This window comes from Dietzia sp. Alg238-R159 (genome assembly GCF_900537145.1).
GTDB lineage: Bacteria > Actinomycetota > Actinomycetes > Mycobacteriales > Mycobacteriaceae > Dietzia > Dietzia kunjamensis.
Map to the genome: position 1 here is coordinate 108,819 of NZ_UNRI01000003.1, position 55,310 is coordinate 164,128.

The following is a 55,310-nucleotide window of genomic DNA, read 5'->3' on the forward strand; positions in this document are numbered from 1 at the left end:
GAGATGCCGGTATTCCCGCTCGACCTGGGCGACATCTCCACCCCGCGCGAGGAGGTGGTCGAGGTGCGCGACGTGCTCGACCCGGCCGGGGTCGCCGCCCTGGATGAGGCGGCCGCCGCCGGCGGAGTACGCATGATCTCGCTGGCGATCGCCGAGATGACGGCCGTACTCCACCGCCGCGCCGGGGTGGGCCTGCGCGCGGTCCTGCCTGTGCACTCCCGCCACGATGTGCGCTCCGCCCGCTGGAACGACTCGGTGGGGTGGTTCATCACCAACTCCGTGATCGAGTGCGACGACCCCGACCCGGCCGCGTGCGCGGTGGCCGTGCGCGAGGCCGTCGACCTCGGTTCGCACGCACTGGGGCCGATACTCGCCCCGTACGGCGGGATGCCGCACACCCCGGGGATGTTCGCGATCTCGTGGCTCGACCACCGCCGCCTGCCGGTTGACGTGGACCTGAGCCTCAGCCCGCAGCACGTGTCGGCCGCGATCCGGACCGACGGGGTGATGGTGTGGTTCGTGGTCAGCGGTTCGGGGCTGCACGTGCGCTGCCGCTATCCGGGCACCGAAGCCGCCCGCGGGTCGGTGGGGGGTTGGCTCGACGAGCTGTGCGCCGGGCTGGTCCGCCGCGCCACCCCGGCCGCCGGTCGCACCGGGCCGGGCGGGCAGGACGAGGCCGCTCGCGTGCAGGTCAGTGGGGCGGCGCGCCGGACTCCGGTCCCAGGTCGGCCTGCAGCCACCCCACGTCGAGCCACCGCCCGTGCTTGAACCCGATCCGTTCCAGCCGGCCCGCCTCGCGGAACCCCATGGCCAGGTGTAGAGCCACACTCGGCTCGTTGGGAAGGGTCACGATCGCCAGCAGTCGGCGGAACCCGGCCGCCTCGAGCCGGGCGAACAGCTCCCGGTACAGCGACCGCCCCAACCCGAGGCCGTGCGCGCCCGGATCGACGTAGACGCTCACCTCGCAGGACCAGCGGTACGCCGCGCGGTCCTTGACCGGCCCGGCGTAGGCGTACCCGACGATCCGGCCGTCGAGCTCGGCCACCAGCCAGTCGTACCCCGCCAGTGCCCGGTCGATCCGCGCCGCGAACTCGTCGACCGGCGGCACCTCGGTCTCGAACGTCGCCGTGGTCTCGCGGACGTACGGCGCGTACACGTCCAGACAACCGGCGGCGTCGGCCACGGTGGCGCGGCGGATCGCCCTCACACCTCCGGCCCTCCCGGGTTGCACCCCTCGGCCAGCATGCGCTCGGGCGAGACCACCGGCCGCCACGGCTCGAGATTCCAGGTGGGCTTGTCCGGCTCGAGCAGTCGCGCCCAGGTCCAGTGGCAGTCGAACTGCTCCCACATCCCCGGGCTGTCGGCCTCGGGGACGAGCCGGACGACCTCCCGCCAGGCCGTTCGCGAATCGTCGTCCCCCCACGCCTGGCGGCCGGCGGTGGACGGGGCGACCTCGAGCGTCACCCCGTAGTCGGAGTCGCCCCAGGTCGCGGCCTCGATGAACGGCGGGACGGGCGAGGGCGAGCCCCACTCCGAGGGGACGGGACTGTCGGTGGCGGGGGACGACGACCGCGCCGGGGGCGGGGACTCCCGCGGCGCGGCCGTCGGCACCCGCGCCGCGGAGGTGGACACGGACGTCGTCGTCCCCGCGTCCCCGGGCGCGGGCTCCCGCGGGTCCGACGAGCACCCACCCAGCGCGATGGCCGCCAACAGCACGGCGCCGAGTGCGGCGGCAGTGGATCCGGTGGGCGGGCGGTGGGACATCGCTCGCAGTCTGCCACGGGCAAAGGGTTGCGTCCGAGCACGTGTGCAGAGGATCCTGTCTGCGGAAGGGAACCCGGCGCAGGCGGAGAGCCCGCACGCCACCCCTCCCACAGAAGGAGCGTGACCGATGCCCCCGTTCGACCTCTCCCAGCTGCAGGCCATGTGGGACGGGATCTTCCCCGCGATCTTCGGGCCCCTCGCTGCCTTCGTCGACACGATCGGCGCGTCCGTCCAAGGGCCCTGACGCGTCTCAGCCCACCGCGAGGATCTTGTGTAGCGTCCGGAGGTTCCTGCTCGTCAGGTGACGGTCATGCGCTCGGTTGCCGGAGGCCTTGCCGGCGGCCGAGTTCAGCGTCGCCCCCTTGGGAACCCGCCAGTACACGCACCCTGATCCCGCTGTCACGACCTCGGTGCCGCCGGGCTCGATCGCCGCGCCCATCGCCTCGGCGACCGCCCGGGTGACCGCCGGGTCATCGGAGAACACGACGTAGTCGTGGTGCTCGTCGAGCGACTCGAACGGGTACGCCGCCACCGCCTCCTCGACCGCATCGCGGGTGAGGACCTGCACCACCGCGTCGTAGCCGAACCTGTCGGCGTAGGCGGCTTCGAGCACCGCCCGGAGTTCGTCCTCGGTGCGTGGGTCGGTGAGCACGACGTTCCCGGTGGCGAGGACGGTTCTCACCTCCGTGCAGCCCGACTCCTCGGTGCAGGCCCGCAGGTCCGCCATCGCGATCCTGGCCGACCTGCCCACGTTGATCCCCCGCAGCAACGCGACCTTGCGGTCTGCGCTCGACCCGCCGGGACCGGCTGCGGCGATCATGGACCGATCCTCGCACCACGGGCGGGCCGCGAGGGTAACTTTGGCGACCATGGCAGTGTCAGTGCAGTCAGTGACCACGATCGAGGCCGGCATCCCGGAGATCATGGAGGTCCTCGCCGACGTCGAATCCCTCGTCGACTGGTCGGAGGCCCACCGCGAGGTCGAGATCCGCGAGGCCGACGACGAGGGGTGGCCGATCGTGGTGTGGGAGAAGATCGCGCAGTACGGCGTGACCGACCAGATGGTCGTGCGGTATGAGTGGTACGACGGCGAGGTGAGCTGGTCGCTCGTCGAGAGCAGCACCCAGAATGTGCAGAACGCGCGTTATGTGCTGACGGACAAGGGCGACGGCACCACCGAGGTGGTCTTCGACCTCGAGGTGGACCTCAAGATCAAATTTCCCGGAGTGATGCTCAAGAAGGCCCAGAAGCACATCGCGGATGTGGCCACCTCCGGCCTCCGCAAGGAGGTCCTGCGGCGCTACGGCTAACCCAGCAGATCGAGCGCGGCCCGCACCCCGGCCGCCGGCAACTGCCCCGGCGCCGAGGCCTCGCCCACGGTGGCGAAGGTGGCCGCCGATCCGAACGTGCCGCCGCCGATCCGCGTCACCGCCCCCAGCGCGCCCATCGACATGGTGATCAGCGGGATACCGGCGACGCGGTGGCGACTCTCGGTGGCGGCGATCAGCGTCACCACGTCGCCCGCCGAGCGGGGCATGACGGCGATCTTGGCCACGTCCGCCCCGGCGGCCTCCATGGCCTCCAGTCGAGCGACGATCTCCGCGGCCGGCGGCGTCGCATCGAAGTCGTGGTTCGACGCCACCACCGAGGTGCCGTGCGCGTGGGCCGCCTCGATCGCCCGTGCCGCCCGCGGGTGCCTGTACTCGACGTCCACCGCCGCCACCAGGCCGGTCGCCGCGAGAGAAGCCACCAGCGCGACGTAGGCGTCGTCGGCGATCCCGGCACTACCGCCCTCGGCCGTGGTGCGGAACGTGGCCAGGATCGGGGTGTCCGGAAGCAGCCCGGCCAGGGCCTCGAGCGCCGCCACCGCCGGGCCGGGATCGGTCGACGTCCCGGCCTCGGCGGCGGCCGCCCCGGACCGGGCGGGGGCGGGCTCGTAGAGGTCGACCCGCCACTCGACGAGATCGACCACGGGATCGTCGGCCAACGCCGCGGCCTGCTGCTCCAGTTGCGTGAGGTCGCCGGCGGTGATCGGGACGATGATCGACGGCGAACGCGCATCCAGGTGCAGCTGGTGACGGGGCATGGTTAGACCCTACGACGACCCCCGCCGGGCCCGGACCGTCAGCTACACCCCTCGCAGGGGCACGGCCGGCGGGCCGGGATCAACTCCAGCGCGGCCAGGCCCCCGGTTCCGGAGGTGCGGTAGTACCTGCCCGCCCAGCGCAGGGTGCGGGACGGCCGGCGTACGGGGACCAGTTCCCAGGTCGGGCCGCCGGAGCCCTCGCACAGCAGGTGCCCGGCATCGAAGACCTGGCCGGCCAGGACGGTCTCGCCCCACCGGCCCAGCAGATCGGCGGTCTCCCGCGCCGGCAGGCCCCGCACGAGCAACTCGGGGTGCCCCAGATCCGTCAGTCCGATGGTGTAGCCGAACCTGTCGTCCGGAGGAAGTGGTGTGGCGGCGCAGTCGCCGCAGTTGCAGCCCTCGCCGACGTGGACGACGTGCATCCCGGAGCGCTCGACGTTAGCGGCGACCCGCAGCATGTCGCGGTCGATGGTGGGGGCGTAGGCGGAGCCGGTACGGGGCGGGATGGCGGTGTGGGACATGGGATCTCCTCTGTGCGGGTGTATCGGGCCCGGTGCCCGGCGTCGAACAGGTGCTCGATGCGATGCTGACGGTAGATCCCACCTACGACACGGACCGTGGAGTTGACGTCCTGTACCCGGACGGGACGGGTGCACACTGGGGGCGGACACGCGGGGGACGCGTGGTCGGACTCGACCGGAAGGGGCGCCTGTGAGGGTCGCGTTGGCACTGGGCTCGGGCGGGGCGCGTGGATACACGCACATCGGCGTGATCCGTGAGCTGCAGGCACGTGGACACGAGGTGGTCGGTGTCTCCGGGGCGTCGATGGGTGCCGTCGTGGGTGCCCTCTACGCGGCCGGCAAGCTCGACGACTTCGAGAAGTGGGTGCGGGGCCTGACCCAGCCCGCCGTCCTGCGGCTCCTCGACGTCTCCTTCGCGGGCGGCGGCGCCATCCGGGCGAACAGGATCATGGCGGTGATCGGGGCGATGTTGGACGACGTCCGCATCGAGGATCTCGAGATCCCGTTCACCGCCGTCGCCACCGATCTGCGGGCCCGCCGGGAGGTCTGGTTCACCCGCGGCCCCGCGGACGTGGCGGTGCGGGCGTCGTTCGCCATCCCCAGCGTCATCACCCCGGCGTTGGTCGGAGGGCGGTTGATCGTCGACGGTGGCGTGACCAACCCCGTCCCGCTGGAACCGTTGGCGCCCGTGAACAGCGACCTGCTGCTCGCGGTCTCGCTGACGGGCCGCCGGTCCGGGATCCGAGGGTCGACGTTCCAGGAGAGTTCGGACCCGGACGAGGTGTCCCCCGAGGCCGAGCCGAAGATCTCCCGGAGGGGTGCCGCGGGCGGGGCGAGGCCGGCGGGCACGCTGACAGGCCGGATCCGGACCGCCGCAGCGGACGTCCGCGACGGCGACCTGGTGCGCCTGATCGCCGCGCGATTCGGCCAGGATCCGGCTGTCCCGGAGGACGAGGACTCATCGGACGCCGGCGGTGACGTGGCCGACGACGCGGTCGACGGCGTCTACGACGGGACGGCCGGGAACCGGGTGCCCGGTCAGCCGTCTGACGTGGTGGAAGAGGTGGTCGACGAGGGCGAGCAGGAGGTCGCCGCCGATGCCGAGGAATCCCTTCCCGGGTCCCTACGGATCTTCGACGTGGTCACCCACACCATCGAGGCGATGGAGAGCATCGTGACGGCTTACCGCATGGCCGGCAACCGCCCCGATGTGCTGGTGGAGGTCCCCTCGGACGCGTGTTCGACGTTCGACTTCCACCGGGCGGACGAGCTGATCGCGCTGGGCCGCCGCCTCACCGCCGAGGCGCTCGACCGCGCCGGGATCTGACGGGGTCGGTCCTAGGCGCCTTCGCTGTTTTCGCTTCCGCTGTTTTCGCCACCGCCGTTCTCGCCACCGCCGTTCTCGCCTCCGTCGCCGACGAGCGGCAGGTGCTGCGAGCAGTACGCCTTGACCGCGGCCGTCACCACTGCCGGTGCCTCGATCACGGGAGCATCGGGATGGGCGTCGTTGTACATCTGGAGCACGTCGATGTAGCCGGTGCCCTCGTCGAACGACGCGCAGGCGTCACGGCCGCGGGTGATGTAGTCCTGCTCGTCCGGCGTGTCCACGCCGACGCGTTGGATGTCGTTCAGGAACTCCTCGTCCGGGTTCGGGCTCTCGCCCCCACCTTCCTCGGAGCCTTCGGGCTGCGGGCCGTTGCCGGTCGTGGCGCCGCCCTCGCCGCCGTCGTTCATCGCGTCACCCACCGCCGACGTGGCCTCGGCGGCGACGGAGCCCACCGCGCTGGTGGCCTCACCGACGGCCTGCTCGGCCTCGCCCTCCTCGCCGCAGGCCCCCAGGGCCAGTGCCAACGCGGCGAGGCCGGACACGGCGGCGAGAGTGCGGGAACGGGTCCGTGCGGACCGGGGTGTGACGGTCACGGTGGGTCCTCCTCGTCAAGTCGGTTGTGCGATACCGGCCCACGGGGCCGGTGCTGTGGCGAGGGTAATTCACGTGTGCGGCCCGGTCGGGTCCGATTGCCCGAATGTCTGTGAGTGGTGTCACAATCGAGACGTGAACGAGACGGGGTACTCCGAGTCGCTGGGCCGCGCGCTGGGGGCTTTGGCGGACCCGTTGCACGAGCCGGTGCTGCTGGCATTTCCGGTGTTCATCGCCTTCGTCGCCATCGAGTGGATCTCGGCGCGGGTGCTCGAGGCCCGGGAGCCGGGCGGCTACCAGCCGCGGGACGCCGTCACCTCGCTCCTCATGGGAGCGAGCTCGCAGGCGTTCTGGCTGGTCGGGAAGCTGATCGGCCTGGTGATCTACGCGGCGGTGTGGGTCTACCTCGCGCCGTGGCATCTGCCGTCGGATGCCTGGTACACGTGGGTCCTCGCGATCGTCGGCACCGATTTCCTCTACTACTGGTACCACCGCGGCGCGCACCGGATCCGGCTCGTCTGGGCCACCCACCAGGCCCACCATTCGAGCGAGTACTACAACTTCGCGACCGCCCTGCGCCAGAAGTGGAACAACTCCGGCGAGATCGTCGCCTGGCTGCCTCTACCGCTGTTGGGGGTGCCGCCGTGGATGGTCTTCACCGGGTTCTCGATCTCGCTCGTCTACCAGTTCTTCGTGCACACCGAGCGCATCGGTCGGCTGCCCGGACCGGTCGAGTTCGTGTTCAACACCCCCTCTCACCACCGCGTGCACCACGGCAGCGACGCCGAATACCTGGACCGCAACTACGGCGGGATCCTCATCATCTGGGACCGCCTGTTCGGCACCTTCCGCCCCGAGACCCACCGGCCCACCTACGGGCTCACGACGCCGGTGACCTCGCACAACCCGTTCTGGCTCCAGACGCACGAGTACGTCGCCATCTGGCGGGACCTCCGCGGTGCCGCGAGCTGGGGCGAGCGGCTCGGCTACGCGTTCGGCCCACCGGGGTGGAGGCCCGCCCCGGTGCCGGCACCCATCCCCCGATCATGCGCCGGGGTCCCCGAGCCGCACTAGGGTGGGGCGCATGGGAACTGCCACCAGCCTCGCCGACCCACTCGTCGTGGGTACCGCCCGACATGACGAAGGCGTGCGGCGACTGGTCGAGAGCTTCCGGGCCGTGCCCGCAGGTGAACCGGTTCGGCTGGCCAAGCGGACGTCCAACCTGTTCCGGCCGCGCGCCTCGTCGTCGTCGCCCGGTCTCGACACCTCCGGTCTCACGCGCGTCATCTCCGTCGACCCCGGGGCGCGCACCGCCGACGTCCAGGGCATGTGCACCTACGAGGACCTGGTCGACGCGACGCTGCCGCACGGGCTGATGCCGTACGTGGTGCCGCAGCTCAAGACCATCACCCTCGGTGGCGCGGTCACCGGGCTGGGCATCGAGTCCTCCTCGTTCCGCCTGGGCCTACCGCACGAGTCCGTGCTCGAGATGGACGTGCTCACCGGTACCGGCGAGATCGTCACCGCCCGCCCCGACGGCACCGAGCGCGAACGCGCGCTCTTCCGTGGCTTCCCCAACTCCTACGGCTCGCTCGGGTACGCGGTGCGTCTGCGGATCGCGCTCGAACCGGTGAGGCGCTTCGTGGAACTGCGACACGTACGGTTTGACTCCCTCACCGCGCTCGAGTCGACGCTGGCCCGGATCAGCGAGGACGAGCGATACGACGACGAGGAGGTCGACTTCCTCGACGGGGTCGTGTTCTCGGCCGACGAATCCTACCTGTGCCTGGGTCGGCGGACCGACGAGCCGGGGCCCGTCTCGGACTACACCGGGGTGTCCGACAAGCAGGCGATCTTCTACCGCTCGATCCAACACGGCGGTCCCGCCGGCTCGGTGGAGCGCGACCGCCTGACCATCCGCGACTACCTCTGGCGTTGGGACACGGACTGGTTCTGGTGCTCCCGGGCGTTCGGTGTGCAGAATCCGCGCATCCGCAGGTTGTGGCCGCAACAGCTGCTGAGGAGCTCGGCGTACTGGAAGATCATCGGGTTGGACCACAAGTACGACCTGGGCAACAGGATCGGCGCGCTCAAGGGCGAGGGCCCGCGCGAGCGGGTGGTGCAGGACGTGGAGGTCACCATCGACCACACCGCCGACTTCCTCGGGTGGTTCCTGCGCGAGGTGCCCATCGAGCCGCTGTGGATCTGCCCGCTGCGCCTGCGCGAGTCCAGCCCCTCGCCCGGCGTGGGCGGCGGCCCCGGCTCCGACCGGCCCTGGCCGCTGTACCCGCTGGCCCCGGACACGACCTACGTCAACATCGGCTTCTGGTCGTCCGCGCCGATCGGACCCGGCATGGCCGAGGGGGCGTGGAACCGGCGCATCGAGGAGGAGGTCTCCAGGCTCGGCGGTCACAAGTCGCTGTACTCGGAGGTCTTCTACTCCCGCGAGGAGTTCGCCGAGCTCTACGGCGGTGACCACGCTGGCAGGCTCAAGACGGAATTCGATCCCGAGGGCAGGTTCGCGACCCTCTACGACAAGGCGGTGGGTGCACGGTGACCACGACGAGTGCGGGGACCGCTGGTGCCCCGGGGAAGATGACGATCGGCGAGATCATCGGCGCCTTCGCCGCCGGTGAACCGCCCCTGCGGATCGAGGCCTACGACGGGTCCTCGATCGGACCGGAGAACAGTGACCTGGTGCTGCGGCTGAAGAGCGAGAAGGCGCTGCAGTACTTCGTCACCGCCCCCGGTGACCTCGGGCTCGCGCGGGCCTACCTCATGGGTGAACTCGAGATGGACGGTGTCCACCCCGGGGCGCCCCACGACGTGTTCGGGGCGCTCGAGGTCTTCCGCAAACACATGACCCGCACCCCCGATGCCCGGACCCTCGCCCGGATCGCCCGGGCGGTGGGCACGGAGAACATCAGATTCCTCCCCACGCCGCCCATGGAGGTCAAGCCCGCGTGGAAGCGGGTGGTGTCGGGGATGCGCCGACACTCCAAGGAGCGGGACTCCGAGGTCGTCAGCTACCACTACGACGTGTCGAACCGCTTCTACGAGTGGATCCTCGGGGAATCCATGACGTACACGTGCGCCTGCTACACCGCCCCCGACACCTCCCTCGAGGAGGCGCAGGAGAACAAGTACCGGCTGGTGTTCGACAAGCTGGGTCTCCAGGCCGGCGACCGGCTGCTCGACGTGGGGTGCGGTTGGGGCGGCATGGTCCGCTACGCCGCCGCGCGGGGCGTGCGGGTGATCGGCGTGACCCTGTCCAAGGAGCAGGCCGAGTGGGGACAGGCCGCGATCGCGCGCGACGGACTGGGTGACCTCGCGGAGGTCCGGTTGCAGGACTACCGGGACGTACCCGAACGCGACTTCGACGCCGTCAGCTCGATCGGCATCACCGAGCACATCGGCCGCAAGAACTACCACGACTACTTCACCCGGCTGCACAATTATCTGCGGCCCGGCGGGCGCCTGCTCAATCACTGCATCACCCGGCCGGACAACTCGCGCATGGTCAAGGCGGGGCAGTTCATCGACCGGTACATCTTCCCCGACGGTGAGCTCGCCGGCGCGGGGACCGTGCACCTGGAGGCCGAGAACGCGGGCTTCGAGGTGGTGCACGAGGAGAACCTGCGCCAGCACTACGCGTTCACCCTGCGGGACTGGTGCGCCAACCTGGTCGAGCACTGGGACGACGCCGTGGAGGAGGTCGGCGAGCCCATGGCCAAACTGTGGGGCCTCTACATGGGCGCGTGCCAGTACGGGTTCGAACACAACAAGATCCAGCTGCACCAGATCCTCGCGGTCCGGCTGGGCGACACCATGACCTGGGATGTGCCGCTGCGGCCGTGGTGGCAGGCCTGACGAAGGCCTTCGAGGGGCAGGCCGCCCGCGCGGGCATCGCCTGCGCAGCCGGACCGCCGGGTCAGTCGATATCGAGGGCCAGGAGGACCTGACCGGTCGGCGCCGGCGATCCACCCGCGGGCTCCTCGGTGATGCCGATCTGCTCGGAGTTCCGGATGCCGTCGATCTGCGCCGAGGGCGACGGTCCGACCTGGCCGGACTCCATGGTCCCCGCCGAGATGGGTTCATGGTCACCCATCAACCACAGCTGGTAGGCGCGGCCGGTGGCCGGCTCGGGGAGGTCGGTCATCGAGATGACCGCCATGTCCGCCGTCTTGGACGCCAGGACGGTGGCGGTACCGGTCGCGCCGACCTGGCCGCGGACCACCGCGAGGTCCTCCGCCGCCAGCAGCGAGGTGACCTTGCCGGGCATCGACGGCGGGGCCGCGACGGGCACCGAGCTGTCGCCCCCTGCGCCGTCGGTGATGCGACCGATGGTCACGCCACCGGCGACCAGCACCACGGCGGCCGCCGCGGCGGCGAGGAACGACAGCGGACCGGGCCGCCGGCGCTCGCGCTCCCGGCTCAGGTCGACCACGTCGGTGCCTCCGCCGGGCTGATCCCGGTCGGTGTCCCCGGCGTCGGCCGGCCGGGCCGGCCCGCGGGGGGTACCGGCAGCGGCCAATTCCAGGACGCGGTCCCGCAACTGCGGCGGGGGCGCGGTGTCGAGCCCGGCGTCGGCGACCATGCCGGCGACGACCTCACGCGTCGAGGCGATGTGCGCCAGCATGGACGACTTCTCCTCGGCCGATGCGCTGACCAGCGCCATCTCGACGGCTTCGGCCTCGTCATCGTCCAGGGCGTCCAGGGCGTAGAGGTCGAGGTCCTCGGGACGGACGCTGCCCAGGTGCGACGGATGATCGTGGTGCCGAATGCTCATGACAGCTCACCTCCCAGGCAGTTCTTCAGGCGACGGAGACCGTCGCGGATTCTCGATTTGATCGTGGGTAGCGCGGTGCCGAGACGGTCGGCGACCTCGCGGTACGTCTGGCCGGAGAAGTAGGCCATCTCGATGGACTCGCGCTGGTTGTCCGTGAGGGTCCCCAGGCATCTGCGGACCTCCGCGGCGTCCTCGTCACGGGAGAGCTGTTCGGTGACCTGCTCCGCGATGTCGCCGGACCGGGTGAAGTCCGCCGCCGCGTCCATCTCGTCGCGCCGCGCGGCGGACGTCTCCGAACGAACCCGGTCCACCGCCCGACGGTGCGTGATGGTCAGCACCCAGGACTGCACCGATCCCAGACTCGGCCGGTAGTCGGCAGCCTGCTTCCAGACCTGGAGGAAGACCTCCTGCACGGTCTCCTCGGCGTACCCCGGGTCCCGCAGGACCCTCAGGGCCAGGCCGTAGACGCGCGGGGACATGAGGTCGTAGAAGCGACCGAAGGCCTGGAGGTCACCGGAGGAGGCGAGCTCGAGCAGGCGCCCCGGGTCGGTCAGTGGCGGGGCGACTGGCTCGGACACGGTCACCAGTCTAGGGCCAATCCGGTCCGGGTCGCGGGGCGGCCGTGTTCCCGGTGCGGGGATCTCTACGAGGGTCATGCCGTCGCCACCCGGAACGTCCGGTTGTGCCAGCCCGTGGCGCCGCTCGGGACGGGCTCCCGCCGCTCCTCGGGCTGTACCCGACCGGTCCCGTCCGTCGCGCGGACGTGCAGGGTGTGCAGACCGGGCTCGGCGTCCCAGGTCCACGACCACATCCGCCAGGTGTCGACCGAGTACTCCTCGGACAGTTGCGCCTCGCGCCACGGGCCGTCGTCCACCCGGACCTCGACCCGCTCGATACCGCGACGCTGGGCCCAGGCGGTGCCCGCCACCACGACCGGTCCGGGCGGCAACTCGGCGAGCGGCGCGGGCCGGTCGATGCGGCTGGCCGTCCGGATCGGACCCCGCTCCGCCCACCCGCGATCCGTCCAGTACGCACTGGCCCGGTCGAAGCGGGTGACCTCCCAGTCCACGACCCACTTGGTCGCCGAGACGTACCCGTAGAGCCCCGGCACCACCTGGCGGACCGGGTACCCGTGCTCGAACGGCAGCGGTTCGCCGTTCATCCCCACGGCCAGCAGGGCGTCGCGCCCGTCGGTCAGGGCCTCGAGTGGGGTACCGGCCGTCCAGCCGTCGACCGACGTCGACAGCAGCATGTCGGCGTCCGGCAGGGGCCCGGCCTCGGCGAGCAGGTCAGCGATGGAGAAGCCGGTCCAGCTCGCGGTGCCGACCAGGTCGCCACCGACCTCGTTGGACACGCAGGTCATGGTGACGATGCGCTCGCGGGTCTCCCTGTCGATCAGCGACTGCCAGTCGAGCTCGATCTCGCGCTCCACCATCCCGTGGATGCGCAGTCGCCAGTCGGCGGCCCTCAGCGAAGGGACCCGCAGAGCGGTGTCGATGCGATAGAACTCGTCGTTGTCGGTGAGGAACGGGGTCACGCCGGGCGCATCCGGGACCACACCTGTCGGCACGGCAGGCGCCGCGTTCCGCGCGAGGACCCGGGGCAACCGCAACCCGGTGCGTTCGGCCACCGCCTCGGCGGCACGGCGGGTCAGTGCCATTCCCGTGGCACCGGCCGCGGCGATGACGGCCGCGGCCGACCCGGCCAGGACCAGGAAGCGTCGACGGTCGGGATCCCGCCGCGTCGCGGTCTCCGCCGCGGCGGCGCCGGGCGAGGAGGGACTTTCCGCGGTGCGGGCGGAGGCTGCCCCCTCCGGGCCTCCGGCGGCTGCGGCGACGGGGAAGGCGGGGAACAGGGCGCCGATCATCGCCCGCAGGGCCACGATCGAGACGATCGCACCGAGCACCGTCGGCAGTGCCCACAGCGGCCCCGCTGTCGGCCGGGTCACCGCCGCTGCGGTGCCGATGAGACCGAAAAGGGCGAGCACGATCGTGCCGGCGGGGCGCCCCCGGCGCTCGATGAGGCCCACCACCACGCCCGTCACGACGAGGATGACCGCCAGCCCGGCCATCAGTGCAGGCTTGTCGGCGGTACCGAGTGCGTCGATCGTCACCTCGCGCACCGCGGAGGGGGCCCGGTCGACCACCGAGTCGGCGACGGCGAGGAACGGCGACGACCCGGGGGCCACGACTCCGGCGACGGCATGACCCACCGCGACGGCGAGACCGGTGGCGAGGAGGCCCGCGCCGGCTCTGGCCGCGACGAGGGATCGGGTCTGTGGAGTGTTCACGTCCTTGATTCGGAGCCGGAGCCCGGTCGGACGGCCCGGTCGGCCTGCCCGGCGGGCCTGCACGGCCGGGCGCACCCCCGGCGACCCCCGGGAGTCAGCGCGGCCTCACCCCGCGCGGTGCCCGGCGTCACCGGGACACCTCCCCGACGCCCCGCGATCGGCATCCGCTCCCGCGCATGGCGCATTGCTCGCGCGGATGGACGCGCCGGCGACCGCCGCCCCCGGGGAGGGCGTCTGGCCTGCGCATCTGTTCACGCGAGACGCCATCGTGACGGGCGGCGGCAGGTGGCTGCGGCTGGCGGCCCGAGAAAAACTTTCGGCCCGGACCCATCCGGATCACGGGGGGCGGCGAAGCACTGGTGACCCACCGCACAGAGCCCCACACCACAGGGGCTCCACCGAAAGGACAGCACAATGGGCATCACGATCTCCCGCCGAGTCGCCTCGATCGCCGCAGCCGCCGCGGTCTCCGGACTCGTCCTCGCCGGCTGCTCGACCGACGACGGAGGCGACACCGAGACCACCGCCGAGGGCACCGCCAGCTCCATGATGAGCACCACCGCCTCCTCCGAGACCTCGTCCATGGAGGCCGAGCCGGCCGGCATGCTCGTCGGCCCCGGGTGCGCGGATTACGCCGAGGCCAACCCGGAGGGCCCGGGCTCGGTCGACGGCATGGCGATGGAGCCGGTCGCCACGGCCGCCTCCAACAACCCGCTGCTGACGACCCTCACCGCCGCCCTGTCCGGCGGCGTCAACCCGGACGTCAACCTCGTCGACACCCTCAACAACGGCGAGTACACCGTCTTCGCCCCCGTCGATGACGCGTTCGCGCAGATCGATGACGCGACGATGGAGGCGCTCCAGACCGACGCCGACCTGCTCACCGGCATCCTGACCTACCACGTCGTGGAGGGCCAGATCACGCCCGACGAGATCTCCGGGATGCAGACCACTCTCAACGGCGCTGACGTCGATGTGACCGGTTCCGGCGACGAGCTCATGGTCAACGGTGCCAACGTGGTCTGCGGTGGCGTCGAGACCGCCAACGCCACCGTCTACCTCATCGACCAGGTCCTCATCCCCGAGGAGTGATCTGACCGATCGCCGCGGACGGGTGCCCTGAACTCCCGCCCATCCGGTGAGGTCGACCAGACGAGACGAGGCCCGGGCCGACGCGAGAGCGCCGGCCCGGGCTTCGTCGTGCGTCGCCGCCGAGCGGTCGGCCGAACCGGGCGCGGTCCGGCCACCAGGAGCGGGCCAGAACCAGAGGTCAGAACCAGTCGTCGCGCATGTCCAGCGTCGTGCGGTCGCCCGCGGCGAGCAGGTCGAACTTGGCGTCGACGATCGGGAGCTCGCGGCGCAGGAAGTACTCCGCGGCCCTGAGCTTGCCCGCGGCGAAGGCGTCGTCCTCGTCGTCGGTGCGCGCGCCCAGTGCCATCACCTGTTCGACCCAGATCCAGGCGATCACCACATGCCCGGCGGCCTCGAGGTACTCGGTGGCGTCGGCCAGGAAGGCCTCCGGATCCGTGGCCCCCACCTCCGCCAGCGCGGTGGTGACCTCGATGAGGCGGGTGACGCGCGGGCGCAGCAGCGCGGCCATCTCGGCCGCGGACCCGCCCGCCTCGGCAGCCCGGTCACACGCCTGGGTGATCCGCCCGGTCAGCGCGGCCAACCCGGCCCCGCCACCGGCCATCACCTTGCGTCCCAGCAGGTCCTGGCCCTGGATGCCGTGCGTGCCCTCGTGGATCGGGTTGAGACGGTTGTCGCGGTAGTGCTGCTCCACGTCGTAGTCGATGGTGTAGCCGGCCCCGCCCAGCACCTGCACCGCGAGCTCGTTGGCCTTGAGACACCACTGCGAGGGCCACGATTTGGCGATCGGGGTGAGGACGTCGAGCAGCATCTTCGCCGCCGCCGACTCCTCCGGGGATCCGGTCTTCTCGTCGTCGACCAGTCGCGCGCAGTACAGCCCCAGGGCGAGGGCGCCCTCCACGTACGATTTCTGGGCCAGCAGCATGCGGCGCACGTCCGCGTGGCCGGTGAGCATGACCTGCGGCGATGACGGGTCCGCCCCGACCTGCCGGCCCTGGGGACGGTTCCGGGCGTAGTCCAGCGACTTGAGGTACCCGGTGTAGCCGATGGCGGTCGCGCCGAGGCCCACGCCGAGCCGGGCCTCGTTCATCATGGTGAACATCTTCTTGAGGCCGGTGTTCTCCTCTCCGACGAGGTACCCGACCGCGCCCGCCTCACCGCCGGGGGTGTGCATGCCCTGGCCGAGCGTGGGCATGGTGTTGACCGTGCCGCGGAAGCCCATCTTGTGGTTGAGGCCGGTGATGACGATGTCGTTGCGCTCGCCGATCGTGCCGTCGTCGGCGACCAGGAACTTCGGCACGACGAACAGGCTGATGCCGCGGGTGCCCGCCGGCGACCCGGGAACCTTCGCCAGCACCAGGTGCACGATGTTCTCGGCCATCTGGTGCTCGCCGCCGGAGATCCACATCTTCTGCCCGAACAGCCGGTACGTGCCGTCGGGCTGCGGCTCGGCCCGGGTGGTGATGTCGGCGAGGTTCGACCCGGCCTGCGGCTCGGACAGGCACATCGTCCCCGTGAAGCGGCCCTCGATCATCGGCTTGACGTACCGCTCGATCTGCTCGTCGGAGCCGTGCTCGATGAGCAGGTTGGCGTTGCCGGTCGTGAGCAGCGGGTAGGCCGCGGTGGAGATGTTCGCGGCGTAGAACCAGGCCATGCACGCCAGGTAGGCGGTGTAGGGCAGCTGCATCCCGCCGACCCGCTCGTCCATCGCCGCACCCACGAGGTCGGCCTCGGCGAACTTCGCCAGCGCCTCGCCGATCTCGGGGATGAGCTCCACGTCCTCGCCGACCAACCGGGGCTCGGTGAGGTCGGCCTTGCGGAAGTGGGGTGCGAAGTACTTCTCGGCGAGTTCGACCGACAGGTCCACCACGGAGTCGATCGTCACGCGCGAATGCTCCGCGTACCGCTCCCGTTCGCACAGTTCGGCGACGCGGAGCCAGTCGTGGAGGAGGAAATCGAGGTCGGCGCGGGAGAGCAGGTGCGAGGGGGTCATGCCCCGCAGGGTACTAGCGGGCGGTACCAGCGGGGGCCGCCCCCGGTGCTCACGCGCCCGTTCCGCCGGCCTCGGCGCCTGCCCCGTCCGTGGCGCCCGCCCCGCCCGTGGCCCGTGTCGCCGCCGCGAACTTCTGGCCCATGCCGAGCATGGTCCTGGCGTACGCGGCGGGCAGGAACCGCTTGGCGCGGTAGGACTTGCGGGCGTCGGGGTCGGGGAGGATGAGGAACTGCTTGGCGTCCAGGCCCGTCATCACCTCCGCGGCGATCTCGTCGGCGCCCCGCTCGGAGCGGTCGATGAGCTTGCTCGCGAACCCGCTGGCGGCGGGGTCGGAGGCGTTGAGGCTCGAGGCGAGGTTGGTGCGGAAGAAGGACGGGCACAGCACCGACACGTCCACGCCGAACGGCTCGAGTTCCCACCGCAGGCTCTCGGAGATCGCCACGACCGCCGCCTTGACCGCCGTGTAGGAGGACATGGTGGGTGGGTGGACGAGTCCGGCGAGCGAGGCGGTGTTGACGAGGTGACCGCTGCCCTGTGCCTTGAGCATCGGGACGAAGGTGCGGCATCCGCGCGCCACGCCGAGCAGGTTGATGTCGACGATCTGCCGCCAGTCGTCCTCGGTGAGCATCTCGATGCGGCCGCCCTGGGCGATGCCGGCGTTGTTGACGAGCACGTCCAGTCCGCCCCAGATCTTCTCGACCTCGACGCGTGCGGCCTGCCACTCGTCCTCCGAGCGCACGTCGAGCCGGAGGTAGTGGGCGTCGGCGGGCACGGAGTCGGGGCGGTCGCCGGTGGGGGCGAGGTCGGCGACGATCACCCGGTCGCCGCGCTCGAGGAACGCCGTCGCCAGGGCCAGACCGAGGCCGGACGCACCGCCGGTCACCAGGACGCGGCGGTGGGTGTCCGCGGGGGAGGGGGACGACGACGAGAACGGCAGCCGGTCCAGGCCGGGCAGCGGCAGATTCTGCAGGGACAGATCGGGCAGGGACAATTCAGGGAGCGAGACCTTGGGCAGGCGCATGTGCCGAAACTACCGAGCGGCCAGCGGTGCCGGTTGTCCGACACCCCCGAGGAAGTCGGCGGCCATCTCCACCGCCGGGCCGGACGAGTCGGCGCCCTCGATGAGGACCGCGACCGCGATGTCCCCGGTGAAGCCCACGAACCAGCCGTGCGACGGCCCGCTGCCCACCTCGGCGGTGCCGGTCTTGCCGCCCAGTCCGGGCACGGACCTCGCGGCCGTCGCGGTGCCCGACTGCACGGTCTGCACCATGTAGCGGCGCAGGGTGTCGACCACGGCCGGGTCGAGCGGCTCCGGGGAGTCGTCGGCGACCGCGGGCATCCCGTCGATGAGCTGCGGCAGGATCATCCGGCCACCGTTCGCGAGCGACGCCGTCATCACCGCCATGCCGAACGGGCTGGCCAGCACCTCGCCCTGCCCGATCGCCGCCTCGACCCGGCCCGGGCCCCGCTCGGTGACGGGCACCTCCCCCGTGTAGGTGTTCAGCCCCGGGGTGAAGAACCCGACGCCGAGGCCCAGTGACGCGGCGGTGTCCTTCATCGCCGTGGGTTGCAGCCGGTCGCTGATCACGGCCTGAGTGGTGTTGCACGACCGGGCGAACGCCGTCTCCAGGGGGACGGGGCCCAGCTCGAAGTCGTCGTCGTTGGGGATCGTCCGGCCCGAGACGGTGACCGACGCCGGGCACGGCACGATCTCGTCCGGGCCCACGACGCCGGCGGAGAGCGCGGCGGCGGTGGTGACCACCTTGAACGTCGACCCCGGCGGGAAGCGGCCCTGCAGCGAGACGGGCCCCTGCCGGTCGGCGGCGGCGTTCTGGGCCACCGCCAGCACCCCACCCGTGGAGGGTTGGATGGCGACGATCGACGCGGCCAACCCGCTGGCGTCCACGGCCCGCTGGGCCTCGCGCTGCATCGAGATCTGGACCATCGAGACGAGGTCGTCGACCTCCCCGGCCGGGGCGCCCCCGATCTCGATCGGTTCGGCCCCGGGGTTGACGATCTGCGCCGACCAGCCGGCCTCGGACTGCAGCGCCTCCGTCCAGGCGTTCGGCAGGCCGTCGAGGGCAGGGGAGTCCAGGTCGCGGTCGGTGCGGATGAGCTGGCCCTGCTCCGGCAGGCTCACGCCCGGCACCGCGGCGAGCTGATCGCGGATCGGGTCGATGTCCGCGGGGCGCAGTGCCACGACCTGGTACGGCTGGTCGCCGGCCTCGGCCATGCCGTCGCGGATCGTCTGCCCGGTGATCGTCGGTGCGGCCCCGCTGACCAGCGATGCGACCGCGTCCGCGGAGCCGGCGGCGTCGGGTGCCAGCGTCACCGCCGTGACGGGGGTCCACTGCATGAGCGGCTCGCCGGTCCGGTCCAGGATGTCGGTGTCCCAGTCGAGTTCCTCGGCGAACGTCAGCCGACCCCCCTGTGCCAGCCGGGTGTCCAGCACCGTCGGCGCCCACTGCACCTTCCACTCGTCGCCCACCTCGGTCGTCCGCACCTCGCCGCGGGTGGTCACGCTGCGCGTCCCGGCGCCGGCAGCCTCGTCCCCGCCGGCCGGGCCGGAGCCCGCCTCGTCGTCGTCACGAGAACCGTCGGCGCCGCCCTCGTTCTCGCCGCCCTCATCGTCGGCGCCCGCGGCGCCCATGTCCCACGTGATCTCCACCGTCACCGGGTCGCGGTCGGGGCGCCCGTCGTCGCCGGTGGTGGTCGCGGAGATCGCGGGCAACCCCATCCCCTCGACGCTCGCGATGATGGTCTCCTCCGCGGCGGCCGGGTCGGTGGTCAGCGCGGCCGCGCCCGTCACGTCGCCCCGATTGAGGGCGGCCAGGAACTGGTCCACCTCGTCGGCGCCCGTGTCGCCGGTCAGCGCGGCGCACCCCGACCCCACGAGCACGACGGCGAGGGCCGCCGCCACGAGGCCTCCGGCGCGACGATCCGGGCGCCGGGTCGCGCCGGGATCGCGGTGGGGCCGCAGCGGGCGGCGACTCGGCTGAGAGGCGGGCGTGGGCATCATCTCTCCACGAAACCAGATCCCGGGCCCGGGCGCACCGGGAGCGCGGACCGTAGGCTCGGGCCCGTGAACCCCGACCGTCCCGACCCCGCCCCGGCACCCGTCGACCGCACCGGCGCCTCCCCGGTCACCACCGGTCTCGCGCGCGTGCTCGACGACCTCGTCCGCATCCCCGGCACCCGCTATCGCGTCGGTCTGGATCCGGTGATCGGGCTGGTCCCGGTGGTCGGCGACGCGGTCGGCACCGTGTTCGCGGCCGCCGTGTTCGCCGAGGCGGTGCGCAACCGGGTGCCCGTGCGGATCCTGTTCCGGATGGGCTGGAACTACCTGGTGGACGCCGTGCTCGGGCTGATCCCGTTCGTCGGTGACGTCGCCGATGCCGCCCACAAGGCCACGTCCAAGAACCTGCGGCTGGTCGACCGCACCATCGCCGACGGCAGACGCGTCGACACCGACGCGCGCGGCTACCTGCTGAGGGCGATCGGCGCGGTCGGGCTCATGCTGCTGGTCCTGCTGGGGATAGCCGGGCTGGCGCTGTTCGGCGTGGTCTGGCTCATCAGCCGGATCTGACCCGCGCCGGTCCACCTGCGCCGAGCTACCCCCCGCCTATCTACCCCGAGGTGACGGGCAGGAGGCGACGGACCACGTCGTCGAGGGTGAGGACGCCGCGGACCTCGGAGACGTGGGTGCCCGGGTGCCCGCCGGATTGTTCGACGACGACGAGGTGCGCCCGTGCGTCGCGCATCCGGCGGAACGCCTCGGCGACGGTCAGGTCGTGCTCGAGGGACAGGCTCGACCGCATGAGTTCGCGGGCGGTGGCCGGCCCCTCGACGTCGATGGCGTCCCGCGCGTGCACCACGCCGACGGCGGTGTCGTCCTCGAGGACCAGTAGCCGCAGGTGGCCGGTGCGGCGGGCGGTGTCGCGAATCTCGCCCGGGGTGGCGTCCGCGCCGACGGAGGACATCTCCTCCGGCGAGGCGGGCGTGTCGACCCCGCGCTCCCCGAGCAGGTCGCCCACGGTGAGCTCCTGCAGCTCGAGGGCGCTGAGCAGCTGGCGCTGATGGGTGTCGTCCAGGGTCCCCGCCTCACCGGAGTGCCGCACGAGCTCGCGCAGTGAATCGGCGTCCTGACCGGCGGACACCTCGTCCCTCGACTCGACACCCAGCCGGTGCAGGATGTTGTTCGCCATGGCGTTGAGGGCGACCAGGAGCGGACGGGTGAGCCAGAGGAACGCCCGCATCGGAATAGCCAGCAGGGTGGCCGAGTACTCGGGATGCGTGATCGACCACGACTTGGGGGCCATCTCGCCCACCACGAGGTGCAGGAACGTCACGATGATCAGCGCGAGGATGAACGCGATGACGTCGGCGGTCCACAACGGCAGGCCCCAGCCGGAGAAGACCGGGGTGAGCCAGTGGTGCACGGCGGGCTTGGTGATCGACCCCAGCGCCAGCGCGCACAGCGTGATCCCCAGCTGCGCACCCGCCAGCAGGAGGGTGAGTTCGGAGGCGTTGCGCAGGGCCGCACGGGCGGCCCTGCTGGTGGCGGCGGCGTCCTCGAGGCGGTGGCGCCGCGCGGAGATGAGGGAGAACTCGACGGCCACGAAGAACGCGGACGCCGCGATGAGCAGGACGGTCGCGGCCAGGACCACCCAGGGATTGCTCATGAGTCCGGACTGGGCCTCGGCGGCCATGAGGGTCGTGGTGGGGGTCATCGTGTGGCCTCCTCGACCACGATATGCAGCTCGGCGGGGACGCGACGCTCGAGACGACGGACCTCGGCCCGCAGGACGCGATCGGCGGAGACCTCCTCGAGGATGTCGGTGTCGGGCAGCGGGATGTCCACCCGGTCGCCGACGTCCGGCAGGTCACCGATCGTCTCGACGACGAGGCCGCCCAGCGTCTCGGCGTCGACCTCGGGCAGGGTGATGTCGAGCAGGCGCTCGACCTCGTCCAGGTGGGTGTCGCCCCCCAGGACCCAGCCCAACCCCTCACTGACCGGGGCGTCCCCGGCGGCCTGCGGGTCGTGCTCGTCGGCGATCTCCCCGACGATCTCCTCCGCCATGTCCTCCATCGTCACGACTCCGGCGAACCCGCCGTACTCGTCGACGACCACGGCCATCTCGGCCTTCTGTTCGCTCAGGCGCGCCGCCACCTCGGGCAACGGCAGGGAGGTGGGCACGACGATCGGGGCCCGCATGACCTCCGACACCAGGGTCAGGGAGGTGTCCCGCTCGTCGTCGCAGATCACCAGCAGGTCGTGCAGGTCGACGATGCCGATGACGTCGTCGGAGTCCTCACCGACCACGGGGTAGCGGGTGTGGCCGGTGGCCATCTTCGACAGCACGTCCGGGACCGCGTCCTCCCCGCGGACCACGTCGGTACGGGAGCGCGGGATCATCGCGTGCTCCGCCGGCTGTCCGGGGAAGTCGAGCATCCGGTCCAACAGGCGGCTGAGCTCGGGGGAGAGTTCGCCGGTCTCGCTGGACTCGTGGACGATGTGCTCGAGGTCGCGGGCGGTGGCGGAGTGCTCCTTGTCGTGCACCGGCTCGATGCCGACGGCCTTGAGCAGGGCCTCGGACGCCTTGTCGAACAGCCCGATGAGCCAGCCGAACAGCGCCAGGTAGATGGTGGTCGACCGCGCCAACCAGCGGGCGACGGGTTCGGGTTTGGCGATCGCCAGGTTCTTGGGCACGAGCTCGCCGAAGAGCATCTGCACGACGGTCGAGAACAGCAGGGCCAGGACCGTGCCCACACCGACGCCGATGGCCTGTGGAACGGAGGCCAGGCCGAGTAGTTCGCCCAGTGCCCGCCCGATGAGTGGCTCGGCCACGTAGCCGACGACGAGGGTCGTGACGGTGATGCCCAGCTGCGCACCCGACAGCATGAACGAGGTCCGCCTGGTGACCCCGAGTACGCGGTCGGCGACGGGGTCGCCCTTTTCGGCGGCAGCCCCCATCCGCGAGCGATCAACGGCCATGAAGGCGAATTCCTGCGCCACGAAGTAGCCCGTGAGCGCGGTGATGGCCAGGACGACGACGACGCCGACCAGGAGTGAGAGCGCGATGCTCATCCGGTGTCCCCCCTTCGGTGAAGGGGGCTGATAGATCGGGCCGGGGTGTCGGCTCGGCTCACTGGAGGTGCTCCTGCGCTTCTCGATTGCGCCCGGGGCAGATCGCCCGGGCTGATCGGTCCGATTCTCCCGTCTGGGGCACCGATTGTCGACTCCCACCCCTACGGGGCAGCTCGCGCGGCACCGGTTTTGTCCGGCTCGGGGAGCAGGAGTATCACTGACGTACATGACAACTCGGAATGCCGAGGTGGCTCTCGCCGATTCGGACCGCAGGTTCTTCGGCCACCCACTCGGATTGGCGAACCTGTCGGGGATCGAACTGTGGGAGCGGTTCAGTTTCTACGGCATGCAGGGTCTGCTGGCGTACTACATCTACTACGCGGTCGGCGACGGCGGACTCGGCTACTCCCAGGAGATCGCCGCCTCGATCGTCGGCGCGTACGGCGGTCTGGTGTACGCCTCCGCGATCCTGGGCGGCTGGGTCTCGGACCGCCTCCTCGGCGCCGAGAGGACGCTGTTCGGCGCGGCCGTGATGATCATGCTCGGCCACCTGTCCCTGGCGCTCGTACCCGGGGCGATCGGCCTGGGCATCGGCCTCGTGCTGGTCGGTGTCGGTGCGGGAACCCTCAAGGCCACCACCTCCACGGTGGTCGGCGACATGTACCGCCGGACCGACGACCGGCGGGACGCCGCGTTCTCGATCTACTACATGGCGGTCAACATCGGCGGTCTGACGGGCCCGCTGCTCACCGGGGTGCTGTGGGACAACTACGGCTTCCACTGGGGCTTCGGGGCGGCGGCCGCGGGTATGGCAATCGGGCTCATCCAGTACGTCGCGATGCGCGGCGCCACCCTCAAGGGCGTCGGCGCTGTCGTCCCCGACCCGCTCCCGCGGCCACAGCGCGTCCGCTACCTGGGGATCGGCGCGGTCGTGGCGGTGCTCGTCGTCGCAGCCATCGCCACCGGCCTCGTGCCGCTGGAGTCACTGGCGGACATCGTCACCGCGATCGCCGTGGTCGGCGCGATCGCGCTGTTCGCCCTCCTCATCACCAGTGCCAAGACGGAGCCGGTCGAGCGCAGCCGGGTGGTCTCGTTCATCCCGATGTTCGTAGCCTCGGTGGCGTTCTGGGCCCTGTTCCAGCAGCAGTTCACGGTGATCGCGATCTATTCCGACCAGCGACTGGACCGCAACCTGGGCGGCTGGGAGATGCCGGCGAGCTGGGTGCAGTCCATCAACCCGCTGTTCATCATCATCTTCGCCGCCGTGTTCGCGACGCTCTGGGTCAAGCTCGGGAACCGTCAGCCCTCGAGCCCGATGAAGTTCGCCCTCGCGAACCTCATCATGGGTATCGCCTACCTGGTGTTCCTGTTCTTCGTGGGCAGTGTGGCGACGCCGCTGCTGGGCATCGTCGGGATCCTGTTCCTGTTCACGATGGCCGAGCTGCTGCTCTCACCGGTCGGGCAGTCCCTGTCCACCAAGCTCGCCCCGGAGGCGTTCAAGACGCAGATGGTCGCGCTGTTCTTCCTCAGCGTCTCGATCGGCAGCGCGTTGTCCGGCGTGCTCGCGGGGTACTACGACCCGACGGACGCCGGCGCCGAGCGCAACTACTTCCTCGTGCTGGGCGTCGCCTCGATCGTCCTGGCCGGGATCATGGCCGCGTTGTCGCCGTGGATCAGGAAGAACATGATGGGCGTGCGCTGACCTCGCACCCAGGCACCACGAGACAAGAAGATCCGCTATCCGGATTCCGGATCGGCTACTCCATTCGGGGGCGCAGATCAGGAATCCGGATAGCGAATTTCGTAGGTCGCGTGGGCTACGTGGGCCGTGTGCGGGGACGTGGGGGGACGTCAGTCGGCGGAGCCGGACTGCCAGACCTCCCACGGCACCGACCAGTCACCGTTCTGCCAGACCCCGAGTTCGGGTCCGCCCGTGCCTTTGACCTCCACGACATCGCCCGTCACCGCCTGGTCGAAGTACCACTTCGCGTCGGTGGGCGACAGGTTGAGGCAGCCGTGCGAGGTGTTGGTGTTCCCCTGTGCCCACATCGACGACTCGAGCGCGTGGAGGTAGATCCCGTCGTTGGTGAGGCGCACACCGTGGTCGACGGTCACCTTGTACCCGGCGGACAACGGCAGGCCGTAGGTCGAGGAGTCCATCACCACGGAACTGGCCTTGTCGAGCACCGTGTAGTTGCCCGGCTGGGTCCAGAAGTGCATCGTCACGTCGCCGTAGGTGGCCCATCCGCCCTTGCCCATGGAGGTCGGCATGACCCTCACGGGTTTCTGGTCGTGGTAGACGGTGACGGTCTTGGTCGCGTCGTCGGCGATCGCCACGCGACGCTCGCCGATGGTGAAGTCGGCTTCCGCGCTCGCCCCGCCCCACTGCCCGCCGCCGAGGCTGCGTCCCTCGACGTCCAGCGCGACCTGCACGCGCGTGCCGGGCTCGTAATAGTCGCGGGGCCGCCAGTGCGCGGTCGAGTCGTTGAGCCAGAACCAGTTGCCCTCGACCTCGGGGGTCGTCGTGACCGTCATGTGCTTCTCGGCCTCGTCGCGATCGGCGATCGGCTGGTCGAACCTGGCCGCGACGATGATCCCGACGCCGTACTCACGGTCGGACTCGAGGGCGGCCCCGCCCGTGGTGACGAGGCTGGGCGTGACGACGGCCAGCGGATCGGCCATGGTGAACGTGCGGGTGTCGCTCCTCCTCCCGCCGGCCGCGCCCTCGTACGTGATCTCGAGGGTGTAGGTGCGCCCGTAACCGAGGGTGACGGCCGGCTGCCACTGCGCACCGTCGCGTGAGAGTTCCCCCTCGATCTCCTTGCCGGCATCGTTGGTGAGCACGGCGTCCGTGATGGTCCCGTTCTCCACCGTGGCCCGGACGCCGTCCACCACGGCGACCTCCGTGGCGCCGTCGGCCGGCATCACCTCCAGCGTCGCCGGGGCGGGCGCCTCGGAGGTCGGAGTCGTGGGCGTCGTCTCCCCGGCGGAACCGACGGGCATCGGGATCGTGCACCCGGCGGTGACCAGGAGCAGGGCGAGGAGAGCGGCGAGCAGGCCGAGGGGACCCGGCACCGCCCGAGCAGAGTGGGTTCGAGACCTGGACAGGGACATGCGGTACTCCGAAAGAACGAACGCGGGGCCGCCGGTGAGTCCCGGCTTATGTCCACATGATGCACTCCGGGTCCGACACCGGGCCAATCGCCGGACCGACGGACGCCCGGTCGTTGTGGATTCGTGATCGAACCGGGGAGTCCCCGCTGGCGAACGCGGAGGCGTACAACGGAGAGATGACTATCGACAAACCAGTGACCATCATCGGCGGCCACGGCAAGGTCGGCCTCCGCGTCGCCAGGATCCTGTCCGAGGCGGGTGCCGAGGTGTATTCGGTGATCCGCAATCCCGATCACGCCGACGACGTCCGCGCCGCGGGTGCGAACCCTGTCGTCGCGGACGTGGAGACGCTCGACGTCGATGGGCTCCGCGAGATCGTGCGCGGCAGCGGGGCGGTCGTCTGGACCGCCGGCGCCGGCGGCGGGAACCCCGACCGCACCTTCGCGGTGGACCGTGACGCCGCCATCCGCTCGATGGACGCGAGCGCCGCCGAGGAGGTGGGACGCTACGTCATGGTCTCCTACGACGGTGCGGGCCCCGACCACGGCGTCCCGGAGGACGACTCGTTCTTCCCGTACGCGGAGGCCAAGGGCGCCGCGGACGCGCACCTGCGCGACTCGGACCTGGGGTGGACGATCCTCGGGCCGGGGGCGCTGACCGACGAGCCCGGCGGCGAGACCATCGGGGTGGGCGACGACAAGCGCGAGGACCGGTCGACCAGCAGGGACGCGGTGGCCGCCGTCATCGCCGCCGTCCTGCGCCGACCGGACACCGCCGGTCGCACCATCGAATTCTCGGACGGCGACATCCCGATCGGTGAGGCGCTGACGAGGGAGTGACCGGCGGCGTTATTCTCTCCGCGTGAGGATCCTCGTGGGCGGTTCGTGGATCTCGGTGATCTGCGCGCTGCTCACGGCCCTGTGGAGTGTTCCGCAGTTCCTGTTCGAGGGCACGGTCACCCTCAGTTCCCACCCGCTGTTCGTGGTGCTGTTCCTGTTCCCGGCCCAGATCGGCGTCCCGGTGTGTCTGCTGGTGGCGCTCAACTCGCTGTTGATGGCGTTCCGTCGCCAGCTCACCACGAATCCGCGGCGGTTCCTGGCGGGCGGGCAGCTCATCACGGTCGTCCTGCTGGGCATCTGCGCAGCCCTCCTGATCTCGCCGACGACGTTCGGCCGCGAGTTCATCGTCATGGCACTGGCCTTCCAGATCGGTCAGGTGTTCGTGGCGGTGGGGCTGGCCCTGCACCTGCTCCGCCGTCGGCGGCACCAGCGTGAGGCGGAGGGCGCATGCGTTCGGTGACGGGCTGACACTATGGACCGCATGCGTGCCATCCACATCTCCAGCCATGACGGACCCGCCGCTCTCGAGGTGGTGGACGTCCCCGAGCCCGACGCGGGTGCGGTGCTGATCGACGTCCACGCCGCCGGGGTGACCTTCCCCGAGGTGCTGCAGACGCGCGGCAAGTACCAGATCTCGCCGCCGCTTCCGTTCGTCCCCGGCTCGGAGGTGGCGGGCGTGGTGCGGTCCGCCCCCGACGGCTCGGGGTTCGCCGCCGGTGACCGCGTGTGTGCGTTCCCGGGTCTGGGCGGGTTCGCCGAGGTGGTCTCGGCCGATCCCGGTCAGGTGTTCCGTCTCCCGGACAGCCTGTCGTTCACGCAGGGCGCCTCGATCCCGATGAACGTGCTCACCGTCCACTTCGCGTTGGCCCACCGCGGCCGGCTGCAGGCGGGGGAGACGGTGCTGGTCCACGGCGCGGGCGGCGGGATCGGGATCGCGGCCACCCAGTTCGCGACCGCGATGGGTGCCCGCGTCATCGCCGTGGCCTCCACGGAGGAGAAGCGGGACCTGGCGCTGAAGGCCGGGGCGAGCGACTCGATCGCGCCCGAGGGCTTCAAGGACGCCGTGAAGGACCTCACCGGTGGGAAGGGTGTCGACATTGTCGTCGACCCCGTGGGCGGTGACCGGTTCACCGACTCCATCCGGTCCCTCGGTCAGGAGGGGCGGATCCTCGTCATCGGGTTCACCGGCGGCGAGATCCCCACGGTCAAGGTCAACCGCCTGCTGCTGGGCAACAAGAGCGCCGTGGGCGTGGGCTGGGGCGAGTACTGGATGTCCAATCCCGGTTACCTGCAGAAGCAGTGGGCCGAGGTCGAGCCGCTGCTGGCCGCCGGCAAGCTCGACCCGCTGGTGGGCGCCGAGTTCCCCCTGGAGCAGGCCACGGAGGCCCTGGAGCTCATGGACGGCCGCGGCGCGGTGGGCAAGATCGTCCTCACCACCGGCCGCTGAGTCCCCCCGTCCCAGGTCCCCGTCGAGAAGAGCGTTTCGCCCACTTCTACTCGGCAGACGCGGGCGAAACGCTCTTCTCGACGAGGGAGGGGCGGGGCGGGCCGGGATCGACGACGACGAGGTGCGCTGCCGCCCCGGCGGGCCGAGCCGGAAGGCCCCGACCTAGAACGCGCCCTCGGGCATGTGCATGACGTCCACGTCGAGCGCCTCGATGGTGGCCCGCGCGGCGCCGACCTGCGGCAGGTGGGCGCGGGCGAAGAAGTTCGCCACCGTCACCTTGCCGGTGTAGAAGTCGTGGTCGTCGCCGGTCGCCTCCGGCAGCCGGTCCAGCGCCACGCCCGCCTCGCGCAGGAGCATCCATCCCACCATGAGGTCGCCGACGGCCATGAGCAGCGGGACCGCTCCGAGCCCGATGAGGTAGAGCTTCTCGGGATCCTCCTGGGCGCCCATGAGGTGCTCCGTGAGGGTGCCGACCATCGACTCGACGTCGGCCAGGGCGCCGGCCACCCCGGCGCGCGCGGTCTCGAGCTCGGCGGGACCGGCCTCGGCGGCTCCTGCCTCGTCCACGGTGCGGTGGATCTGCGCCGCGACGTGGCCCAGTGCGGTCCCGCCGTCGCGGATGATCTTGCGGAAGAAGAAATCCTGCGCCTGGATCGCGGTGGTGCCCTCGTAGAGGGAGTCGATCTTCGCGTCGCGGAGGTACTGCTCGACGGGGTGGTCCTTGAGGTACCCGGAACCGCCGAAGCACTGCAGTGACTCGGCGAGGCACTGGTAGGACCGCTCGGAGCCCACCCCCTTGACGATGGGCAGGAGCAGGTCGTTGACCGTGTGCGCGAGCTCGGGCCCGGCGCCGGAGACGACCTCGGCGGACACGATGTCCTGGTGGGCGGCGGCGTAGAGGTACACCGCGCGCAGCCCCTCGGCGTACGCCTTCTGCGTGAGCAGCGACCGGCGCACGTCCGGGTGGTGGATGACGGTGACCTTCGTGGCGTCCGGGTTGCCGGCGTCGGCCATGTCGTTGCCCTGGACCCGCTCGCGCGCGAACTCGAGAGCGTTCAGATAGCCCGTGGAGAGGGTGGAGATGGCCTTGGTGCCGACCATCATCCGGGCGGCCTCGATGGTCTTGAACATCTGCTTGATGCCCAGGTGGACGTCACCGGCCAGGAACCCCACGGCGGGTCGGCCGTGCGCGCCGAAAGCCACCTCGCAGGTCGCGGAGGCGGCCAGGCCCATCTTCTTCTCGATGCCGGTGACGTAGACGCCGTTGCGCTCGCCCGGCGCGGCGGTCTCCGGGTCCGGCATGTACTTGGGCACGAGGAAGTAGCTCAGGCCCTTGGTGCCGGGGCCGGCGCCCTCGGGTCGGGCGAGCACCTGGTGCCAGATGTTCTCGAACAGGTCGCCGGTGTCGGCGCCGGTGATGAACCGCTTGGTGCCCTCGATGTGCCAGGTGCCGTCGGGCTGCTCGATCGCCTTGGTGCGCACGGCGCCCACGTCGGAGCCGACCTCGGCCTCGGTGAGCATCATGGACGACCCGTGGTTGCGCTCGATGATCTTGGTGGCCCACGTCTTCTGCTGCTCGTTGCCGATCGAGTGCATGATCCCGGCGAACAGCGGACCGGACAGGTACATGAAGATCGACGGGTTGGCGCCCACGAGGAACTCGCTGATCGCCCAGGTGACCAGGCGCGGTGCGGCCACGCCCCCGACGGCCGGGTCCACGCCGACGAGGCCCCAGCCGGCGTCCTGCCAGGCGCGGACGGAGGCCACGTAGTCGGGGTGGAGGGTGACCTCGTGGGTCTCGGGGTCGAAGGTGGGCGGGTTGCGGTCGGCGGTGGTGAACGACGCGGCGACCGGTCCCTCGGCGAGCGCGGCGGCTTCCCGGAGCATGGTGCGGACCGTGTCGCCGTCGAGTTCGGTGGCGTCGTCGCGCTCGAGGATCTCGTCGAGACCGAACACGTCGAACAGGACGAACTCCAGGTCACGTGGGTTGCTGCGGTAGTGGGACACGCGGGGCCTTTCCGACGACGGTGGTCCGCACCGGGTGGCGCGTCACGTGCCCACCGTAGAGCACGTCGCCCCGCGGTCGGCGCGATTACGGACCGCAGTCCGAAAGATTGGTGACGGTGGCGGACCCACTACCCCCGAAGGGCTCGCAACCGTCGCCCCGCCTCGTCGAGCACCTCGGGCCGTTTGCAGAACGCGAACCGCACCAGGTGGGACCACTCCGCCGAGAAGGCGTCGGTGAACGGGGCGAACGGCACCGCCGCCACGCCGATCCGCTCCGGTAACTCCAGGCACCAGGCCGCCGCGTCGGTCACCCCGAGTGGGCGCGGGTCCGCGGTGAGGAAGTACGTGCCCTGTGCGACGACGAGGTCGAACCCGACACCCGAGAGCGTGTCCACCAACTGGTCCCGCCGAGCCTGCATGTCCTGCCGCAGCGTCGCGATCCATCTCTGCTCGTGACGCAGGGCGTGCGCGACGCCCAGTTGCAGGGGCGAGGCGACGGTGAAGCTCATGTACTGCCGCGCGGTGCGGGCCCCCGCCACGAGGTCCGCCGGCCCGGTGAGCCATCCGATCTTCCACCCGGTGCAGTTGAGCAGCTTGCCGGCGCTCGAGATGCGCAGGGTCCGCTCGGCCATCCCGGGCAGCGTCGCGATCGACACGTGCTCCACCCCGTCGTAGGTGAGGTGGGCGTACACCTCGTCGGAGATGGCGATCGCGTCGAACTCGTGGCACAGCGCGGCGATCTGTTCGAGGTCCTCGCGCGGCAGGACGGCCCCGGTGGGATTGTGGGGCGAGTTCACCAGCACGGCCCGCGTCCGCGGGGAGAACGCGTCCCGCAACGAGTCCACGTCGAGTCGGATTTCGCCGCCCGTGCGGACCATCCTCGCGGCGCGACGGGTGGCGCCGGCCATCGCCACCGTGGCTGCGTAGGAGTCGTAATACGGTTCGATCACGACCACCTCGTCGTCGTACTCCACCAGGCCCACCACCGCGGCGGCGATCGCCTCGGTCGCGCCGACCGTCACCAGCACCTCGGTGTCCGGGTCGTGCACCAGTCCGGTGTGGGCGGTCTCGTGGTCGGCGGCGGCCCGGCGCAGTTCCGGGGTGCCGATGCCCGGCGGGTACTGGTTGTGGCCCTCCCGCATGGCGCGTGCGGCCGCCTCGATCATCGACTCCGGTCCGTCCGTGTCGGGGAAGCCCTGGCCCAGGTTGATGGCGTCGAACCGCGTGGCCAGCTGCGAGACCTCGGAGAAGATCGTCGTGGCGTGGGGTCGGAGTCTGCGGACCGTCATACGGGCAGCCTAGGTGTTCGGCCCACGGTGTTCGGCCCACGGTGTTCGGCACACGCAGGACGGGTGGCGCCGACCGATACCATGGGCGGCATGACCGAGCCCCTCGCCGCCACGTCCGCCTCGACCGGTGGAGCCGCCGCCGTCGGGCCGTGCACCCAGCGCCGCGCGGTGCTGGCCGCCCTGCCCGGGATCATCCTGCTGCCGGGCATCGCCTCGGCCTGCGGCATGACCGAGCCCGCGCAGCCCCCGTCGACGGTGCAGCAGACCACCACGGTCCCCGCGACCACCATCCCCGCCGCCGAGATCCCGCCGGGCACGGCCAAGCAGTTCAGGGCCGGCGAGGCCACGGTGATCGTCGCGCAGCCCGTCGAGGGCGAGTTCGTCGCCTACTCGGCCCGCTGCACCCACCAGGGCGGGGTGGTCCAGGTGATCGAGGGCATGACGCTGCGGTGCCCGCTCCACGGCGCCGAGTACGACGCCACCGACGGCCGCAACACCCTGCCCCCGGCCCCGCGCCCGCTCGACGCGATCCCGGTGACGGAGTCCGGCGGGCAGCTCACCCTCGGCTGACGCCCGCCGCCGCCCGCGACAGCAGCCCCGCCGGCCTCCGCGCCCGCCGACCCGCCGCCGCCTCGGCTTGCGGCGCGGCCACGGTCAGGGGTAGAACGGGAACACGTTCTCAGGGCGGGGTGAAACTCCCCACCGGCGGTGATGTCACCGGCCCCATGGCCGGCGGCGAGCCCGCGAGCGCCCCGCACCCGCGGTGCGGTTGGACTCCCGGTCCGGCCACTCCACGTACGCGGGGGTCAGCAGACCCGGTGTGATCCCGGGGCCGACGGTCATAGTCCGGATGGAAGAGAACCCCGCGTCACCCGACGCGGTCCCGGTCAATGACGACCGTGGCCGGGCGGGCGTCGCGTCACAAGCCCTGGGCCGTCTGTGTAGAGCCCGTGAAAGGGGCACACGATGAGCCTTCTCGTGGAATTCCTCGACGCGCAGTTGATGATCGGTGGCGTGCCGATCCTGTGGCGCGAGATCGTCGGCAACGTCTTCGGCCTGGCGGCCGCCATCGGCGGTATGCGCCGGGTGGTGTGGGCGTGGCCGGTCGGAATCGTCGGCAATCTCACCCTTCTGACCGTCTTCCTCGGCGGCGTCTTCCACACCCCGCAGGACGTGGACCTCTACGGTCAGGCCGGCCGGCAGGTCATGTTCCTGGCGGTGGGCGTCTACGGCTGGTGGCGGTGGTCGCAGTCCAGGCGTGCGAGCGCCGCGATGCCCGGAGGCTCGGCCGCCGGCGCGGTGGCCGTCCACCCGCACTGGGCGACCGGCCGGCAGCGGGCCGGTCTCGTCATCGGGATGGTGACCGGCACCCTGGTGTTCGGCTGGATCTTCGCCCAGCTCGGCTCGTGGGGGCCGTGGGCCGACGCGTGGATCTTCACCGGGTCGATCCTCGCGACCTACGGCATGGCCCGCGGGTGGACCGAGTTCTGGCTGCTGTGGATCGGCGTCGACATCGTGGGGGTGCCGCTGCTGCTCAAGGCCGGTTACTACCCGTCGGCGGCGCTGTACCTGGTGTACGGCGCGTTCGTGATCTGGGGTTTCCTGGTGTGGTGGCGCGTGGATCTGGCCGCGCGCGCGGACGCCGCCGGTCGTACCGGGCAGCCGCGGGAGCGGCTGCCGGTCGGCTGATCCGGGCCCCGGGGATTCACCAGCGAGTGGTCGATTCCGTTCGCATATCCCCAGGTCGCCCACGGCGAGCCTGTGCATTTGTGACCACTCGGCGGTCAGACCGGGTCGGACACGCGCCGCGGCCGTACGGCCGCCACCACGACGAGCGACAGGGCGGCGAGCGTGAAGCCCAGCCCGCGGAAGTCGATCCACGCGAACACCAGGCCGGACAGCAGACCGCCGGCCGCGCCGGACAGCGCCACGGCCACATCGGCCTGCCCCTGGACGCTGGCGCGCACGGTGGTCGGGACGGACGTCGTGAGAACGGTCGTGCCGGCGACCAGCCCCAGGCTCCAGCCCAGCCCCAGCAGGATCAACGCCAGCGCGACGAGCGCCGTGGACTGCGGCGGGGCCAGGGCGGCGAGCGCTCCGGCGGCCAACAGCACCAGGCCCGCGGACACCGCCACGGCGCGGGTGCCGAACTTGTCCACGAGCAGCCCGGACAGGGGCGCGGGCAGGAACATCGCGGCGACGTGCAGCGAGATCACGACGCCCACCACGGTCACGGTGTGGTCGTGGGCACGCATGTGCACGGGGGTCATGGTCATGAGCCCGACCATGACGAACTGGGTCAGCGCCATCACCACGACACCGGTGATGACGTCGGCCGTCCAGATGCGGGTCGGTACGGGCGCCACGGCGTGCCGTTCGGAGTCGGCGGCGGCGGCCGCGGCCTCCGCAGTAGGGGAGGGGGACGACGACGACAGTGACGACGACGAGGTGAGCGTCGCCTCCGCTGCCGCGATCTCCATCCTGCGCGCCTCGAGCAGGGGATCGGGCCGCAGCAGCAGGGAGATGACCAGCGCGGCACCGCCGTACGCCGCGGCGGCGAGCAGGAACGGTCCCGCGAGCGGAGCCAGCCCCAGCGCCTCGGCGACAGCGCCGGTGGGCCCCACGAGGTTGGGCCCGGCGACGGCACCGGCGGTGGTGCCGAGCAGGACGTAGGACAGGGACCGGGCGCGGGTGGCGTCGGTGGCGAGGTCGGCCCCGGCGTAGCGGGCCTGCAGGTTGGTGGCCGTGCCGGAGCCGTAGATGACGAACGAGGCGAACAGCAGCGGCAGCGATTCGAGGGCGGTGGCCGCGACGATGCCGAGTGCGCCGAGTGCGCCGACCGCGAATCCGGCGGCCAGGCCCGGGCGGCGGCCGCGGGCCTGGGAGAGCTTGCCGACCGCGATCGCGGCGAGGGCGGAGCCACCGGTGAACAGGGCCGACGGCAGCCCGGACAGGCCGGGGCCACCGAGCAGGTCCTCGGCGAGCAGCGCGCCCACGGTGATGCCCGCGGCGAGTCCGGCCCCGGCGAGCAGCTGGGCCAGGACGAGGACGGTGAGGATCCGCCGCTGCGCCGTTGCCCGGCCCGTCTCCGGTGCGGTGTGCGTGGCGTCGCCGGCGCGGGTCACGCCCCGCCCCAGGTGCGGGCGTGCAGGAGCACGTCGACGGCGGTGGCCTTGCCGGCAGGCCGCAGGTCGTGCCGCAGCGAGACCACCTCGAGTCCCTCGGCGCCGCGGGCGAGGTCGGCGATGTCGGGGAGCACGGTGGGATCCTGCGGACCGCCCACGCCGCGGCGGAGGTTCTCGGCGGCGTGGCCGAGGTAGACCAGGTGGCCGCCGGGGCGCAGCCAGGTGCCGGCGCTGCGCAGCACGGCGGTCAGTGCGGGGAGGTCGAGGTGGAGGAATCCGACGACGACGAGGTCGACGGCCTCGGACGGGGCCCAGGTGGTGGCATCGCCGACGACCCAGTCGACGCTGCCGCTGCGTCCGTCGTCGGAGTCCTTGGCGCGAGCCTGCTCGATGGCGACCTCGGAGAAGTCGACCGCCTGCACCTGCCAGCCGTGCGCGGCGAGCCACCGCGCGTGTCGGCCGTCACCGCAGGCCAGGTCGACGGCGGTGCCCACGTCCAGCCCGGTGTCCTCGGCGGCCGTCACCTCGGCGACGATCCGGGCGGCGGGGGTCGTGCCCCACGCATCGGGCTGCGCGAGGTAGCGGGCGTTCCATGCGGAGGCGTCCACGGGCGGTGGTCCTTTCGGTGCGGTGGGCCGGTTCGCCGGCGGCTGGTTCGGTGGTTCGGTCGGGCAGGGCGGTCAGGGGCGGCGGAGCCACCGGAGGTGTTCGGTGTCCCCCTGCAGTTCCAGTCTCCTCCACAGCACGCTGCCCGGGACGGCCTGGCTGGGGTGACATTCCACCGCGGCCAGCTGCGCGGCACGGTCGACGGTCAGGGCCAGGTCGATCTCGTCGGCCGGGCGCCCGAGGAATCCCGCGTACCCCTCGCCCGCCAGCGTGGCGCAGATGGCGTCGGGGAGGACCCACGCCAGCACCCCCAGGTCGTGGCGCTCGCCCGCGCGGACGGCCGCCGCGGTGGCGGCCACGTGGTCGGGGTGGCCGCTGATGCCGGTGGAGTCGAAGGCGACCAGCCCGTCCGGCCGCACCGCCTCGATCTCCCGCTCGACCGCGTCGTCGATCGCGTCCGCACCGAGCGCCGTCAGTCCACCGTCGGGGAGGTCCAGGAGGGTGACCCCGCGGGCGCCGAGCGCGTCGGCGGCGGCCCGTAGTTCGCGCTCGCGGATCACCGACAGGTCTCCCTCGATCTCCTCTCCACGCGCCCCGTGGAGGGTCGAGGCCTCGCCCCGGGTCAGGCAGAGGACGTGGACCCGCGCGCCCGCGGCTGCGAGGGTCGAGAGGATCGCGCCGAGGCCGAAAGACTCGTCGTCGGGGTGGGCGACCACGGCCAGGACCGTGTCCCAGTCCGGTAGTCCGGTCGTCGTGCGCATCGCGGCGGACCTCCCTGTGTCGGTGGGAATCGCTCTGTCGGTAGGGATCGTTGTGTCGGTGGGAATCGCTGGACCGGCCCCAGGGCCGGCGGATACCCGGTACCGTATCTTCGCATGAATAGGTCTCGCGAACGGAAGGATGCCTCACTCTTCGCCCGCGCGTGGGTGGTGGCCAGCCCGGTGCTGGAGCGGATCGGCCTGGCGGAGTCGCGACGTCGTCTGGTCGACGGCCTGTCGGGCACGGTGGTGGAGGTCGGCGCCGGCAGCGGGGTGACCTTCGAGCATTACCCGCCGGAGGTCACCCGGGTGGTGGCGGTCGAACCGGACCCGCACCTGCGCGCGTACGCCCGCCGGCACGCGCAGCGGGCGGCGGTCGACGTCGAGGTGGTGGACACGGTGGCGGAGGCGCTCCCGCTCGCCGACGGTGAGGCCGACGCCGTGGTGTTCGGGCTCGTCCTGTGCACCGTCCCCGACGTCCCGGCCGCCCTGGCCGAGGCCCGGCGGGTGCTCGCCCCGGACGGCGAGCTGCGTCTGCTCGAGCACGTCCGGGCGGACGGTCGACTGGGTCGCGTCGCCGACCGGATCGAACCCATGTGGAGCCGACTCGGAGGCGGGTGCCACCCGAACCGCGACACCGCCCGGCACGTCGCGGAGGCGGGCTTCGACGTCTCCGGCCTGCAGGCCCGTCCGTTCCCGCCGGTGGTGCCGTTGACGCCGATGCTCAGCGGGTCCGCCCGGCGTCGGTAGCGCGGTCCCCGCTCCCGGTGGGCGGCACCGCGCAGGCGTCGGACGCGCAGGCGCCATCGGCGCAGGGGCGGGCCCGCCACCGGTAGATCACGGCGCCGGCCAGGAGGGCCAGCGACAGGGCCGCGAGCCACGGCTGCAGCGGGGCCCACACCCCGAGCGCGCCGGTGGTGCCGAGCAGGATCAGCACGATCTTGTTGCAGACGGGGCACGCCACCGCGAACCAGGCGGTCGCCACGCCCACGGTGACCAGCGCAGGGCGTTCGGACGGCTCGGCTCCGGCGGGGTGCCCGGTTGCGCTGCCGACGCCGGCCTCCCGCGCGGACCGGATGCCGAACCAGGCGGCGGTGAGCAGTACGGTGGCGGCGAGCACGGGGTACTCCCACCAGCGGACGGGGATCTCGCGGCCGAACACCGGGTTGGGCAGGATGTCGGTGGGGATGCCGATCAGCAGGAAGGTCCCGAGCGCCGCCAGGGCGGCGCGGGCGGGGGCGAACACCGCCGGGGTCGACGTGATTTCGGACGACGCGATCCCGGACGACGCGGCCTCGGAGGACGCGGTCTCGGGGGCGGGCGCGTTCCGGGGGGCGGCCGACGCGCCGGACGAGTGGTTCATGCCACCATGGTCTGCATACCGGCGGGGTATCCGCCACCGGCCCTGGTAGATAGATCGGGAGGAGCGCTGTCGTGGCCCATTCGCTGCCCGGTCTCGGTGAGCTCGAGACCGCCGTCCTCGAATTGCTGTGGGACGAGTGCGCGGGTGACGGCGACGACCTGTCCGTCCGCGAGGTCTCGGATCGGCTCGCGGACCGGCGGCCCCTGGCCTACACGACCGTGATGACCGTGCTGGCGCACCTGTACGACAAAGGGGCGGTGACGCGCGAGAAGGTCGGACGCGGGTACCGGTACCGGCCCGCGCGCAGCCGCGAGGACTTCGGCGCCGACGCCCTGGGTGAACTGCTCCGGTCGAGCGGCGACGCGGAGAAGCTCCTCCTGCACTTCGTCTCGAGGGAGGGTGGAGACCTGGCCCCGGAGGAGGCGGGAGTGCTCCGCAGGATCACCGCGCGCCTCCGCGGCGGAGGGGACACCTGATGGGCATCGGGATGCTGCTCGCGGCGCTGGTCGTCGGCGCCGCCGGCCCTGCCTACCTGCGTCGCGCCGTGGACGCGGCGGCGCGGCCGGGCGTCGCGCTGGGCGCCTGGATCGGCACCGGCGTCGTCTTCGTGACCCTGCTCGTCGCCGCCCCGGTGGTGATGCACGTGCAGCCGCTGAGGGGGTTCGCGCCCGCCGCCACCGCCGTCACGGCCTGCGCGACGATGTTCGATCCGGCGACGAGCGGTGTGTGGCCGGCCGCCGTCCGTGGCGTGGTCGTCGCGGTGGCCGTGGTGGCGGCGGTGTCCGCGGTCGCGGTGGTCGTGGCGGCGATGTCCCGGGCCCGGCGCTCGGCGCGGGCGCACGCCCGGACCCTGCGGTCACTGGTCGAGGCCACCGACCACGTCGACGGGGTACGGGTGTGGTGGATCGCCGACGACGAACCCGTCGCCTACGCACTGCCGGGGGCGGCGACGCGCGGGTTCCCGGGCGTGGGGCGACGCGGGTCGGCCTCGCCCGGCGGGACTGTGGTGGCCTCCACCGCCCTGTGGGATCTCGGCGAGGAGCGCCGGCGGGCCGTGCTCGACCACGAGATCGCGCATCTGCGGGGGCGTCACCACGTCGCGGTGACGTCGGCGGCGGCACTGCGCACGGTGTTCTCGCCGGTGCCCCTGCTGCGGCGAGCGGCAGCGGAGGTGTCCGTCCTCGCCGAGCTGGCCGCGGACCGGCGGGCCGCGCTCGGTGCCGGTGGTGCGGCGGCCGTGCGCGGTGCCCTCGGCGAGCTCGGTGCCCCGGCCGGCCGGGTGGCCGTCCTGTCATCGGGTCCGGCCGGACCCCGGGGGACGGGGCCCGGTCTCGCGCTGGCGCTCGTGCACGCGGTCTCCCCGGCGGCGATCTCCGCGGCCGCGGCGACGACGCTCGTGCTGGGGATGTGCTCCGCGCTGGCGGGTTGACATCGCGCCACCGCCGCGAACTACTATGAAACGTAGTAGGAAGTGGCCCGCTCGCGGGTCGGTCCCATCCCCGATCGCACCCGCAGGAGCCCCGAAGTGCCCCGTCGTCCGAGCGTCCCGGTCATCGCGTTGTCCCTCGTGGTGGCCGTACTCCTCGCCCTCGTGGCGATCCTCCTCGCCCGCGAGGTGGGCGGGGGCGAACCGTCCGCCGACGGGTCCGCCGCGGGGACGTCGGAGGTGTCCGACGATCGGCAGACCAGCCCGGAACAGGCTCCCGGCCCGGAGTCCATGGAGGGCATCGCGCGCTTCGAGGAGGGCGACCCGATGGCCATGGGGCCCGTCGACGCGCCGGTCGTGATGACCATGTACACCGACTTCCGCTGCCCGTTCTGCGCCAAGTTCTCCCGCGAGGTGGAGCCCGCCCTGGTCGAGGAATACGTCGGCAGCGGCGAGCTGCGGATCGAATGGCGGGACCTGCCGATCTTCGGCGAGCAGTCGATGGCCGCCGCGCGAGCCGGCCGCGCCGCCGCCGACCAGGGCCGGTTCTGGGAGTTCACCGAGGTCGTCTTCGCCGACTCCCCCGACCGCGGTCACCCGGACCTCAACGAGGAGAAGTTGGTCGGGTACGCCCGCGAGGCCGGCGTCGCCGACATCGAGCGCTTCCGCGAGGACATGACCAGCGACCGGTACGACGAGGCGATCCGGGCCGACTACGAGGCGGCCACCGCACTCGGTGCCACCTCGACCCCGACGTTCCTCATCAACGGAACGGGCATCATCGGTGCCCGCTCCGCGGAGACGTTCCGCAACGTCATCGACAGCTCACTCGACGGGTGACGTGGGCCCGATGACCGAACAGATCGGACTGATCGGCGGATTCCTCGGCGGCGTCCTGAGCATCCTCAGCCCGTGCTCGGCCCTGCTGCTGCCCGCCTTCTTCGCCTACGCCTTCGGCACCCGCCGGGTGCTCCTCGCCCGGACCGGGCTGTTCCTGCTCGGCCTCGCCATCGTCCTGGTCCCGCTCGGGGCGGGGGTCGGGGCCATCGGTTCGCTGTTCACCGTCCACCGCGGGACCGTGACGTTGATCGGTGGCCTCGTCGTCGTCGCCCTGGGTGTCTACACCGCGATCGGGGGCGGCTTCCGGCTCCCCGGACTCTCGGACGCCTCGTCCCGCGTCACCGGCAGCGGCCCCGTGGCCGTCCTCGCGCTGGGCGCCCTCTACGGGTTCGCCGGATTCTGCTCGGGCCCGCTGCTGGGCGGCGTGCTCACCCTGGCGATGGCCGGGGGTTCGCCCGCCTACGGGGCGGCGGTCATGGGCGCCTACGCGGTCGGCATGGTCGTCCCGCTCGCGGTGCTCGCCCTGGCGTGGGACCGGCTGGGCGTGTCGCGCCGGCGATGGATCCGCGGTCGCGACGTCACCCTGGGGCCCGTCCGCACGCACACCACCTCACTCATCGCCGGGGTGCTGTTCATCGCGGTGGGACTGATGTTCGTCCTCACCGACGGCACCGCGGCCCTCGGCTCGGTGATGGGTGTGGACGCCCAGTTCGACCTGCAGCTCGCCATCGAGCGCCGGGTCGCGGGGATGGACGACCTGTGGTTCGCCGTCGCCGCGCTGACCGTGGCCGCCGTCGGCCTCGCGGTGTGGGCGCTACGCGACCGGCGCCGCGCGCGGGCGCGGCAGGAGCCGGACGCCCGCAGTCCCGAGGGTCAGGAGCCCGCCCGCGGCTGAACCCTCACCTCGCACATCGGAGGCCTGTCTCCGGTCTCGATGCGCGTGGTGGTGGGCGAGTAGGCCCCCGCCGGCGACCGGGTGAACGTGGTGAGCCGCTGATCCGGTCGCGCCGTCGTGGTGACGCGGCCCGCGCGGACGAGACGGTCGAGTGCGGTGAGCTGGATCTGCGCGGCCATCCGGGCCAACGAGTCGTCGGGGGAGTTGCGGTGTCGCCGGATGCCCAGGTCCACCTGCGCCATCGCGTCGAGTCCCACCAGTTCCCACACGTCCACCAGGAGCGCGAGTTCGACGCCGTAGCCCCGCGCGAACGGGATCCGTTCGAGGACCTCCCGGGTGGCCGCGTACTCCCCGGCCAGTGGCTGGACGAACCCCGCCAGCTCCGGCCACCAGGCGTCGATGAGAGGCCGGGCCACGAGTTCGGTCACCCGACCGCCGCCCGAGGGCGACACCGTGACGCCGTCCGCGAGCGGCCGGTCGTAGCACCCCTTGACGAAGCCGAGTGACGGATCCAGGACCAGCGGGGCCAGCAATCCCACGGCGAAGGTCGGGTCGAAGTCGCGCAGGTCGGCGTCGATGAACGCCACCACGTCCCCGGTCGTCACCGCGAGGGACTTCCACAACGCCTCGCCCTTGCCCGGGACCGACCCCCACTCCGGCAGGATCTCGGACTGCGCGTGGACCACGGCGCCGGCGGCGCGGGCGACCCGCGCGGTGTCGTCGGTGGAGTCGGAGTCGATCACGACGATCTCGTCGAGCAGCGGCACCGCCTCCACCAGGTGCTCGCGCAGCGCGGTGACGATGGCGCCGACCGTGGCCTCCTCGTCGCGGGCGGGCAGGACCACCGACAGGCGTCGGCCGGCCTTCGCCGCGGCCACCCCGGCGGCGTCGAAGTCCCGGGCGGTCAGGCTCCGGCGTCGGAACCAACCCTCGGTGTCCGGCAGCATCGTCGGGCGTCTCGCTCTCGCTGTGACGACCCACCGGCCGGGCGGGTCGCGGAGGGGGTCTCCGTCTCGCCATTGTGGGTCACCCGTCGGCGGGCCCGCGCGCGACCCCCGGCCCCGGCCCGCACGTGGAGACGCCGCGGAGCCGGGACCCGTTCGTCGGGCTGTGCCACGATGAACCCATGGACTTCTCCTCCTCGCCCCGCGCCGCTGAGCTCACCGCAGCCGTCCGCGAGTTCATCGACACCCACATCGCCCCGGTGGAGCCGGAGATCCACGCCGACATCGCCCGGCGCCGGCTGGCAGGGGAGGATCCGTGGGCGGTCGATCCGCGGGTCCCGGAACTCCAGGCCCGCGCCCGCGAGCAGGGACTGTGGAACCTCTTCCTCCCGGCCGGACACGAGGGGCCCTACGCCGAGCGCTACGGCACCCACAGTGGCACCGGCCTGAGCAACACCGACTATGCGCCGGTCGCCGAGGAGATGGGCCGCTCGTTCCTCGCCCCGCTGGTGTTCAACTGCAACGCCCCGGACACCGGGAACATGGAGGTCCTGCTCAAGTACGGCTCACAGGAGCAGAAGGACCGGTGGTTGGACCCGCTACTCGACGGGAAGATCCGCAGCGCCTTCCTCATGACCGAGCCGGACGTGGCCTCCTCGGACGCCTCGAACATGGCCGCCACCGCCCGCATCGACGGTGACGAGGTCGTCCTCGACGGCCGGAAGTGGTGGTCCACGGGCGTCGGTCACCCGGACTGCAAGGTGGGCATCTTCATGGGCGTGTCCGATCCGGACGCGCACCGCTACCTGCGCCACTCGATGGTCTTGGTGCCGATGGACGCCCCCGGGGTCCGCGTCGAGCGCATGCTCACCGCCCAGGGGGTCTACGACGAACCGCTCGGCCACGGCGAGGTGACCCTGGACGGCGTGCGACTGCCGGTGTCCAGCATCATCGCCGGACCGGGCAAGGCCGCGGAGATCGCGCAGGGCCGACTGGGCCCGGGGCGCGTCCACCACTGCATGCGGTTGATCGGCCTGTCGGAGATGGCGCTGGACCTGGCCTGCCGCCGTGCCTCGGGTCGCGTCGCCTTCGGCAAGCCCATCGTCAACCTCGGCGGCAACCGTGAGCGTCTCGCCGAGGCGCGCATCGCGATCGACCAGGCGCGCCTGCTGGTCCAGCACGCAGCCTGGAAGCTCGACACAGAGGGACAGGCCGCAGTGGAGGTCAGTGCCATCAAGGCCGCCGTCCCGAAGATGGCGCAGCAGGTCATCGACATGGCCCTGCAGCTCCACGGTGGCGGCGGCATGAGCGACGACTTCCCCCTGGCCGGGGCGTACGCCACCGCGCGGTCGCTGCGACTGGCCGACGGCCCCGACGAGGTCCACCTCGGCGTCGTCGCCCGGGCCCTGCTCGCGCCCTACCGCGACGCCGCCACCACCGGTGGCACCGAGAAGACCGGGACGAACCGGTGACCGCCCGAGACGGCGCGCCCGACCGCGACGCCGCCCTGCGCCGCCGCGTCCCCGGCACCGACGCGGTGCGCGGTGAGGACGCGTTCGACGTCGAGGCCGTGGCCGCGTGGTTGCGGTCGATCACGCCCGACGACCCGACCGTGCTGGCGGGGGTGGATCTGGGTGACGACGACGAGCCGGTCATCCCCGAGGTCCGGCAGTACACCGGTGGCGCGTCCAACCTCACCTACCTGCTGCGCTACCCGGGCGCGGACCTGGTCCTCCGCCGCCCGCCGGCCGGGACGAAGGCCCGCGGTGCCCACGACATGAAGCGCGAACACCGCGTCCAGTCGGCGCTGCGACCGGTGTACCCGCTGGTGCCGCGCATGGTGGGGTTCTGCGGCGACCACTCGGTGATCGGCTCGGACTTCTACGTGATGGAGCGGATGGAGGGCACCATCCTGCGCAAGGAGCTGCCCCGCGAACTGCTCATGGACCGGGTCACCACCCGCCGCCTCGCCGAGGCGGCCGTCGACGCGCTCGCCGACCTCCACTCGGTGGACGTCGGGGCCGCGGGCCTGGGCGACCTCGACCGCGGCGAGGGATACGTGCGCCGCCAGGTCGAGGGCTGGTCCGCCCGCTACCGTCGCGCCCGCACCCCCGACGTGCCCGACTTCGCCCCGGTGATGAAGTGGCTGCACGCCAACCAGCCCGACGACGTGGGCCACTGCCTGGTGCACAACGACTTCCGCTTCGACAACCTCGTGCTGGATCCCCGGGACGTCACCCACGTCATCGGCGTCCTGGACTGGGAGATGGCCACCGTCGGCGACCCGCTCATGGACCTCGGCGGGGCACTCGCCTACTGGGTGCAGGACGACGACGGCCCGCTGTTCAAGGCGTTCCGCCGCCAGCCCACCCACGCGCCCGGGATGCTCACCCGCAAGCAGGTCGTCGAGCGGTACGCCCGCCGGGCCGGCCTGGAGATCACCGCGGAGCAGTGGCGCTTCTACGAGGTGTTCGGTCTGTTCCGCCTGGCCGTGATCGCGCAGCAGATCAACCACCGCTACTTCCACGGGCAGACCACCAACCCGGCGTTCCGCGCCTTCCGACCCGGAGTGGCGTTCCTCGAGCAGCGGTGCCTGCGCATCATCCGCACGGGCGACGGTCGTCTCACTCCGACCCGGGTCTCCCCGCGTGACGTGGTCCCGGAACTGCTCGGCGTCCCGCGGGTCGTGCTCCCGTTGCTCGCCGGGGGCGTCCACGACGTCCGGGGCAAGGTGACGGGTCTGCTCGGAGGCCTGCCGGTGATCGGCGATCTCCCCGTGATCGGCGGGCGACCCACCGGCACGTCGGGTGGTGGGCGCTGATGGGGTCCATCCATCTCGTCCGCCACGGGCAGGCCTCGTTCGGCAGCGGCGACTACGACCGGTTGTCGGAGACCGGCCACCTGCAGGCGCGGCTGGCCGGCGAGGACATGGCCGGCCGCGGGCTGCGGCCTGACGTGATCATCCACGGCGGCCTGCGCCGACAGCGCGAGACGGCGGAGGGCCTGCTCGCCGGCCTGCGCGCCCACCACGACCGGGACGTCGCCGCCGAGGATGTCGCCGTGGAGGTCGACGAGCGTTGGGCCGAGTACGACGCCGACGCGGTGCTGGAGGCCGCCCGCGTGGCCGGACTGACCACGGAGCACGGGACCCTCGACTCCGCCGGTGCCTCCGACGAGGCCAAGCAGGCGTTCCAGCGCCAACTCGACGCGGCCCTCGGACACTGGGCGGGCCTCGAGGCGTTCGCCGAGTACCGGCGCGACGCCGACGACGCCCTGGCGGACGCCGCCGCGAGGTCCGGGACCGGCCGGACGACCGTCGTCGTCTCCTCCGCCGGCACGATCTCCCTGGCGGTCGCCGGCCTCCTCGCCGACCCCGAGGGCGTCGTGGGGCTGTGGACCCGGTTGCAGCGCGTGACGGTGAACACCGGGACCGCCCGGGTCGTGGTGGGTCGCGGTGGGATGACGTGTATCGCGGTCAACGAACACCAGCACCTCGAGCGGGCGGCCGGGCCCGACGACCCGCGCCGACTGGTCACCCTGAGGTGACGATGTCGGCCGACCGCACGTCGGATCGGCTCGAGGCCGCCTCGCGCCCGGGCGGGCGTCGTATCGTACGACCGTAGAGGCCGTTCCAGGCGGCCGCGAGAGCACGTCAGGAGAACGCCACGATGCCCACCTTCCAGCGCGGTCACACGACGATCGCCTACACGGACACCGGCGCCCCCGCGGGACGCCAGGACGCCCCGGTGGTGTTCTTCGCCCACGGCTTGCTGTTCTCGGGCTGGATGTTCCAGCACCAGATCGCCCGTCTGCGCGACAAGTACCGGTGCGTGACGATCGACTTCCGCGGGCAGGGCAACTCCCCGCGGGCCATGGGTGGCTACGACATGGACACCCTGACGGTGGACGTGTCCGAACTCCTGCGGCACCTGCAGATCCCGGTGGTGAACTTCGTGGGCCTGTCCATGGGCGGGTTCGCGGGGATGCGCCTGGCCGCCCGCAACCCGGAGATCGTGCACACCCTGACGCTCATGGACACCGCCGCCACCGCGGAGGAGCCGGCCAACCGCAGCAAGTACAAGACGCTGTCCAAGGTGTACCGCGTGGCCGGCATGAAGCCCCTGCGTGCGCGGGTGGCGCCGATCATGCTGGCCGAGGGCAACCTCGACGCCCCCTGGGTGCAGGAGTGGATGACCCAGCTCGAGCGCACCGATCGCGTGGGGCTGGTCAAGGCCATCGACTCCGTCGCCGACCGTGACCCGTGTGAGGACGAGGCCATCCGCATCATCGCCCCGACGCTGGTCATGGTGGGGGCCGAGGACGCGGCCACGCCCCCGGACAAGTCCCAGCGGATCACCGAGCTGATCGCGGGCTCCCGCTATCGCGAGATCCCCGGTGCGGGGCACTCGCCCAGCATGGAACGTCCCGACGAGGTCACCACCATCCTCGAGGAGTTCCTCTCCGAATACGACGTGTGAAGACAAGGGAACCGATGAGAGCTGAGCGGTCGGCTGCAGAGAAGCCAGGGTCGACGGGGCGGTCGGGGTCGGCCGACGGGTGGGTCGGCGTCGTCACGGGCAAGCTCTCCGCGTGGTTGATGCTCGTGGTCGTGCTCCTCGTGAGCGGCGCGGTGCTCGCCTTCGCCTCATCGGAGGGCTCGTCGCAGGGGCCACAGACGCTCCCGGACGACTCCGAGGCCGCCCTCGTCTCCGAGATGCAGCGCGAGTTCCCGGGTTCCGAGTCCGTCCCCGCGGTCCTCGTGGTGACCCGCGAGGACGGCGGCGAACTGGGGCCCGAGGGCATCGCCGCGGCCGTCGGTGCCGGCGAGCGCATGGCCGAGGTCGTCGGTGCTCCTGCAGAGGGACCCATCCCGTCCGAGGACGGCGCCGCCGCCCTCATGCTGGTGCCGGTCGACGCCCAGTTCCTCTCCGGGGGCGCGGCCAGCGACCTGGTGTCGGAGATGAGGGACGCCGTCGCCGACGGTCTCGACGAGGGCATCAGCGCCCAGCTCACCGGCGGCCCGGGGTTCGCCGCCGACACCGCCGCCGCGTTCGAGGGCGCCGACTTCCGACTCCTGGCGGCCACGGCCCTGGTCGTCGCGGTACTGCTCATCGTCACCTACCGCTCACCGGTGCTGTGGCTCGTCCCGCTGATCATCATCGGTGTCGCCGACCGCGTCGCGGCGCTGCTCGTCGCCAAGGTCGGGGAAGCACTCGACTTCATCGTCGACGGGTCCACCTCCGGCATCGTCTCCGTCCTCGTCTTCGGTGCCGGAACCAACTACGCCCTGCTCCTGGTGTCCCGCTACCGCGAGGAACTCCGCAAGACCTCGGATCGTCGAACCGCCCTCCGCGACGCGTACCGGGGCGCGGTCCCGGCCATCATCGCCAGCAACGTCACGGTCGTGCTCGCCCTGCTCACCCTGCTCCTGGCGGCCCTGCCCAACTACCGATCGCTCGGCGCCTCCGCGGCGGTGGGCCTGCTCGTCGCCCTGGTCTACGCGCTCGTCGCGCTGCCCGCCGCCCTGGCCGTGTGTGGCCGCGGCCTGTTCTGGCCGTTCATCCCGCGCCCGCACGAGGGACCTGCCGGCACGCGAACCGACGACGGCGCCCCCGTGACCCCGCGGGACTTCGACGAGGACGTCCCGCCGGGCGTCTGGGGCCGCGTCGCCGCGCGCGTGGTCAAGCGCCCCGTGACGGTCCTCGTCTCCTGCGTCCTGCTCCTCGCCGTTTTGTCGCTCGGCCTGCTCGGTACGCGTATCGGCCTGAGCCAGACCGAGCAGTTCCGTACCCCCTCCGAGGCAGCCGCCGGGCTCGAGACCGCCGCCGAGCACTTCCCGGCCGGCGTCACCGACCCGGTCACCGTGCTCACCCGCACCGGCACCGAGGGCGGGATCACCGAGGTGGTCCGGGATGTGGAGGGTGTCGTGTCCGCCCGCCCGGCCGGCGAGTCCGGGACGGGATGGAGCCGCGTCACCGTGGTCCTCGACGCCGCGCCCGCGACCGACCGGTCGGAGGACAGCGTGATCGCGCTCCGCGAGGCCGTCGACACGGTCCCCGGTGCCGAGGCGCTGGTGGGCGGGTCGGTGGCCGAGGCCGTCGACACGTCCCAGGGCAACCTGCGTGACCTCACCCTGATCGCGCCGCTCATCCTGCTCGTGGTGTTCGTCGTCCTGGTTCTGGTCCTGCGGTCGGTCGTCGCGCCCCTGCTGGTCATGGCGGCGACCGTGCTCTCGTCGCTCGCCGCTCTCGGGCTCGGCACGTTCGTCACCACCCAGATCCTGGGCTTCCCCGGCCTGGACGTGTCGGTGCCGCTGTACAGCTTCCTGTTCCTGGTGGCCCTCGGCGTGGACTACTCGATCTTCCTCACCATCCGGGCCCGCCAGGAGGCCTCCACCCACGCCACCAGGGAGGCGATGGTCCGCGCCGTCGCGTTGACGGGCGGCGTCATCACCTCCGCCGGCATCGTGCTCGCCTCGGTGTTCGTGGTCCTCGGCGTCCTTCCGCTGATCGTGCTCACCCAGGTCGGCGTGATCGTCGCCCTCGGTGTCCTGCTCGACACCTTCGTCGTGCGCACCCTGGTCGTGCCCGCCCTGTTCACCCTCGTGGGGGACAAGGTGTGGTGGCCGGGTGACCCGCGAGGACAGACCCGCCGCGGCGCCACCGCAGGTTCCGCGTCCGACGACCCCGACCGCCGCACCGGCGACCACGGCGCCGGCCCCACCACGACCGAGGAGATCCACGCATGAGCACCACCGCCCGCACCAGCACCGCCGCCCGCACCAGCACCAGCCCCCGCTCCGGCCCGTCCCGGTCCCGCCTGCGAGGCCTGGTGACGGCCCTGGCCGTCGCGCCGCTCCTCGCGGCGGGCCTGGGCACCGCCCCCGTGGCCAGCGCCCAGGACGTCACCGACGGCGGACGCCTCGGCGGCGGCTCCTCGCAGCTCCTGCCCGACGGTGTCGCCGTGGGCTCCCTCGGCGGACCCGAGCTCACCCAGGTCGACTCCGTCGACCTCGAGCGGTTTCAGGGAGAGTGGTTCCAGGTCGCCGCCATCCCGCAGCCCTACACGCTGCAGTGCACCAACGACACCAGGGCCGAGTACGCGGTGACCGCGCCCGGCACGGTCTCCGTGCGCAACTCGTGCGGCTCGGCCATCAGCTCGGACTCGGTGATCGAGGGCGAGGCGAAGGTCCGCGACACCGACACCAACGCCTCGCTCCGGGTCAACTTCCCGATGGTCCCGTTCCAGGACGAGAACGGACCCGTCAACTACCGGATCACCTACCTGGCCGACGACTACTCGCTGGCCATCGTGGGCGACCCCACGCGGTCGTCCGGGTTCGTGCTCAGTCGCGAGCCGGCCCTCGACCCCGAGCAGTGGTCCACCGTCCGCGACGTGATCGAGGACCGCGGTTGGTGGTCATGCGCCTTCCTCACCGTTCCGATGGCGGTCGGCCGCGGCGACGTGACCCCACTGTGCCTCCTGCCGTGATGAGCACCCGATGAGCATCGATCTCACCTGCACGGTTCCGGCCACCCCCGACGAGGCGTGGCGTTACTTCGCCTCGCCCGGCGCCTTCCGCCGGCTCTCGCCCCCGTTCATGCCGCTGCGACCGGTGAGTGAGGCCGATTCGCTGCGGGACGGCGTGGCGGTCCTCGAACCGCGTACGGCGCTGCCGGGACCTCTCGGAGTCCGCTTCGGACCCCGCTGGCTCGCGCAGCACGACCCCGCCGGTTTCATCGAGGGTGAGCGGTTCGTCGACCGCTGCGTATCCCAGCCGTACGCCGCGACGACCGGATGGGTCCACACGCATACGGTGACGGCCGGTCCGGACGGCACCGCCCTGCTCGGCGACAGGGTCGACGCCCGGGTGCCCGGCCGGATGCTCTCGCCGGTGTTCGCCTACCGGTACCGCCAGATGGCCGCCGACCTCGACAGCCTCGCCCGGTACGACAACCGCGCTCTGACCGTCGCCGTCACCGGCGCGTCGGGCCTCGTGGGCACCGCCCTCACCGCGCTCCTCGGGGTCGCCGGACACCGGGTCATCCGCCTCGTCCGCGGCGACGCCCGTGGCCCGGGGGAGCGCCACTGGGACACCGGCGATCCCGCCGCTGACCTCCTCGAGGGCGTCGACGTCCTGGTCCATCTCGCCGGTGCCCCCATCGCTGGGCGCTTCACGGACCGGCATCTCGAACTCGTCCGCGACAGTCGCGTGGGCCCCACCCGTCGTCTCGCCGAACTCGTCGCCGACCGCGGCGGGTCCACCACCCTCGTGTCCGCGTCGGCGATCGGCTACTACGGCGCCGACCGCGGCGACGAGCGGCTCGTCGAGGACTCCGCTCCCGGCTCCGGTCCGGTCGCCGACATCGTCGTCGACTGGGAGCGCGACTGCGAGCCCGCACGTCTCGCCGGGGCCCGGGTGGTGAACGTGCGCACGGGCATCGTGCTGTCCGGTTCCGGGGGGATGCTCCCGCCGCTGGCCGCCATCACGCGCTCCGGGCTCGGCGGCCGCCTCGGCTCGGGACGGCAGTGGATGTCGTGGATCTCGCTGGACGACCTCACCGACATCTACCTGCGGGCGATCGTCGACCCTGCGGTGACGGGCCCGGTCAACGCCATAGCCCCCGAACCGGTCACCAATTCCGAGTTCACCCGGGTTCTCGGTTCGGTCCTGCGGCGCCCGACGGTCGTCCCGGTGCCCGGATGGGCCCCGGCGCTCGTCCTGGGCGGGCGGGGTTCGGACGAGCTCGCCCTGGCGAGTCAGCGGATCCTGCCGAAAGCACTGACCGGCGCGGACCACCGTTTCCGGCACCCGTGGCTGGAAAGCGCGCTGGCCCACGAACTCGGTGCCGAGGAGCTCCCCGCGGGGCTGTAGAGAGATGCAGCGTTCAGCGCTGCAGGATCATCGGCACGAGCACGCGACGGGCCAGTGCCCGGATCTGCTCCTCCGTGTCGACCGCGGGCGGGCCGTCCGTCATCACGACCAGTGAATGGAGGAACCGGCCGACCACGCTGGCGACCTCGCGGGAGAGCTGCTCGCACTCCTCGTCGTCCATCTGGCGGGTGTGGACGTCCGCGTTCCACGTGCTTCGGACGAACTGGGCGAGGATCTCGGTGATCGCGTCCAGGACCGTGTCGGACTGGCCCGCGAGCAACGCCATGGCCTCGACCTTGTCGACCTCGATGAGCCGACGTAGCAGTTCGTTCTGCCGGATGTCGAAGACGGTCCCGACCAGCAGGTCCTCGATGTGCCTCACCGGGTCCCACTGCAGGGACTCGAAGGGCGTGTAGCGCGCGTTGACGGTCATCATCAGGCGCTGCGCCTCGTGGGCGTAGATGGCGCGGAGGATGTCGTCCCGCGGCCCCAGACGCCGGTACAGGGTCACGCGGGTGACACCGGCCGCCCGCGCGATGTCCTCGGTGCTCGTGCCCTTGATGCCACGCTCGGCGAACACCGCGGACGCCGTCTCGATCAACCGGACATCCTCGGCGTCAGGCGCGCGGCCACCACCCAGGCCAGTGTTACGAGTCACACCCCCATGTTACGACGCCCGGCCGAGGTGGCTGCGCGGAATGCCACCCGTCGGGGGTCACCGCCGGGGCTGGTCGCCACCATCGACGGGGTAGGCACCCTCGCCCGACCGCTGGTCAGCGGCCTGGTCGAACCCGGACGGCTGCCCCGGCCCGGGAGCCTGGGGCCCGCCGATCGCGGGGGTGTCCTGGCCTGCCGACTGCGAGGGGCTGTCGGGCGCCACGCCACCCTCCGACTCCGGGACCATGTCGAACACGCCGGGCTTGGGCTTGGGCCGGCTCGGCTGCTCGTCCATCACCGAGGTCGTACCCTTGGCCGCCGCCTCCGCGGCGGCCACGGACCGGGCGATCTCCGGGTCGGTGGAGGTGTCGAACCACTCGTCGGGCGCCGACGGCAGATCGGCATCGGAGTCGACGTCGGCCGGCTCGTAGCGGAACACCCCGTCGTCGTCCTTCCTGGCGACGGACTTGACGAAGTTCTCCAGCGAATCGCCGAACTGCGAGGGGATCATCCACATCGTGGCGGCCTCGCCCTTGGCCATCTCCGGAAGGTTCTGCACGTACTGGTAGGCCAGCATCTCCGGCGTGGGCTTGGAGGACTTGACCGCGGCGTTGACCCGGGCGATCGCGGCGGCCTGGCCCTCGGCCACGAGGTAGCGGGCTGCGCGCTCACCCTGGGCGCGCAGCATGCGGGACTGCCGGTCGGCCTCGGCGTTGAGGATCGAGGCCTGCTTGTTGCCCTCGGCGTCGAGGATGGCTGCCTGCTTGGCACCCTGCGCCGTGGTGATCGCGGCCTCGCGCTGTCCCTCGGCGGTGAGGATGGTGGCGCGCTTCTCGCGGTCGGCCTTCATCTGCTTCTCCATCGACTCCTGGATGGACATCGGCGGATCGATGGACCGCAGCTCGACCCGGGCCACGCGCAGGCCCCAGCGTCCGGTCTCGGAGTCGAGCACCCCGCGCAGCTGCTTGTTGATCATGTCGCGGCTGGTGAGCGTCTGCTCGAGGGTGAGCCCACCGACGACGTTGCGCAGGGTGGTGGTGGCCAGCTGTTCGACGGCCACGATGTAGTTGTTGATCTCGTAGACCGCAGCCTTGGGGTCGGTGACCTGGAAGAAGACCACCGTGTCGATGCTCAGTGTGAGGTTGTCCTCCGTGATCATCGACTGCGGCGGGAAGGTCACGACCCGCTCGCGCAGATCGACCTTGGCGCGCACCCGGTCGATGAAGGGGATGATGAGCGTGAGCTGGCCGCTCACGGTGCGTTGGTAACGGCCGAGCCGTTCGATGACCGCGGCCTCCGCCTGGGGGATGAGCTTGACCGAGCTCACCACCACCGAGGCGATGAGGATGACGATGACGGCGAGGAAGATCAAGCCTTCCATGGTTCCTCCGATGCTTCTCGTGCGTGTCCGCTGGCCGGAGACCAGCGCCTTCTAGATGCCACGCACGACGATCGCCGTGGCGCCCTCGATCTGGTGCACGAGGACCTTGTCCCCGGCCTCGAACGTCTCGCCCTCGAGGAGCGGACGCGCGGTCCAGGTGTCGCCCGCGATCTCGACCAGTCCGCCGCCCGCACCGATCGCCTCGACGACGGTGCCGTCCCGGCCGGTGAGCGCGGCGGTGTTGGTGTCGTGCTCGGGGAGTGCGGCGAGCAGGCGCCGCCGGACGAGGGGGCGGACCCCCAGGACGAGGACGAGGGAGACGAGGGCGAACGCCAGGGCCTGCCCCCAGACCGGCGCGCCCAGGAACGCCGCGGCCGAACCGCCGAGGGCGCCGCCGGCGAGCATGAGCATGAACAGCTCGCCCCCGGCCGCCTCTCCGGCGGCGAGCAACACCGCTGCTCCGAGCCAGGCCAGTCCCACATGCATGACACCGAGCCTACCGACAGCGGGCGACGGGCAGGAGGTCTCCTGCGTGCGGGACTAGGCTGCTGGGACGTGTCGACTCTGAAGAAGTTCGCGTGGCTGTCCGTGGCCACGGCGATCGTGACCATCGTGCTCAAGATCGCGGCCTGGTGGGTCACCGGTTCGGTCGGCCTGCTTTCCGACGCCGCGGAGTCCGTGGTCAACCTCGTGGCCGCGGCGATCGCGCTCGGCGCCATCACGGTCGCCGAGCGCCCGGCCGACGACGACCACCAGTACGGCCACTCCAAGGCCGAGTACTTCTCCGCGGGTGTCGAGGGCGCGATGATCTTCGTCGCCGCCGCGTTCATCCTGGTCGTCAGCGTCGAGCGGCTGATCAATCCGGAACCGCTGGAGGCACTCGGCATCGGTCTGGCGATCTCGGTGGGCGCCGCCGTGATCAACGGCGTGGTGGGTGTGGCGCTCGTGCGAGCGGGGACCCGTCACCGGTCACCGACCCTCAAGGCCGACGGGAAGCACCTCATCACCGATGTCATCACGTCTGTCGGCGTCGTCGCCGGGCTGGCACTGGCCTGGGCCACCGGCTGGGAGGTGCTCGACCCGATCGTCGCGATCGGCGTGGGACTGAACATCCTGTTCATCGGCTATCGACTGGTACACGAATCGGGGATGGGATTGATGGACGCCACGCTCCCCGACGAGGACAACCGGGCGATCGAGGAGGTCCTCGAACGCCACCGCGAACCCGGCCGCGTCGACTTCCACGAACTGCGGACGAGGGAGTCGGGCAGGTGGCGCTTCGTCGAGTTCCACGCGTTGGTGCCCGGACAGTGGAGCGTCGAACGCGGGCACGACCTCGTGGAGACCGTGGAGCAGGAGATCCACGCGGTCCTGCCGAGCTCGCACATCACCACACACCTCGAGCCGATCGAGGACGAGCGGGCCTACAACGACGTGCACCTGTGATGCGCCGCGCGCAGCCCGGCTACGCGACCTCGGCGGCGGTAGTAGCTCCTGCCCGCGACGTTCTGCTGGTGCCAGTACCCGCGTAGCAGCGGAGGCAGGTCGGGGATCCAGAACCGGTCCTCCAGCGGCGTGACGGGGTCCGTGGCTCCGAGGGGCACGTCCGCGTAGACGATCCCGGGCCCCTCGTCCGTGCGTCTGGTGGCCAGGACCGTGCCCGAGGCGTCGACGATCTGGGTGGCGCCCACGAACTCCGTGGCGTACGGCACCGATGCGTCGGAACCGGGCAACAAAAGGAAATCCGACCGCAGCGTCCCGCAGTGGGAGGCCTGCAGCACGGGCGCGCCCAGCCGCCGGGCGAACTCCGCCGGCGCGTTCTCCGACAGGTCACGGTTGTACCGCGCGAGCGAACCGAGCGCTCGCCCGGTCAGCCCGCCCCAGTTGTCCGGGACCGTCCACCAGTGGGTCCCGGTCATCGCCACCGCGACCCGCCCCCGGAGCCTGCGTACGGTCCCGGTGCGGATCAGCTCCCAGCAGCTCGCCACCCCCACCCCGCCGAGCCCGGTGACGAACGCCCCGTCGTCGCTGCCGTCCGCGTAGAAGCCGCCGCCGGAGTAGAAGCAGTTCTCCCACATCGTCGGCAGGTCCTTGTCATGGATGTGCACGCGTCCGTCGGGTTCGACCAGGTGATAGCGGTTGAACACCTCGTCGTCGTCGGCCACGAGCATCGACCCACCGACGGTGACGGAGTGGCGTGCGGCGAGGAGTCGGAACATCTCGACGGCCACGTTCTCGCGCGGCAGGACCGCGTCGTGGACCTGCCCGCGCATGGGCACCGGCGATGTGCAGAACTCCGGCACCGCGATCAGGCGCGCGCCCCGCCCGGCGGCCTCCACGATCATCTTTTCCAGTCGACCCAGTGTGAGGTCCACGTGCCCCGGCACGCCTTCCAGTTGCACTGCCGCGGCGTGCACCACCTGCGCGTCCATGAGGCCTCCCGTGTGCGATCGCGCGCGATCGAGCGCGCAGGTCAGCGCGCTGTCCTATGGTCGTGAAGCATACAAATCACGCACTGCTGTCAAGTGCACTTCGGAAGGATCCATGGAACTCGGCCTCGACACGCGCCTCACCCTGCTCGCCGCGGGTCTCCTCTTCCTGCTGGCGCTCGGCCTGGGGGTGTGGAAGTACCGGCAGATGGCCACCACCGCCGATCACCTCGCCCACCCGTACGTCGACATCGCGCACCGGGCCTCGCTGCTGTACTCGTTCGCGACGCTGCTCATCGCCGCGTTCGTCGAGCTGAGCAGCTGGCCGACCTGGGTGAACCTGACAGCGGCAGCAGTGGTGGTCTTCTTCTTCCTGGTGGCGATCGGCAGCTACATCCTCCACGGCGCGCGGAGGGACACGACCAACCAGTTCGAGCACCCCACAGCGATGCTGCACATCGGCATGGTGGCGCTCATCGTCGGCGAGATGGGCGGGTTCGCGGTGCTGCTGGCGGGGTTCGTCGCGGGGCAGTTCGGGGGTTGAGCCGGCCCCGGGTGGGTTTTCCCGGCCGTTCGCCCGGGATGACGCGGTCGGCGGTCGTAGTCTCGGCCGTGTGGGTCATCCGATCATGTTCGACGCCGCGGATCCGCTGCTGACGCGTCTGCGGGAGGTGTGCCTCGCGCTGCCGGACGCCGGCGAGAAGATCTCGCACGGCCGGCCCACCTGGTACACGACCAAGGTGTTCGCGGTGTACGGCGGCTCGGTCAAGGGGGATC

55 protein-coding genes and 1 riboswitch (2 of these 56 cut by a window edge) are annotated in these 55,310 nt (G+C 71.7%); of the genes, 29 read left to right on the forward strand and 26 right to left on the reverse strand.

The features are described from left to right. On the forward strand, positions 1-768 hold the 3' portion of the coding sequence (locus G6R20_RS08980) for a hypothetical protein (RefSeq protein ID WP_163376179.1). It extends 732 nt beyond the left edge of the window; only the last 768 of its 1,500 coding nucleotides appear in the window; the start codon falls outside the window, past its left edge; it ends in the stop codon at positions 766-768. On the opposite strand, the gene G6R20_RS08985 is transcribed toward G6R20_RS08980, so the two are convergent. The 3 genes from G6R20_RS08985 to G6R20_RS08995 all read right to left on the reverse strand — a co-directional run bounded on the left by G6R20_RS08985 (position 692) and on the right by G6R20_RS08995 (position 2,584). Further along, positions 692-1,207: a GNAT family N-acetyltransferase gene (locus G6R20_RS08985; RefSeq protein ID WP_163376180.1), complete on the reverse strand. Its 516-nt coding sequence runs from the start codon at positions 1,205-1,207 to the stop codon at positions 692-694. The two genes, G6R20_RS08980 and G6R20_RS08985, sit on opposite strands and share 77 nt — an antisense overlap. Continuing rightward, positions 1,204-1,764 carry a DUF2599 domain-containing protein gene (locus G6R20_RS08990; protein ID WP_205475793.1) on the reverse strand — a complete coding sequence of 187 codons (561 nt, stop codon included), beginning with the start codon at positions 1,762-1,764 and terminating at the stop codon, positions 1,204-1,206. Before G6R20_RS08990 ends, G6R20_RS08985 begins: the two co-directional genes overlap by 4 nt. A gap of 250 nt (positions 1,765-2,014) precedes the next feature. Further along, a complete protein-coding gene (locus G6R20_RS08995) occupies positions 2,015-2,584 on the reverse strand; it encodes a DUF1697 domain-containing protein (protein WP_163376181.1) in 570 nt (189 codons plus the stop codon). Between the two features lie 49 nt (positions 2,585-2,633). Here G6R20_RS08995 and G6R20_RS09000 point away from each other — a divergent pair, with 49 nt between their 5' ends. Continuing rightward, complete coding sequence (locus tag G6R20_RS09000) at positions 2,634-3,074, forward strand: SRPBCC family protein (RefSeq protein ID WP_163376182.1); 441 nt, start codon at positions 2,634-2,636, stop codon at positions 3,072-3,074. On the opposite strand, the gene aroD is transcribed toward G6R20_RS09000, so the two are convergent. Continuing rightward, positions 3,071-3,850: a type I 3-dehydroquinate dehydratase gene (gene aroD, locus G6R20_RS09005; protein WP_163376183.1), complete on the reverse strand. Its 780-nt coding sequence runs from the start codon at positions 3,848-3,850 to the stop codon at positions 3,071-3,073. The two genes, G6R20_RS09000 and aroD, sit on opposite strands and share 4 nt — an antisense overlap. 38 nt (positions 3,851-3,888) lie before the next feature. Further along, positions 3,889-4,371 carry a DUF4262 domain-containing protein gene (locus G6R20_RS09010; protein WP_163376184.1) on the reverse strand — a complete coding sequence of 161 codons (483 nt, stop codon included), beginning with the start codon at positions 4,369-4,371 and terminating at the stop codon, positions 3,889-3,891. Positions 4,372-4,561: 190 nt separating this feature from the next. Between G6R20_RS09010 and G6R20_RS09015 the strand changes: the two genes are divergently transcribed. Next, the gene (locus G6R20_RS09015) at positions 4,562-5,698 is read left to right on the forward strand and encodes a patatin-like phospholipase family protein (RefSeq protein ID WP_163376185.1); all 1,137 of its coding nucleotides are present in this window, start codon (positions 4,562-4,564) and stop codon (positions 5,696-5,698) included. 11 nt (positions 5,699-5,709) lie between these two features. Here G6R20_RS09015 and G6R20_RS09020 read toward each other — a convergent pair whose 3' ends face one another. Beyond that, entirely contained in the window at positions 5,710-6,291 is a 582-nt protein-coding gene (locus tag G6R20_RS09020; protein ID WP_163376186.1) for a DUF732 domain-containing protein, read from the reverse strand. A 133-nt stretch (positions 6,292-6,424) separates the two neighbouring features. Between G6R20_RS09020 and G6R20_RS09025 the strand changes: the two genes are divergently transcribed. From G6R20_RS09025 to G6R20_RS09035, 3 genes are read left to right on the forward strand one after another with little or no spacing between them, the layout of a single operon-like run. Further along, positions 6,425-7,363, forward strand: a complete 939-nt coding sequence (locus tag G6R20_RS09025; RefSeq protein WP_163376187.1) for a sterol desaturase family protein — start codon at positions 6,425-6,427, stop codon at positions 7,361-7,363. A 10-nt stretch (positions 7,364-7,373) separates the two neighbouring features. Continuing rightward, positions 7,374-8,846 carry an FAD-binding oxidoreductase gene (locus G6R20_RS09030; protein WP_163376188.1) on the forward strand — a complete coding sequence of 491 codons (1,473 nt, stop codon included), beginning with the start codon at positions 7,374-7,376 and terminating at the stop codon, positions 8,844-8,846. Then, complete coding sequence (locus G6R20_RS09035; protein WP_205475807.1) at positions 8,843-10,159, forward strand: class I SAM-dependent methyltransferase; 1,317 nt, start codon at positions 8,843-8,845, stop codon at positions 10,157-10,159. The genes G6R20_RS09030 and G6R20_RS09035 overlap by 4 nt, the downstream gene beginning before the upstream one ends. Before the next feature lie 61 nt (positions 10,160-10,220). On the opposite strand, the gene G6R20_RS09040 is transcribed toward G6R20_RS09035, so the two are convergent. The 3 genes from G6R20_RS09040 to G6R20_RS09050 all read right to left on the reverse strand — a co-directional run bounded on the left by G6R20_RS09040 (position 10,221) and on the right by G6R20_RS09050 (position 13,368). Further along, positions 10,221-11,078, reverse strand: coding sequence for an anti-sigma factor (locus tag G6R20_RS09040; protein ID WP_163376189.1), 858 nt, complete (start codon positions 11,076-11,078; stop codon positions 10,221-10,223). Next, entirely contained in the window at positions 11,075-11,656 is a 582-nt protein-coding gene (gene sigK, locus G6R20_RS09045) for an ECF RNA polymerase sigma factor SigK (protein ID WP_163376190.1), read from the reverse strand. The genes G6R20_RS09040 and sigK overlap by 4 nt, the downstream gene beginning before the upstream one ends. A gap of 74 nt (positions 11,657-11,730) precedes the next feature. Next, positions 11,731-13,368 (reverse strand): molybdopterin-dependent oxidoreductase, encoded by a 1,638-nt coding sequence (locus tag G6R20_RS09050; protein WP_163376191.1) that lies wholly within the window; start codon positions 13,366-13,368, stop codon positions 11,731-11,733. A 414-nt stretch (positions 13,369-13,782) separates the two neighbouring features. On the opposite strand from G6R20_RS09050, the gene G6R20_RS09055 reads away from it, so the two are divergent. Further along, positions 13,783-14,460: a fasciclin domain-containing protein gene (locus tag G6R20_RS09055; protein ID WP_163376192.1), complete on the forward strand. Its 678-nt coding sequence runs from the start codon at positions 13,783-13,785 to the stop codon at positions 14,458-14,460. A 178-nt stretch (positions 14,461-14,638) separates the two neighbouring features. Here G6R20_RS09055 and G6R20_RS09060 read toward each other — a convergent pair whose 3' ends face one another. From G6R20_RS09060 to G6R20_RS09070, 3 genes are read right to left on the reverse strand one after another with little or no spacing between them, the layout of a single operon-like run. After that, positions 14,639-16,450 carry an acyl-CoA dehydrogenase gene (locus G6R20_RS09060; RefSeq protein ID WP_163376193.1) on the reverse strand — a complete coding sequence of 604 codons (1,812 nt, stop codon included), beginning with the start codon at positions 16,448-16,450 and terminating at the stop codon, positions 14,639-14,641. A 49-nt stretch (positions 16,451-16,499) separates the two neighbouring features. After that, positions 16,500-17,471 (reverse strand): SDR family NAD(P)-dependent oxidoreductase, encoded by a 972-nt coding sequence (locus tag G6R20_RS09065; protein WP_163376194.1) that lies wholly within the window; start codon positions 17,469-17,471, stop codon positions 16,500-16,502. A 9-nt stretch (positions 17,472-17,480) separates the two neighbouring features. Next, complete coding sequence (locus G6R20_RS09070) at positions 17,481-19,469, reverse strand: penicillin-binding transpeptidase domain-containing protein (protein ID WP_240341357.1); 1,989 nt, start codon at positions 19,467-19,469, stop codon at positions 17,481-17,483. Positions 19,470-19,532: 63 nt separating this feature from the next. On the opposite strand from G6R20_RS09070, the gene G6R20_RS09075 reads away from it, so the two are divergent. Beyond that, positions 19,533-20,036, forward strand: a complete 504-nt coding sequence (locus G6R20_RS09075) for a DUF4112 domain-containing protein (protein ID WP_119192556.1) — start codon at positions 19,533-19,535, stop codon at positions 20,034-20,036. A 40-nt stretch (positions 20,037-20,076) separates the two neighbouring features. On the opposite strand, the gene G6R20_RS09080 is transcribed toward G6R20_RS09075, so the two are convergent. Together G6R20_RS09080 and G6R20_RS09085 are read right to left on the reverse strand one after the other, a co-directional pair. After that, on the reverse strand, positions 20,077-21,180 hold the full coding sequence (locus G6R20_RS09080) for a CNNM domain-containing protein (RefSeq protein WP_227022199.1): 1,104 nt from the start codon (positions 21,178-21,180) through the stop codon (positions 20,077-20,079). Continuing rightward, a complete protein-coding gene (locus G6R20_RS09085; protein ID WP_069390358.1) occupies positions 21,177-22,538 on the reverse strand; it encodes a hemolysin family protein in 1,362 nt (453 codons plus the stop codon). The genes G6R20_RS09080 and G6R20_RS09085 overlap by 4 nt, the downstream gene beginning before the upstream one ends. A 226-nt stretch (positions 22,539-22,764) precedes the next feature. Between G6R20_RS09085 and G6R20_RS09090 the strand changes: the two genes are divergently transcribed. Further along, positions 22,765-24,240: an oligopeptide:H+ symporter gene (locus G6R20_RS09090; RefSeq protein WP_067719028.1), complete on the forward strand. Its 1,476-nt coding sequence runs from the start codon at positions 22,765-22,767 to the stop codon at positions 24,238-24,240. Positions 24,241-24,389: 149 nt separating this feature from the next. Here G6R20_RS09090 and G6R20_RS09095 read toward each other — a convergent pair whose 3' ends face one another. Continuing rightward, complete coding sequence (locus G6R20_RS09095; protein WP_163376195.1) at positions 24,390-25,652, reverse strand: Ig-like domain-containing protein; 1,263 nt, start codon at positions 25,650-25,652, stop codon at positions 24,390-24,392. Positions 25,653-25,828: 176 nt separating this feature from the next. On the opposite strand from G6R20_RS09095, the gene G6R20_RS09100 reads away from it, so the two are divergent. The 3 genes from G6R20_RS09100 to G6R20_RS09110 are packed head-to-tail and all read left to right on the forward strand — an operon-like array spanning position 25,829 to position 27,938. Next, a complete protein-coding gene (locus G6R20_RS09100; RefSeq protein WP_163376196.1) occupies positions 25,829-26,491 on the forward strand; it encodes an SDR family oxidoreductase in 663 nt (220 codons plus the stop codon). A gap of 22 nt (positions 26,492-26,513) precedes the next feature. Then, positions 26,514-26,951, forward strand: coding sequence for a hypothetical protein (locus G6R20_RS09105; RefSeq protein WP_163376197.1), 438 nt, complete (start codon positions 26,514-26,516; stop codon positions 26,949-26,951). A gap of 21 nt (positions 26,952-26,972) precedes the next feature. Then, positions 26,973-27,938: an NADPH:quinone oxidoreductase family protein gene (locus tag G6R20_RS09110; protein ID WP_067719170.1), complete on the forward strand. Its 966-nt coding sequence runs from the start codon at positions 26,973-26,975 to the stop codon at positions 27,936-27,938. A 162-nt stretch (positions 27,939-28,100) separates the two neighbouring features. Here the strand turns inward: G6R20_RS09110 and G6R20_RS09115 are convergent, their stop codons facing one another. Both G6R20_RS09115 and G6R20_RS09120 read right to left on the reverse strand, forming a co-directional pair. Next, the gene (locus tag G6R20_RS09115) at positions 28,101-29,945 is read right to left on the reverse strand and encodes an acyl-CoA dehydrogenase (protein WP_163376198.1); all 1,845 of its coding nucleotides are present in this window, start codon (positions 29,943-29,945) and stop codon (positions 28,101-28,103) included. 128 nt (positions 29,946-30,073) lie between these two features. Then, positions 30,074-31,234, reverse strand: coding sequence for a pyridoxal phosphate-dependent aminotransferase (locus G6R20_RS09120; RefSeq protein WP_067719039.1), 1,161 nt, complete (start codon positions 31,232-31,234; stop codon positions 30,074-30,076). A 90-nt stretch (positions 31,235-31,324) separates the two neighbouring features. Between G6R20_RS09120 and G6R20_RS09125 the strand changes: the two genes are divergently transcribed. Both G6R20_RS09125 and G6R20_RS09130 read left to right on the forward strand, forming a co-directional pair. After that, a complete protein-coding gene (locus tag G6R20_RS09125; protein ID WP_082924071.1) occupies positions 31,325-31,804 on the forward strand; it encodes a Rieske (2Fe-2S) protein in 480 nt (159 codons plus the stop codon). Between the two features lie 101 nt (positions 31,805-31,905). After that, a riboswitch (FMN riboswitch) is annotated at positions 31,906-32,100 on the forward strand. 100 nt (positions 32,101-32,200) lie between these two features. After that, positions 32,201-32,923, forward strand: a complete 723-nt coding sequence (locus tag G6R20_RS09130; protein WP_163376199.1) for a nicotinamide mononucleotide transporter family protein — start codon at positions 32,201-32,203, stop codon at positions 32,921-32,923. Between the two features lie 95 nt (positions 32,924-33,018). Here G6R20_RS09130 and G6R20_RS09135 read toward each other — a convergent pair whose 3' ends face one another. From G6R20_RS09135 to G6R20_RS09145, 3 genes are all read right to left on the reverse strand, one after another. Continuing rightward, the gene (locus G6R20_RS09135; protein ID WP_163376200.1) at positions 33,019-34,359 is read right to left on the reverse strand and encodes an MFS transporter; all 1,341 of its coding nucleotides are present in this window, start codon (positions 34,357-34,359) and stop codon (positions 33,019-33,021) included. Next, positions 34,356-34,967 carry a class I SAM-dependent methyltransferase gene (locus G6R20_RS09140; RefSeq protein WP_067719047.1) on the reverse strand — a complete coding sequence of 204 codons (612 nt, stop codon included), beginning with the start codon at positions 34,965-34,967 and terminating at the stop codon, positions 34,356-34,358. Before G6R20_RS09140 ends, G6R20_RS09135 begins: the two co-directional genes overlap by 4 nt. 72 nt (positions 34,968-35,039) lie before the next feature. Next, positions 35,040-35,726, reverse strand: a complete 687-nt coding sequence (locus G6R20_RS09145; protein WP_163376201.1) for a PIG-L deacetylase family protein — start codon at positions 35,724-35,726, stop codon at positions 35,040-35,042. 114 nt (positions 35,727-35,840) lie between these two features. On the opposite strand from G6R20_RS09145, the gene G6R20_RS09150 reads away from it, so the two are divergent. Continuing rightward, positions 35,841-36,473, forward strand: coding sequence for a class I SAM-dependent methyltransferase (locus tag G6R20_RS09150; protein ID WP_067719052.1), 633 nt, complete (start codon positions 35,841-35,843; stop codon positions 36,471-36,473). On the opposite strand, the gene G6R20_RS09155 is transcribed toward G6R20_RS09150, so the two are convergent. Beyond that, the gene (locus G6R20_RS09155; RefSeq protein ID WP_067719055.1) at positions 36,448-37,086 is read right to left on the reverse strand and encodes a hypothetical protein; all 639 of its coding nucleotides are present in this window, start codon (positions 37,084-37,086) and stop codon (positions 36,448-36,450) included. The two genes, G6R20_RS09150 and G6R20_RS09155, sit on opposite strands and share 26 nt — an antisense overlap. A 71-nt stretch (positions 37,087-37,157) precedes the next feature. On the opposite strand from G6R20_RS09155, the gene G6R20_RS09160 reads away from it, so the two are divergent. The 4 genes from G6R20_RS09160 to G6R20_RS09175 all read left to right on the forward strand — a co-directional run bounded on the left by G6R20_RS09160 (position 37,158) and on the right by G6R20_RS09175 (position 40,247). Continuing rightward, entirely contained in the window at positions 37,158-37,562 is a 405-nt protein-coding gene (locus tag G6R20_RS09160; RefSeq protein WP_240341358.1) for a BlaI/MecI/CopY family transcriptional regulator, read from the forward strand. Beyond that, positions 37,562-38,515, forward strand: coding sequence for a M48 family metalloprotease (locus G6R20_RS09165; protein WP_163376202.1), 954 nt, complete (start codon positions 37,562-37,564; stop codon positions 38,513-38,515). The genes G6R20_RS09160 and G6R20_RS09165 overlap by 1 nt, the downstream gene beginning before the upstream one ends. A 96-nt stretch (positions 38,516-38,611) precedes the next feature. After that, positions 38,612-39,352 carry a thioredoxin domain-containing protein gene (locus G6R20_RS09170; RefSeq protein WP_240341359.1) on the forward strand — a complete coding sequence of 247 codons (741 nt, stop codon included), beginning with the start codon at positions 38,612-38,614 and terminating at the stop codon, positions 39,350-39,352. Between the two features lie 10 nt (positions 39,353-39,362). Next, the gene (locus G6R20_RS09175) at positions 39,363-40,247 is read left to right on the forward strand and encodes a cytochrome c biogenesis CcdA family protein (RefSeq protein ID WP_163376203.1); all 885 of its coding nucleotides are present in this window, start codon (positions 39,363-39,365) and stop codon (positions 40,245-40,247) included. On the opposite strand, the gene G6R20_RS09180 is transcribed toward G6R20_RS09175, so the two are convergent. Continuing rightward, complete coding sequence (locus G6R20_RS09180; protein WP_163376204.1) at positions 40,226-41,194, reverse strand: glucosyl-3-phosphoglycerate synthase; 969 nt, start codon at positions 41,192-41,194, stop codon at positions 40,226-40,228. The genes G6R20_RS09175 and G6R20_RS09180 overlap by 22 nt on opposite strands. 179 nt (positions 41,195-41,373) lie before the next feature. On the opposite strand from G6R20_RS09180, the gene G6R20_RS09185 reads away from it, so the two are divergent. The 7 genes from G6R20_RS09185 (at position 41,374) to G6R20_RS09215 (ending at position 50,066) form a co-directional block, all read left to right on the forward strand. Next, complete coding sequence (locus tag G6R20_RS09185) at positions 41,374-42,663, forward strand: acyl-CoA dehydrogenase family protein (protein ID WP_163376205.1); 1,290 nt, start codon at positions 41,374-41,376, stop codon at positions 42,661-42,663. Beyond that, positions 42,660-44,012 carry a phosphotransferase family protein gene (locus G6R20_RS09190; RefSeq protein WP_346010036.1) on the forward strand — a complete coding sequence of 451 codons (1,353 nt, stop codon included), beginning with the start codon at positions 42,660-42,662 and terminating at the stop codon, positions 44,010-44,012. The genes G6R20_RS09185 and G6R20_RS09190 overlap by 4 nt, the downstream gene beginning before the upstream one ends. Then, a complete protein-coding gene (locus G6R20_RS09195; protein WP_163376206.1) occupies positions 44,012-44,737 on the forward strand; it encodes a histidine phosphatase family protein in 726 nt (241 codons plus the stop codon). The genes G6R20_RS09190 and G6R20_RS09195 overlap by 1 nt, the downstream gene beginning before the upstream one ends. Before the next feature lie 122 nt (positions 44,738-44,859). Then, entirely contained in the window at positions 44,860-45,669 is an 810-nt protein-coding gene (locus tag G6R20_RS09200) for an alpha/beta fold hydrolase (protein ID WP_163376207.1), read from the forward strand. A 119-nt stretch (positions 45,670-45,788) separates the two neighbouring features. Continuing rightward, entirely contained in the window at positions 45,789-47,939 is a 2,151-nt protein-coding gene (locus G6R20_RS09205; RefSeq protein ID WP_240341409.1) for an MMPL family transporter, read from the forward strand. Further along, a complete protein-coding gene (locus G6R20_RS09210) occupies positions 47,936-48,682 on the forward strand; it encodes a lipocalin family protein (protein ID WP_163376209.1) in 747 nt (248 codons plus the stop codon). The genes G6R20_RS09205 and G6R20_RS09210 overlap by 4 nt, the downstream gene beginning before the upstream one ends. Before the next feature lie 10 nt (positions 48,683-48,692). Next, positions 48,693-50,066, forward strand: a complete 1,374-nt coding sequence (locus tag G6R20_RS09215; protein WP_163376210.1) for a TIGR01777 family oxidoreductase — start codon at positions 48,693-48,695, stop codon at positions 50,064-50,066. 13 nt (positions 50,067-50,079) lie between these two features. Here the strand turns inward: G6R20_RS09215 and G6R20_RS09220 are convergent, their stop codons facing one another. The 3 genes from G6R20_RS09220 to G6R20_RS09230 are packed head-to-tail and all read right to left on the reverse strand — an operon-like array spanning position 50,080 to position 52,590. After that, positions 50,080-50,724 (reverse strand): TetR/AcrR family transcriptional regulator, encoded by a 645-nt coding sequence (locus tag G6R20_RS09220; protein WP_120285286.1) that lies wholly within the window; start codon positions 50,722-50,724, stop codon positions 50,080-50,082. A gap of 57 nt (positions 50,725-50,781) precedes the next feature. Next, on the reverse strand, positions 50,782-52,104 hold the full coding sequence (locus tag G6R20_RS09225) for an SPFH domain-containing protein (protein WP_163376211.1): 1,323 nt from the start codon (positions 52,102-52,104) through the stop codon (positions 50,782-50,784). 51 nt (positions 52,105-52,155) lie between these two features. Next, positions 52,156-52,590: an NfeD family protein gene (locus tag G6R20_RS09230; protein ID WP_069389913.1), complete on the reverse strand. Its 435-nt coding sequence runs from the start codon at positions 52,588-52,590 to the stop codon at positions 52,156-52,158. A 69-nt stretch (positions 52,591-52,659) separates the two neighbouring features. Here G6R20_RS09230 and G6R20_RS09235 point away from each other — a divergent pair, with 69 nt between their 5' ends. After that, positions 52,660-53,550 carry a cation diffusion facilitator family transporter gene (locus G6R20_RS09235; RefSeq protein WP_163376212.1) on the forward strand — a complete coding sequence of 297 codons (891 nt, stop codon included), beginning with the start codon at positions 52,660-52,662 and terminating at the stop codon, positions 53,548-53,550. On the opposite strand, the gene G6R20_RS09240 is transcribed toward G6R20_RS09235, so the two are convergent. Continuing rightward, positions 53,529-54,536, reverse strand: coding sequence for a carbon-nitrogen hydrolase family protein (locus G6R20_RS09240; protein WP_240341360.1), 1,008 nt, complete (start codon positions 54,534-54,536; stop codon positions 53,529-53,531). The genes G6R20_RS09235 and G6R20_RS09240 overlap by 22 nt on opposite strands. Positions 54,537-54,648: 112 nt before the next feature. Between G6R20_RS09240 and G6R20_RS09245 the strand changes: the two genes are divergently transcribed. After that, positions 54,649-55,077, forward strand: a complete 429-nt coding sequence (locus G6R20_RS09245; RefSeq protein WP_163376213.1) for a hypothetical protein — start codon at positions 54,649-54,651, stop codon at positions 55,075-55,077. A 70-nt stretch (positions 55,078-55,147) separates the two neighbouring features. Beyond that, positions 55,148-55,310, forward strand: partial view of an MmcQ/YjbR family DNA-binding protein gene (locus tag G6R20_RS09250; protein ID WP_163376214.1) — the beginning only. The gene runs 269 nt beyond the window's last position; 163 of the gene's 432 nt are visible here — the first part of the coding sequence; it begins with the start codon at positions 55,148-55,150; the stop codon falls past the right edge of the window.

Bases quoted from the DNA above. Each gene is read 5' to 3' on its own strand.
- G6R20_RS09180 (WP_163376204.1), bottom strand. From the start codon at position 41,194: ATGCTGCCGGACACCGAGGGTTGGTTCCGACGCCGGAGCCTGACCGCC.
- G6R20_RS09100 (WP_163376196.1), top strand. From the start codon at position 25,829: ATGACTATCGACAAACCAGTGACCATCATCGGCGGCCACGGCAAGGTC.
- G6R20_RS09085 (WP_069390358.1), bottom strand. From the start codon at position 22,538: ATGAGCATCGCGCTCTCACTCCTGGTCGGCGTCGTCGTCGTCCTGGCC.
- G6R20_RS09200 (WP_163376207.1), top strand. From the start codon at position 44,860: ATGCCCACCTTCCAGCGCGGTCACACGACGATCGCCTACACGGACACC.
- G6R20_RS09145 (WP_163376201.1), bottom strand. From the start codon at position 35,726: ATGCGCACGACGACCGGACTACCGGACTGGGACACGGTCCTGGCCGTG.
- G6R20_RS09150 (WP_067719052.1), top strand. From the start codon at position 35,841: ATGAATAGGTCTCGCGAACGGAAGGATGCCTCACTCTTCGCCCGCGCG.
- G6R20_RS09065 (WP_163376194.1), bottom strand. From the start codon at position 17,471: ATGCGCCTGCCCAAGGTCTCGCTCCCTGAATTGTCCCTGCCCGATCTG.
- G6R20_RS09095 (WP_163376195.1), bottom strand. From the start codon at position 25,652: ATGTCCCTGTCCAGGTCTCGAACCCACTCTGCTCGGGCGGTGCCGGGT.
- G6R20_RS09110 (WP_067719170.1), top strand. From the start codon at position 26,973: ATGCGTGCCATCCACATCTCCAGCCATGACGGACCCGCCGCTCTCGAG.
- G6R20_RS09040 (WP_163376189.1), bottom strand. From the start codon at position 11,078: ATGAGCATTCGGCACCACGATCATCCGTCGCACCTGGGCAGCGTCCGT.
- G6R20_RS09225 (WP_163376211.1), bottom strand. From the start codon at position 52,104: ATGGAAGGCTTGATCTTCCTCGCCGTCATCGTCATCCTCATCGCCTCG.
- G6R20_RS09175 (WP_163376203.1), top strand. From the start codon at position 39,363: ATGACCGAACAGATCGGACTGATCGGCGGATTCCTCGGCGGCGTCCTG.
- G6R20_RS09165 (WP_163376202.1), top strand. From the start codon at position 37,562: ATGGGCATCGGGATGCTGCTCGCGGCGCTGGTCGTCGGCGCCGCCGGC.
- G6R20_RS09060 (WP_163376193.1), bottom strand. From the start codon at position 16,450: ATGACCCCCTCGCACCTGCTCTCCCGCGCCGACCTCGATTTCCTCCTC.
- G6R20_RS09240 (WP_240341360.1), bottom strand. From the start codon at position 54,536: ATGGACGCGCAGGTGGTGCACGCCGCGGCAGTGCAACTGGAAGGCGTG.
- G6R20_RS09030 (WP_163376188.1), top strand. From the start codon at position 7,374: ATGGGAACTGCCACCAGCCTCGCCGACCCACTCGTCGTGGGTACCGCC.
- G6R20_RS09155 (WP_067719055.1), bottom strand. From the start codon at position 37,086: ATGAACCACTCGTCCGGCGCGTCGGCCGCCCCCCGGAACGCGCCCGCC.
- G6R20_RS09210 (WP_163376209.1), top strand. From the start codon at position 47,936: ATGAGCACCACCGCCCGCACCAGCACCGCCGCCCGCACCAGCACCAGC.
- G6R20_RS09195 (WP_163376206.1), top strand. From the start codon at position 44,012: ATGGGGTCCATCCATCTCGTCCGCCACGGGCAGGCCTCGTTCGGCAGC.
- G6R20_RS09230 (WP_069389913.1), bottom strand. From the start codon at position 52,590: ATGCATGTGGGACTGGCCTGGCTCGGAGCAGCGGTGTTGCTCGCCGCC.
- G6R20_RS09055 (WP_163376192.1), top strand. From the start codon at position 13,783: ATGGGCATCACGATCTCCCGCCGAGTCGCCTCGATCGCCGCAGCCGCC.
- G6R20_RS09090 (WP_067719028.1), top strand. From the start codon at position 22,765: ATGACAACTCGGAATGCCGAGGTGGCTCTCGCCGATTCGGACCGCAGG.
- G6R20_RS08990 (WP_205475793.1), bottom strand. From the start codon at position 1,764: ATGTCCCACCGCCCGCCCACCGGATCCACTGCCGCCGCACTCGGCGCC.
- G6R20_RS09000 (WP_163376182.1), top strand. From the start codon at position 2,634: ATGGCAGTGTCAGTGCAGTCAGTGACCACGATCGAGGCCGGCATCCCG.
- G6R20_RS09185 (WP_163376205.1), top strand. From the start codon at position 41,374: ATGGACTTCTCCTCCTCGCCCCGCGCCGCTGAGCTCACCGCAGCCGTC.
- G6R20_RS09215 (WP_163376210.1), top strand. From the start codon at position 48,693: ATGAGCATCGATCTCACCTGCACGGTTCCGGCCACCCCCGACGAGGCG.
- G6R20_RS09205 (WP_240341409.1), top strand. From the start codon at position 45,789: ATGCTCGTGGTCGTGCTCCTCGTGAGCGGCGCGGTGCTCGCCTTCGCC.
- G6R20_RS09070 (WP_240341357.1), bottom strand. From the start codon at position 19,469: ATGATGCCCACGCCCGCCTCTCAGCCGAGTCGCCGCCCGCTGCGGCCC.
- aroD (WP_163376183.1), bottom strand. From the start codon at position 3,850: ATGCCCCGTCACCAGCTGCACCTGGATGCGCGTTCGCCGTCGATCATC.
- G6R20_RS09120 (WP_067719039.1), bottom strand. From the start codon at position 31,234: ATGACGGTCCGCAGACTCCGACCCCACGCCACGACGATCTTCTCCGAG.
- G6R20_RS09125 (WP_082924071.1), top strand. From the start codon at position 31,325: ATGACCGAGCCCCTCGCCGCCACGTCCGCCTCGACCGGTGGAGCCGCC.
- G6R20_RS08995 (WP_163376181.1), bottom strand. From the start codon at position 2,584: ATGATCGCCGCAGCCGGTCCCGGCGGGTCGAGCGCAGACCGCAAGGTC.
- G6R20_RS09245 (WP_163376213.1), top strand. From the start codon at position 54,649: ATGGAACTCGGCCTCGACACGCGCCTCACCCTGCTCGCCGCGGGTCTC.
- G6R20_RS09130 (WP_163376199.1), top strand. From the start codon at position 32,201: ATGAGCCTTCTCGTGGAATTCCTCGACGCGCAGTTGATGATCGGTGGC.
- G6R20_RS09080 (WP_227022199.1), bottom strand. From the start codon at position 21,180: ATGACCCCCACCACGACCCTCATGGCCGCCGAGGCCCAGTCCGGACTC.
- G6R20_RS09010 (WP_163376184.1), bottom strand. From the start codon at position 4,371: ATGTCCCACACCGCCATCCCGCCCCGTACCGGCTCCGCCTACGCCCCC.